This window comes from Mycobacterium sp. 1423905.2 (assembly GCF_001673155.1).
Lineage (GTDB): Bacteria > Actinomycetota > Actinomycetes > Mycobacteriales > Mycobacteriaceae > Mycobacterium.
On the sequence record NZ_LZLE01000227.1, the window covers coordinates 1 to 55,771 of the forward strand.

58 protein-coding genes and 4 pseudogenes (1 of these 62 cut by a window edge) are annotated in these 55,771 nt (G+C 64.3%); 37 read left to right on the forward strand and 25 right to left on the reverse strand.

Going from position 1 to position 55,771, the window contains the following annotated elements; all coding sequences use genetic code 11:
- The 4 genes and pseudogenes from A9W95_RS13995 to A9W95_RS14010 form a co-directional block, all read left to right on the forward strand.
- Positions 1-283, forward strand: a 283-nt coding sequence (locus A9W95_RS13995; RefSeq protein WP_156746198.1) for a DUF3418 domain-containing protein, incomplete at its 5' end; no start/stop codon positions are given.
- Between the two features lie 27 nt (positions 284-310).
- Positions 311-1,255 carry a transglycosylase SLT domain-containing protein gene (locus A9W95_RS14000; RefSeq protein WP_067413564.1) on the forward strand — a complete coding sequence of 315 codons (945 nt, stop codon included), beginning with the start codon at positions 311-313 and terminating at the stop codon, positions 1,253-1,255.
- Between the two features lie 58 nt (positions 1,256-1,313).
- The gene (zwf, locus tag A9W95_RS14005) at positions 1,314-2,813 is read left to right on the forward strand and encodes a glucose-6-phosphate dehydrogenase (protein WP_067413566.1); all 1,500 of its coding nucleotides are present in this window, start codon (positions 1,314-1,316) and stop codon (positions 2,811-2,813) included.
- A gap of 119 nt (positions 2,814-2,932) precedes the next feature.
- A pseudogene (locus A9W95_RS14010) lies at positions 2,933-4,406 on the forward strand (FAD-dependent monooxygenase).
- Here the strand turns inward: A9W95_RS14010 and A9W95_RS14015 are convergent.
- Both A9W95_RS14015 and A9W95_RS14020 read right to left on the reverse strand, forming a co-directional pair.
- Positions 4,403-4,612 carry a hypothetical protein gene (locus tag A9W95_RS14015; protein ID WP_067413569.1) on the reverse strand — a complete coding sequence of 70 codons (210 nt, stop codon included), beginning with the start codon at positions 4,610-4,612 and terminating at the stop codon, positions 4,403-4,405. The pseudogene A9W95_RS14010 and the gene A9W95_RS14015 overlap by 4 nt on opposite strands.
- Positions 4,613-4,721: 109 nt before the next feature.
- A complete protein-coding gene (locus A9W95_RS14020) occupies positions 4,722-5,144 on the reverse strand; it encodes a hypothetical protein (protein ID WP_156746199.1) in 423 nt (140 codons plus the stop codon).
- A gap of 38 nt (positions 5,145-5,182) precedes the next feature.
- Between A9W95_RS14020 and A9W95_RS14025 the strand changes: the two genes are divergently transcribed.
- Together A9W95_RS14025 and A9W95_RS14030 are read left to right on the forward strand one after the other, a co-directional pair.
- Positions 5,183-5,452 carry a three-helix bundle dimerization domain-containing protein gene (locus tag A9W95_RS14025; protein WP_082983086.1) on the forward strand — a complete coding sequence of 90 codons (270 nt, stop codon included), beginning with the start codon at positions 5,183-5,185 and terminating at the stop codon, positions 5,450-5,452.
- Positions 5,453-5,682: 230 nt separating this feature from the next.
- Complete coding sequence (locus A9W95_RS14030) at positions 5,683-6,018, forward strand: DUF732 domain-containing protein (protein ID WP_067413573.1); 336 nt, start codon at positions 5,683-5,685, stop codon at positions 6,016-6,018.
- A 55-nt stretch (positions 6,019-6,073) separates the two neighbouring features.
- On the opposite strand, the gene ngg is transcribed toward A9W95_RS14030, so the two are convergent.
- The gene (gene ngg / locus A9W95_RS14035; RefSeq protein WP_067413576.1) at positions 6,074-7,870 is read right to left on the reverse strand and encodes an N-acetylglutaminylglutamine synthetase; all 1,797 of its coding nucleotides are present in this window, start codon (positions 7,868-7,870) and stop codon (positions 6,074-6,076) included.
- Between the two features lie 299 nt (positions 7,871-8,169).
- Here ngg and A9W95_RS14040 point away from each other — a divergent pair, with 299 nt between their 5' ends.
- The 4 genes and pseudogenes from A9W95_RS14040 (at position 8,170) to A9W95_RS14055 (ending at position 13,219) form a co-directional block, all read left to right on the forward strand.
- On the forward strand, positions 8,170-10,794 hold the full coding sequence (locus tag A9W95_RS14040; protein ID WP_082983087.1) for an AAA family ATPase: 2,625 nt from the start codon (positions 8,170-8,172) through the stop codon (positions 10,792-10,794).
- Positions 10,795-10,876: 82 nt separating this feature from the next.
- Positions 10,877-12,265, forward strand: a pseudogene (locus A9W95_RS14045) (PE family protein); the annotation flags it as partial.
- 129 nt (positions 12,266-12,394) lie between these two features.
- Positions 12,395-12,751 (forward strand): STAS domain-containing protein, encoded by a 357-nt coding sequence (locus tag A9W95_RS14050; protein ID WP_067413579.1) that lies wholly within the window; start codon positions 12,395-12,397, stop codon positions 12,749-12,751.
- Positions 12,752-12,781: 30 nt separating this feature from the next.
- Positions 12,782-13,219, forward strand: a complete 438-nt coding sequence (locus A9W95_RS14055; protein ID WP_067413581.1) for an ATP-binding protein — start codon at positions 12,782-12,784, stop codon at positions 13,217-13,219.
- A 2-nt stretch (positions 13,220-13,221) separates the two neighbouring features.
- Here A9W95_RS14055 and A9W95_RS14060 read toward each other — a convergent pair whose 3' ends face one another.
- From A9W95_RS14060 to A9W95_RS14070, 3 genes are all read right to left on the reverse strand, one after another.
- Positions 13,222-14,295, reverse strand: coding sequence for a M42 family metallopeptidase (locus A9W95_RS14060; RefSeq protein WP_067413584.1), 1,074 nt, complete (start codon positions 14,293-14,295; stop codon positions 13,222-13,224).
- Between the two features lie 6 nt (positions 14,296-14,301).
- Positions 14,302-14,973, reverse strand: coding sequence for a VC0807 family protein (locus A9W95_RS14065; protein ID WP_067413737.1), 672 nt, complete (start codon positions 14,971-14,973; stop codon positions 14,302-14,304).
- Between the two features lie 142 nt (positions 14,974-15,115).
- Positions 15,116-15,811, reverse strand: a complete 696-nt coding sequence (locus A9W95_RS14070; RefSeq protein ID WP_067413587.1) for an alpha/beta hydrolase fold domain-containing protein — start codon at positions 15,809-15,811, stop codon at positions 15,116-15,118.
- A 440-nt stretch (positions 15,812-16,251) separates the two neighbouring features.
- On the opposite strand from A9W95_RS14070, the gene A9W95_RS14075 reads away from it, so the two are divergent.
- Positions 16,252-16,809 (forward strand): hypothetical protein, encoded by a 558-nt coding sequence (locus tag A9W95_RS14075; RefSeq protein WP_067413590.1) that lies wholly within the window; start codon positions 16,252-16,254, stop codon positions 16,807-16,809.
- A gap of 7 nt (positions 16,810-16,816) precedes the next feature.
- Here A9W95_RS14075 and A9W95_RS14080 read toward each other — a convergent pair whose 3' ends face one another.
- The 5 genes from A9W95_RS14080 to A9W95_RS14100 all read right to left on the reverse strand — a co-directional run bounded on the left by A9W95_RS14080 (position 16,817) and on the right by A9W95_RS14100 (position 21,623).
- The gene (locus A9W95_RS14080; RefSeq protein WP_067413593.1) at positions 16,817-17,305 is read right to left on the reverse strand and encodes a DUF1772 domain-containing protein; all 489 of its coding nucleotides are present in this window, start codon (positions 17,303-17,305) and stop codon (positions 16,817-16,819) included.
- 115 nt (positions 17,306-17,420) lie between these two features.
- Positions 17,421-17,906, reverse strand: coding sequence for an NlpC/P60 family protein (locus A9W95_RS14085; RefSeq protein ID WP_253851659.1), 486 nt, complete (start codon positions 17,904-17,906; stop codon positions 17,421-17,423).
- 337 nt (positions 17,907-18,243) lie between these two features.
- Positions 18,244-19,395, reverse strand: a complete 1,152-nt coding sequence (locus A9W95_RS14090) for a serine hydrolase domain-containing protein (protein WP_253851660.1) — start codon at positions 19,393-19,395, stop codon at positions 18,244-18,246.
- 37 nt (positions 19,396-19,432) lie between these two features.
- Complete coding sequence (locus A9W95_RS14095) at positions 19,433-20,890, reverse strand: biotin carboxylase (protein WP_156746204.1); 1,458 nt, start codon at positions 20,888-20,890, stop codon at positions 19,433-19,435.
- A gap of 151 nt (positions 20,891-21,041) precedes the next feature.
- On the reverse strand, positions 21,042-21,623 hold the full coding sequence (locus A9W95_RS14100) for a TetR/AcrR family transcriptional regulator (RefSeq protein ID WP_067413604.1): 582 nt from the start codon (positions 21,621-21,623) through the stop codon (positions 21,042-21,044).
- 111 nt (positions 21,624-21,734) lie between these two features.
- Here A9W95_RS14100 and A9W95_RS14105 point away from each other — a divergent pair, with 111 nt between their 5' ends.
- Positions 21,735-22,481: an SDR family oxidoreductase gene (locus tag A9W95_RS14105; RefSeq protein ID WP_067413607.1), complete on the forward strand. Its 747-nt coding sequence runs from the start codon at positions 21,735-21,737 to the stop codon at positions 22,479-22,481.
- A 9-nt stretch (positions 22,482-22,490) separates the two neighbouring features.
- On the opposite strand, the gene A9W95_RS14110 is transcribed toward A9W95_RS14105, so the two are convergent.
- The 3 genes from A9W95_RS14110 to A9W95_RS14120 form a co-directional block, all read right to left on the reverse strand.
- Positions 22,491-22,949 (reverse strand): cupin domain-containing protein, encoded by a 459-nt coding sequence (locus tag A9W95_RS14110; RefSeq protein ID WP_067413610.1) that lies wholly within the window; start codon positions 22,947-22,949, stop codon positions 22,491-22,493.
- Between the two features lie 113 nt (positions 22,950-23,062).
- Entirely contained in the window at positions 23,063-23,461 is a 399-nt protein-coding gene (locus tag A9W95_RS14115; protein ID WP_067413613.1) for a VOC family protein, read from the reverse strand.
- 47 nt (positions 23,462-23,508) lie between these two features.
- The gene (locus A9W95_RS14120) at positions 23,509-24,354 is read right to left on the reverse strand and encodes a sigma-70 family RNA polymerase sigma factor (protein WP_067413739.1); all 846 of its coding nucleotides are present in this window, start codon (positions 24,352-24,354) and stop codon (positions 23,509-23,511) included.
- 91 nt (positions 24,355-24,445) lie between these two features.
- Between A9W95_RS14120 and A9W95_RS14125 the strand changes: the two genes are divergently transcribed.
- Entirely contained in the window at positions 24,446-24,673 is a 228-nt protein-coding gene (locus A9W95_RS14125; protein ID WP_253851661.1) for a hypothetical protein, read from the forward strand.
- Positions 24,674-24,703: 30 nt separating this feature from the next.
- Here the strand turns inward: A9W95_RS14125 and A9W95_RS14130 are convergent, their stop codons facing one another.
- Positions 24,704-25,222, reverse strand: a complete 519-nt coding sequence (locus A9W95_RS14130) for a phenolic acid decarboxylase (protein ID WP_067413620.1) — start codon at positions 25,220-25,222, stop codon at positions 24,704-24,706.
- 110 nt (positions 25,223-25,332) lie between these two features.
- Here A9W95_RS14130 and A9W95_RS14135 point away from each other — a divergent pair, with 110 nt between their 5' ends.
- The 3 genes from A9W95_RS14135 (at position 25,333) to arr (ending at position 27,191) form a co-directional block, all read left to right on the forward strand.
- Positions 25,333-25,794: a MarR family winged helix-turn-helix transcriptional regulator gene (locus A9W95_RS14135; RefSeq protein ID WP_067413621.1), complete on the forward strand. Its 462-nt coding sequence runs from the start codon at positions 25,333-25,335 to the stop codon at positions 25,792-25,794.
- Positions 25,795-25,809: 15 nt separating this feature from the next.
- A complete protein-coding gene (locus tag A9W95_RS14140; RefSeq protein WP_067413624.1) occupies positions 25,810-26,574 on the forward strand; it encodes an alpha/beta fold hydrolase in 765 nt (254 codons plus the stop codon).
- Positions 26,575-26,750: 176 nt separating this feature from the next.
- Complete coding sequence (gene arr, locus A9W95_RS14145; RefSeq protein WP_371328070.1) at positions 26,751-27,191, forward strand: NAD(+)--rifampin ADP-ribosyltransferase; 441 nt, start codon at positions 26,751-26,753, stop codon at positions 27,189-27,191.
- On the opposite strand, the gene A9W95_RS14150 is transcribed toward arr, so the two are convergent.
- Entirely contained in the window at positions 27,182-27,889 is a 708-nt protein-coding gene (locus A9W95_RS14150; protein ID WP_067413625.1) for a hypothetical protein, read from the reverse strand. The genes arr and A9W95_RS14150 overlap by 10 nt on opposite strands.
- A gap of 108 nt (positions 27,890-27,997) precedes the next feature.
- Between A9W95_RS14150 and A9W95_RS14155 the strand changes: the two genes are divergently transcribed.
- Positions 27,998-28,621, forward strand: coding sequence for a TetR/AcrR family transcriptional regulator (locus A9W95_RS14155; protein WP_067413628.1), 624 nt, complete (start codon positions 27,998-28,000; stop codon positions 28,619-28,621).
- Between the two features lie 48 nt (positions 28,622-28,669).
- Here the strand turns inward: A9W95_RS14155 and A9W95_RS14160 are convergent, their stop codons facing one another.
- From A9W95_RS14160 to A9W95_RS14170, 3 genes are all read right to left on the reverse strand, one after another.
- Positions 28,670-29,248 carry a zeta toxin family protein gene (locus A9W95_RS14160; protein ID WP_067413631.1) on the reverse strand — a complete coding sequence of 193 codons (579 nt, stop codon included), beginning with the start codon at positions 29,246-29,248 and terminating at the stop codon, positions 28,670-28,672.
- 22 nt (positions 29,249-29,270) lie between these two features.
- Entirely contained in the window at positions 29,271-29,660 is a 390-nt protein-coding gene (locus A9W95_RS14165) for a hypothetical protein (protein WP_067413633.1), read from the reverse strand.
- Between the two features lie 108 nt (positions 29,661-29,768).
- A complete protein-coding gene (locus tag A9W95_RS14170) occupies positions 29,769-30,224 on the reverse strand; it encodes a DUF1942 domain-containing protein (protein WP_067413636.1) in 456 nt (151 codons plus the stop codon).
- 246 nt (positions 30,225-30,470) lie between these two features.
- Between A9W95_RS14170 and A9W95_RS14175 the strand changes: the two genes are divergently transcribed.
- The 3 genes and pseudogenes from A9W95_RS14175 (at position 30,471) to A9W95_RS14180 (ending at position 32,891) form a co-directional block, all read left to right on the forward strand.
- Positions 30,471-31,037 carry a dihydrofolate reductase family protein gene (locus A9W95_RS14175; RefSeq protein WP_067413640.1) on the forward strand — a complete coding sequence of 189 codons (567 nt, stop codon included), beginning with the start codon at positions 30,471-30,473 and terminating at the stop codon, positions 31,035-31,037.
- 355 nt (positions 31,038-31,392) lie between these two features.
- Positions 31,393-31,548, forward strand: a pseudogene (locus tag A9W95_RS27995) (helix-turn-helix domain-containing protein); the annotation flags it as partial.
- Positions 31,549-31,820: 272 nt separating this feature from the next.
- The gene (locus tag A9W95_RS14180; RefSeq protein ID WP_172826619.1) at positions 31,821-32,891 is read left to right on the forward strand and encodes a helix-turn-helix transcriptional regulator; all 1,071 of its coding nucleotides are present in this window, start codon (positions 31,821-31,823) and stop codon (positions 32,889-32,891) included.
- Between the two features lie 237 nt (positions 32,892-33,128).
- Here the strand turns inward: A9W95_RS14180 and A9W95_RS14185 are convergent, their stop codons facing one another.
- Positions 33,129-33,878: a GAF and ANTAR domain-containing protein gene (locus A9W95_RS14185; RefSeq protein ID WP_172826620.1), complete on the reverse strand. Its 750-nt coding sequence runs from the start codon at positions 33,876-33,878 to the stop codon at positions 33,129-33,131.
- A 273-nt stretch (positions 33,879-34,151) separates the two neighbouring features.
- On the opposite strand from A9W95_RS14185, the gene A9W95_RS14190 reads away from it, so the two are divergent.
- The 5 genes and pseudogenes from A9W95_RS14190 to A9W95_RS14210 all read left to right on the forward strand — a co-directional run.
- On the forward strand, positions 34,152-35,333 hold the full coding sequence (locus A9W95_RS14190) for a glutathione-independent formaldehyde dehydrogenase (RefSeq protein WP_067413642.1): 1,182 nt from the start codon (positions 34,152-34,154) through the stop codon (positions 35,331-35,333).
- Between the two features lie 44 nt (positions 35,334-35,377).
- Positions 35,378-36,526 carry a zinc-dependent alcohol dehydrogenase gene (locus A9W95_RS14195; RefSeq protein ID WP_067413645.1) on the forward strand — a complete coding sequence of 383 codons (1,149 nt, stop codon included), beginning with the start codon at positions 35,378-35,380 and terminating at the stop codon, positions 36,524-36,526.
- A gap of 19 nt (positions 36,527-36,545) precedes the next feature.
- Complete coding sequence (locus tag A9W95_RS14200) at positions 36,546-37,121, forward strand: hypothetical protein (protein WP_371328068.1); 576 nt, start codon at positions 36,546-36,548, stop codon at positions 37,119-37,121.
- A 14-nt stretch (positions 37,122-37,135) separates the two neighbouring features.
- Positions 37,136-38,293, forward strand: a complete 1,158-nt coding sequence (locus tag A9W95_RS14205; RefSeq protein ID WP_067413652.1) for a low temperature requirement protein A — start codon at positions 37,136-37,138, stop codon at positions 38,291-38,293.
- Positions 38,294-38,354: 61 nt separating this feature from the next.
- Positions 38,355-38,894: pseudogene (locus A9W95_RS14210) on the forward strand (type 1 glutamine amidotransferase domain-containing protein); the annotation flags it as partial.
- 448 nt (positions 38,895-39,342) lie between these two features.
- Here the strand turns inward: A9W95_RS14210 and A9W95_RS14215 are convergent.
- Entirely contained in the window at positions 39,343-40,335 is a 993-nt protein-coding gene (locus A9W95_RS14215; protein WP_082983093.1) for a DMT family transporter, read from the reverse strand.
- A gap of 66 nt (positions 40,336-40,401) precedes the next feature.
- On the opposite strand from A9W95_RS14215, the gene A9W95_RS14220 reads away from it, so the two are divergent.
- From A9W95_RS14220 to A9W95_RS14265, 10 genes are all read left to right on the forward strand, one after another.
- The gene (locus A9W95_RS14220) at positions 40,402-40,977 is read left to right on the forward strand and encodes a CGNR zinc finger domain-containing protein (RefSeq protein WP_067413655.1); all 576 of its coding nucleotides are present in this window, start codon (positions 40,402-40,404) and stop codon (positions 40,975-40,977) included.
- Between the two features lie 97 nt (positions 40,978-41,074).
- Positions 41,075-41,734, forward strand: coding sequence for a class I SAM-dependent methyltransferase (locus A9W95_RS14225; protein WP_067413658.1), 660 nt, complete (start codon positions 41,075-41,077; stop codon positions 41,732-41,734).
- A 161-nt stretch (positions 41,735-41,895) separates the two neighbouring features.
- Positions 41,896-42,528: a heme-binding protein gene (locus A9W95_RS14230; RefSeq protein ID WP_067413661.1), complete on the forward strand. Its 633-nt coding sequence runs from the start codon at positions 41,896-41,898 to the stop codon at positions 42,526-42,528.
- An 8-nt stretch (positions 42,529-42,536) separates the two neighbouring features.
- Positions 42,537-43,475 carry a diguanylate cyclase gene (locus tag A9W95_RS14235; protein WP_067413663.1) on the forward strand — a complete coding sequence of 313 codons (939 nt, stop codon included), beginning with the start codon at positions 42,537-42,539 and terminating at the stop codon, positions 43,473-43,475.
- A 53-nt stretch (positions 43,476-43,528) separates the two neighbouring features.
- Positions 43,529-43,759, forward strand: coding sequence for a deoxyribodipyrimidine photolyase (locus A9W95_RS14240; RefSeq protein ID WP_067413666.1), 231 nt, complete (start codon positions 43,529-43,531; stop codon positions 43,757-43,759).
- Positions 43,760-43,829: 70 nt separating this feature from the next.
- The gene (locus tag A9W95_RS14245; protein WP_067413669.1) at positions 43,830-44,072 is read left to right on the forward strand and encodes a hypothetical protein; all 243 of its coding nucleotides are present in this window, start codon (positions 43,830-43,832) and stop codon (positions 44,070-44,072) included.
- Positions 44,073-44,243: 171 nt separating this feature from the next.
- Entirely contained in the window at positions 44,244-44,852 is a 609-nt protein-coding gene (locus A9W95_RS14250) for a TetR family transcriptional regulator (RefSeq protein ID WP_067413672.1), read from the forward strand.
- Between the two features lie 206 nt (positions 44,853-45,058).
- Entirely contained in the window at positions 45,059-45,493 is a 435-nt protein-coding gene (locus A9W95_RS14255) for an MmpS family transport accessory protein (RefSeq protein WP_082983097.1), read from the forward strand.
- On the forward strand, positions 45,490-48,411 hold the full coding sequence (locus A9W95_RS14260; protein WP_067413679.1) for an RND family transporter: 2,922 nt from the start codon (positions 45,490-45,492) through the stop codon (positions 48,409-48,411). The genes A9W95_RS14255 and A9W95_RS14260 overlap by 4 nt, the downstream gene beginning before the upstream one ends.
- Before the next feature lie 210 nt (positions 48,412-48,621).
- Positions 48,622-49,062, forward strand: a complete 441-nt coding sequence (locus A9W95_RS14265; RefSeq protein ID WP_067413681.1) for an ANTAR domain-containing protein — start codon at positions 48,622-48,624, stop codon at positions 49,060-49,062.
- A 289-nt stretch (positions 49,063-49,351) separates the two neighbouring features.
- On the opposite strand, the gene A9W95_RS14270 is transcribed toward A9W95_RS14265, so the two are convergent.
- From A9W95_RS14270 to A9W95_RS14285, 4 genes are read right to left on the reverse strand one after another with little or no spacing between them, the layout of a single operon-like run.
- Positions 49,352-50,218 carry a hypothetical protein gene (locus tag A9W95_RS14270; protein ID WP_067413684.1) on the reverse strand — a complete coding sequence of 289 codons (867 nt, stop codon included), beginning with the start codon at positions 50,216-50,218 and terminating at the stop codon, positions 49,352-49,354.
- A gap of 10 nt (positions 50,219-50,228) precedes the next feature.
- On the reverse strand, positions 50,229-51,902 hold the full coding sequence (locus A9W95_RS14275) for a tetratricopeptide repeat protein (RefSeq protein ID WP_067413687.1): 1,674 nt from the start codon (positions 51,900-51,902) through the stop codon (positions 50,229-50,231).
- Positions 51,899-52,789 (reverse strand): alpha/beta hydrolase fold domain-containing protein, encoded by an 891-nt coding sequence (locus A9W95_RS14280; RefSeq protein ID WP_067413690.1) that lies wholly within the window; start codon positions 52,787-52,789, stop codon positions 51,899-51,901. The genes A9W95_RS14275 and A9W95_RS14280 overlap by 4 nt, the downstream gene beginning before the upstream one ends.
- Positions 52,786-53,631 carry an enoyl-CoA hydratase/isomerase family protein gene (locus tag A9W95_RS14285; protein WP_067413692.1) on the reverse strand — a complete coding sequence of 282 codons (846 nt, stop codon included), beginning with the start codon at positions 53,629-53,631 and terminating at the stop codon, positions 52,786-52,788. Before A9W95_RS14285 ends, A9W95_RS14280 begins: the two co-directional genes overlap by 4 nt.
- Before the next feature lie 111 nt (positions 53,632-53,742).
- Between A9W95_RS14285 and A9W95_RS14290 the strand changes: the two genes are divergently transcribed.
- Positions 53,743-55,161, forward strand: a complete 1,419-nt coding sequence (locus A9W95_RS14290; RefSeq protein ID WP_067413695.1) for an NAD(P)-binding protein — start codon at positions 53,743-53,745, stop codon at positions 55,159-55,161.
- Positions 55,162-55,771, forward strand: partial view of an acyl-[acyl-carrier-protein] thioesterase gene (locus tag A9W95_RS14295; protein ID WP_067413698.1) — the 5' portion only. Its footprint extends 146 nt past the window's final position; the window shows 610 of its 756 coding nt (coding positions 1-610); the start codon lies at positions 55,162-55,164; the stop codon falls past the right edge of the window.

A 55,771-nucleotide genomic window follows, 5' to 3' on the forward strand; every position in this document is an offset into this window, starting at 1 on the left:
TCGATACCTGACTGCCATCCGTCGGCGTCTGGACCGGCTTCCGTTCGCGCCCGAGGCCGACCGCGAGCGAATGCAGCGGGTGCACGCCGTGCAGGACGCCTACCAACGGCTGCTGCATGCGCTGTCGGCGGCCCGCAGGTCGACAACCGAAGTGCGTGACATCGCCTGGCAGATCGAGGAGCTGCGGGTCAGCCTGTGGGCCCAGCAACTCGGCACCCCACGCCCGGTCAGCGAGCAGCGCATCTACCGGGCGATTGACAGCGTTCACGACCACTTTGCCTGAGCCGGTCGATGCCCTACCGTCACCAAGGTGAGCCAGGGAACCGCCGCTAGGCGATCGGTGCTGCTGGTCAGCGTCGTGCTGCTGTTGGGCGGCTGCACGCACGCGACGGCGCCGCCGCAAACGAAGGGAACCGCCGCGACGCCGTCCGCCGCGGTCGCCACCGCGCTGGCGTCCACCGCGCCGCCGAACACACCTGAGGGCGCCCAGCCCCGGCTGGCGGCAGAACCCGCGCAAATGGCCGACGACCTGGTCGCCGACGAGCTCGCGCTGCGCGACGCGTCGGCCCCCGAACCCACACTGGTCGCCGCCGCTCGGCGCCAACAGGCGGCCTACCGCGCCATCGGCCGCCACCCCGACTGGGATGCCGTCACCCGCCCTCGGATCCCGGCGTCGCTGGTCGACGTCTACGACCGCAACGTCGACGCCCGCCGGCAACTCGGCGCCATGAGCCAGGCGAAGAACACGCTGCCCGCCTGGCGCATCGACCCGCCGACCCCGGCCGCCGACCTGCTCGGCTACTACCACGAGGCCGAAGCACAGTCCGGCGTCGGCTGGAATTACTTGGCCGCGATCAACCTGGTCGAGACGCGTTTCGGCAGCATCGTCGGGCTGAGCAGCGCCGGCGCTCAAGGCCCCATGCAATTTCTGCCCTCGACGTTCGCCGCCTACGGCGAAGGCGGCGACATCGCGGCGCCCCGCGACAGCATCCTGGCTGCCGGCCGCTACCTGGCCGCCAATGGCTTCGCCAACGACCGCGACCACGCCATATTTCGGTACAACCACTCGAATCAATACGTGCAGGCCGTCGACCAGTACGCCGCGTTGATCGGTGCCGATCCCGCCGCGTTCGCTGGCTACTACCGGTGGGACGTCTACTTCGTCACCACAGCCGGCGACGTGGTGCTGCCGATCGGTTACGCCGCCAATTCACCTGTGCCGGTCGACGAGTACTTGGCCAGTCACCCGCAGTGATTGACCGGCGCTCAGCCATTCCGTGCGCACAGGCCCCCGCAATGGAAGTATCGCGGGAGTGGCCCACAAGAAACCGCAGACGATCTCCTACCCGGCGGCAGAGGCACGTCCCCGCCGCCACGACACTGAACCGCTGGATCCGCACGTCATCGTCCTGTTCGGCGCGACGGGGGATCTAGCCAAGCGCAAGTTGCTGCCTGGCCTGGCGTATTTGGATCAATCCGAGCTGGCGCCCAACATCGAGATCGTCGCAACCTCGCTGGAGGACCTGAGCGACGACGAGTTCCGGGAACTGACCAAGTCGGCCATCGACGAGTTCGGCACGCACAAGCTCAGCCCCGAACAGTGGGCGAACTTCGCCAAAATCCTCAAGTACGTGCCGCAGGGCGCCGGCCCGGAAGCCCTGGCCGCCGCGGTCGCCGACGCCGAAGCCAACCTCGGCGAGGGCGTGCGGCGATTGCATTATCTGTCGGTCCCACCCAAGGCGGCGCGCGCGGTCATCGACATGCTCTGCGATGCCGGTCTGGTCGAGCGCTCCCGCGTGGTGATGGAAAAACCGTTCGGAACCGACTTGGAAAGCGCGGTGGCGCTCAACGACTTCGTGCACCAAACGTTCGACGAATCCGAGATCTTCCGCATCGACCATTTCTTGGGCAAAGAGGCGGCGCAGAACATCTTGGCGTTTCGCTTCGCCAACGGCCTGTTCGAGCCGATTTGGAACCGCAACTTCATCGACCACATCCAAATCGACATTCCCGAAGCCCTGGGCCTGGATCAGCGAGCGAATTTCTACGAAAGCACTGGCGCTTACAAAGACATGGTGGTGACCCACCTGTTTCAGGTGATGGCCTTCGTGGTCATGGAACCGCCCACCGCGCTGGAGCCCTTTGCCATCAGCGAAGAAAAGAACAAGGTGTTCCGGTCGATGTTGCCGATCAAGCCGTCAAACGTGGTGCGCGGCCAGTACGCCGGCTACCGCGAAGAAGACGGGGTGGCAAGGGATTCCGACACCGAGACATTCATAGCGCTCAAGGTCGGTATCGACAACTGGCGCTGGGCCGGGGTACCGATCTACCTACGCACCGGCAAGAAGATGGCCGAAGGTATCCGTGTCATCTCGATCGCGTTCAAAGAGGCGCCGCGGACCATGTTCCCCCCGGGGTCCGGGGTAGGAACCCAAGGGCCTGACCACTTGACCTTCGACCTCGCCGACAACTCCAAGGTGTCGCTGTCGTTCTACGGCAAGCGCCCGGGTCCGGGCATGAAGCTGGAGAAGCTTTCCATGCAGTTCTCCACGCAGGAGATCGAGACCAACGTTGACGTGCTGGAAGCCTACGAACGGCTCATCCTTGATGCGATGCGCGGCGACCACACCCTGTTCAACACCGCCGAGGGCATCGAATCGCTGTGGGAGCGTTCCGAAGATCTGCTCAACGACCCACCACCGGCGAAGATGTACCAGCCCGGAACCTGGGGTCCCAACGCCATTCATCAACTGATCGCACCCAATGCGTGGCGACTGCCCTTCGAACGAGAGTGGCGCCAAGCCAAGTCCTAGCCGCTACTACATCTCTCACCTTCACCATATAGGGCATTGGGGGGCTTGCGGCAAGACCGGGGTCATGCCGCAAAATCGCTGGCCGAAGCCAGGACTCAATGCATTTGGGGGTGCGAAGTATGGCCGGTCATGCGGTGGTAATCGCCGGGGGAGGCCCGACGGGGCTGATGCTGGCGGGTGAATTGGCGTTGGCGGGGCGCGGATATTGCCGTCGTGGAGCGGCGCGTTAACCAAGACCTGGTCGGTGCCCGTGCGGGCGGCTTACATGCGCGGACCATTGAAATCCTCGACCAGCGAGGGATCGCGGAGCGCTTCTTGGCGGAAGGAACGGTAGCTCAGGTTGCAGGGTTCGCCCAGATCCGGTTGGACATCAGTGATTTCCCGACCCGCCACCCCTACGGGCTCGCGTTGTGGCAGAACGACATCGAGCGCATACTCGCCGGCTGGGTCGACGAGCTTGGGGTGCGCATCTATCGCGGGCAGCAGGTGAGCAGCTTCGTCCGACGTCCAGGCGGGCTGAATATTGAGCTCTCCGACGGCACCCGCCTCGCGGCGGAGTATCTCGTCGGGTGCGACGGGGGCCGCAGCACTGTGCGCAAGGCGGCCGGCATCGAGTTCCGCGGCTGGGAGGCAACAACGAGTTATCTGCTCGCCGAAGCCCAATTCTCCTGCGCAGCCGGCGAAGAGCCGCAGTGGGGCATTCGGCATGATCCCCTAGGCGTCCACGCCCTGGCCAAGCCGGACAACGGGGGAGCGGTGCGCATCATGGTGACCGAACGTCACCTGAACACCACCGGGACCCCGACGTTGGCCGAACTCAGTGAGGCGCTCGTCGCGGTCTATGGCACCAGCTACGGAATCCACAGTCCCGCATGGATTTCCAGGTTCACCGATGCCGCGCGGCAGGCCGTGACCTATCGCGACGGACGTATTCTGCTGGCTGGTGACGCCGCACATGTCCATCACCCGGTCGGCGGACAGGGTCTGAACACCGGAGTACAAGATGCGGTGAACCTCGGTTGGAAGTTGGGCCAAGTGGTGAACAAGACCTCGCCCGATGCACTGCTGGACACCTACCATGCCGAACGCCATCCGATCGCCGCGCGCGTGCTGCGGAATTCGTTGGCTCAGATCGCGCTGCTCCGCAACTTCGACGAGCGCACGGATGCATTGCGCGATACGCTATCTGGGTTACTTGCGCTAGAGGAGCCACGGATTCGATTCGGCGGCATGATGTCCGGATTGGATATCCGATACGACCTCGGTGACGCGCACCCGCTGGTAGGTCGTCGCATGCCCGACCTCGACCTGATCACCGCAACCGGCCCAACTCGGATGTATTCGCTGCTTCACGACGCGCGGCCAGTGCTGCTCAATCTCGATGAAGCCCGCTCCGCCATCGCTTCCCATGCCACGCACGTTCGCTGGGTCAATGCCAAGCATCTCGGTCGGTGGGAACTTCCGGTAGTGGGTGCAATCCCGGCTCCGAATGCCGTGCTGGTCAGGCCCGATGGATACGTGGCCTGGGCCGGCGACGTGGCCGACCCGGATCTTCTTGCGGCGCTGAAATATTGGTTCGCGGATCGGCGTTAGCCGCCCACCCCTTGCAAATCGGCTAATCCGCTGCGGACTCCCTCGTCGACCTGGTCTGACACCCCGCCGCCGTCCGAAGTCATGACCGCCGGCTGACAGCTGCAACTAAGGGTGCCGAAGGCGCTTGGGTCGGCGCTGGCCGGAGACGCGACGATGACGGCGATACCAAGTGCAGCGGCGGTGCAGAGCTTGAACGTCTTGTTCACCAGCGGTCTCCGTCAATAGCTTGCCCGAAGCCTACCGGCTAGCGGCTGGAACGGCGCGCTGAAACGCTAGGTAGTCAGACGTGCGGCTCGGGCACCGGCCAGGAATCCGTCACCCGTGGCAAACGCATCGTTCGGGCCTCTGCGATGGCAGAACATGCCCGGTACGGGCCGGCCCAGCGAACCGGCCGCTCATCGGGCGCCGGACCGGGCGACGAGGGTCCATGGTGCACAGCGCCTCGGGGAAACGGCGGTGCAACTCGTCGAGGTGCCGATGCGCCTCATTCAACTGATCGCGCAGTGTCGCGGCACGTTTCACCTGCTGACGCTGACGGCGAACCGCCCGTCGATTGACGTCGTCGTCGTGTGTTTTGAGCTGCTCGGACAACTCGGCGATCGTCGCGCGCAGGGCCACAGCGAGCATGCGAGCTTGCTTCCCGCCAATATCGTCGGCCATCGCAGAATCCTTCACAGCAGCTTTGATACCGCCCACGCCGAGCACCACGCGACTACCGGGGAACCGATAGGTGAACACCGGTTGACGGTTCGTAGTTGTTAACCCAAGCTGTCTGGGTGATCGAGATCGATGAGGAGCAGAAGATGGCCGACATCGAACGTCGGTTGACCAAGACCTACGGGCATCTTTCCGCTGATCTCGTCTCCGCCACCGTCCACGAAACCCGCCTGCGCTACCGCGACAGCCGCATTCGCGATTACATCCCGCTTCTGGTCGAGCGCCGCGCGCGCGCCGAACTAACCGAAACAAGCAAGCGCGCCGTGCGCGGTCAACACGGCGGAGCCGGAGCACCCGCCCCCGACACCACCCCAGCGGCGACCGCTTAGCGACCAGGGATCGTCTTTCCAACGTTGTTACCGCGTGCGTGGGTACTCCGCGCGTCGAGTCTGCGCTAGCTGCATCGAACCTGCGCCCGTATCAACTAAGAGCGTCATCTCGCGCGCTGAGCGCAGACTCGCCGCGTCAAGAATTCATCAAGAACCCGTGCAGGCTCCGTGCTGAGTCTGGTGACAGCGCAAGACAGCGTTCATCACCAACTCAGTACAAGGAGAATCACATGTTCACTCGCCGATTCGCAGCCTCCGTCGCCGCCACCACCTTGACCGCGGGCGCATTGAGCCTGGCCGCACTCGGCTTCGCGGGCGCCGCTGGCGCCAGTTCGACCGACGACGCGTTCCTGGCCCAGCTGCAAGCGGACGGCATCACGCCTCCGTCCGCCGCCCGCGCCATCAGCGACGGGCACGCCGTCTGCACCGCCCTCAACCAGGGCCAGTCCAGCCAGCAGGTCATCAACTCCGTGGCCAGGACAACCGGCCTGAGCAGCAAGGGCGCCAAGACGTTCGCCGTCGACGCAGCTTCGGCCTACTGCCCGCAGTTCGTCACCACCACCTAACCGCCACCACTACCCTGCGGGGACCCACTGCTGGGTCCCCGCATTCGGTGTGCGGTCACCTGCGGTCAGCGCGTGACTCCTCGGGAGTCCAGGCCAGCGGCTGACCTGGCTGGCCAGGGAACAAGAAGTCGATAAAAGCCGCGGCGGTCGGTTGCGGCTCATGGTTGGCCAGGCCGGGCCGTTCGTTGGCTTCGATGAACGCGTAGTCGGTTCCCGTCACGTCGGGCACGAGCAAGTCGATGCCCGTCACCGGGATGCCGATCGCCTCGGCCGCCTTGACCGCAACACGACAAAGTTCCGGGTTCACCCGACTGGTGACGTCATGAATGGTGCCACCTTGATGCAAGTTGGCGGTGGGCCGCACCTGCAGCCGAGTTCCCTGTGGCAGTACGTCATTCAGCGACCACCCGGCCTTGGCGACCGACGTCTCGGTGATGATGTCGAACGGAATCTTCGACTCACCCCCGGTAGCCGCCGAACGCCGTCGGCTCTCGGCCTCGATCAAGTCGCGCACGGTGTGCTCGCCGGTGCCGATGATTTCAGGGGGCATCCGCAGCGCAGCGGCGACGACCCGACCGTCGATGACCACCAACCGCAGGTCGTCACCCTGCATGCGCTGCTCGATCAACACCTCAGGGTGCTGCTCCCTGGCCCTGGCCACCGCGGCGATCAAATCGTCAGGACCATTCTCCGCGGTCACGCCCACGGTGATGCCCTTGCCCTGCTCACCGCGCGTCGGTTTGACGACGACCTCTTCGACCTCAGTAAGGAACGCGAGATCTTCGTCGTCTGAGGTGGCCAGGCGGGCCGCCGGCACTTTGATACCCGCCTGCTTGACCAGTCGCCGGGTCAACCGCTTGTCGTCGCACCGGCACATCGCCACTGCGGAGGTGTACTCCGACAGCGATTCGCGGGTGATGACGCTGCGCCCGCCGTGGCTGAGTCGCATCTCGCCGGTCTCGGCGTCCAGCACCTCCACCCAGATGCCGCGGCGCAGCGCCTCGTCGGCGATGATCCGAGCGTAGGGGTTGAGATCGTTGACTGTCTCCGGCGGCGCGGTGAACAACGGCTCGTTGATGGCGTTCTTGCGCTTGATCGCCAGCACCGGGACGCGGCGGAACCCCAGCTTCTCGTAAAGCCCGATGGCCGCGGCGTTGTCGTGTGCCACCGACAAATCCAGATAGGCGCGCCCGGCTCGGCGGAAATGGTCGGCGACGGCTCGAGTCAGGGCTTCACCGATTCCAGGTAGCCGCGCCGCCGGGTCGACCGCCAGGCTCCACAAGCTCGAGCCATGTTCGGGATCGTCGAAAAGAAGTTGATGGTCGACACCGGTCACGGTTCCCACGACGGCGCCATCGTCGTCACGCACGGCGATCAGGTAGGTCACCGCCTCGACGTTGAGATGGTTGTTCCAGATCGTCTCGACCGGCCCGGGGACCATGCCGCACCGTACGTACACCCGGTTCATCGCATCGGCGTCGACCGGGTCGTTCAGCGAACGCACCGTCACTCCCGGTGGCGGGGGTGTCGACTCGTCGTCGTGCGAGTCCTCGGCGAAGCGCAGTCGGTAGGTATGGCTGGGATCGATGAACAACTCTGTCGGCGCTCCGGCGACCACCACATGAGACTCACGCGCGTAGATACAGATGTCCCGGCGCCCGGGCGCCTCCTGCCGCAATGCCTCGGCCAGTTCGGTGGCGTCGGCGAAGGTCTGACCAAAGATCAGCCGACCCCAGCCCAGCTCGAGCTCGACATTCTTCGCCATCCCTTCCAGCAGGTGCGGAGGCGACGCGTCGTGCAAGCCCAGGGTGATCGCTTCGGGATGATCCGGGGCGGGGTCAAGAACGCTCATGCCCGGTGTCCCCCTACCGGCTGACACTGCGACCTGCATTCATGCTGGTCAGATTGCCCAACTTCGTTCAGGTTAACCGCGGTCGCCACAGCCCGGCCTCCCAACTGACGCCCCATGGTGTTTTTGTCTACCCGCCTGCGGCAGCAATCACCACCGGAGGCGAGTTATTGGAGAGGCACCGCACAGTGAAACGAGCGCTCCCAAACCCCGAAGAGTCAGGCTCGACGCACATCAACCTCATAGCAAATACCGAGGTGACACTGCTGTCGAGCGGTGCTCTCATCCCGTAAGGTGCCCCCGTGGAGCGCTTGCTGGAGCGCGAGGCCGTACTGGCCAAGCTGTCCGCTTTGACGCGTGCGGCGCGGCAGGGCAACGGTCAGGCGGTTTTGCTCCGCGGCGAGGCCGGCGTCGGTAAGACGGCGGTCATCGCTCGGTTCACCGCCGGTCTACCCAAAGGCGTGCGCGTGTTGCGCGGCTGGTGTGATCCGCTGGCCGCGCCCCGCCCGTTGGGCCCGCTGCTGGACGCCCTGGCGGGGGTGGGCCCCACGGCAGCCCGCGCGCTGGACGCGGCCATCGAGTCCGGCGACACCGGCGCGCTGTATCGACGACTGCTGACGGTGCTGCGCGACGGGCAGCGGTGGGTGTGGGTGATCGAGGACGCCCACTGGGCCGACGGAGCAACGCTTGACCTGATGCGGTTCCTGGCACGGCGAATCGACTCGTTGCCGTTGCTGCTGGTGGTCACCTACCGCGACGACCAAATTGACCGGCAACACCCACTGTCCGTCGCGTTGGGTGACGTAGCGACCTATGCCGCCGTCAGCCGTATCGCGTTGGAACCGCTGAGCCTCGACGCCATGGCGGTGTTGGCCGCCGGCAGCGGCGTCAACGCGGACCAATTGCACCGACTCACCGGAGGCAATCCGTTCTATGCCACCGAGGTGCTGGCCGCGGGACCCGTGGCCTTGCAGCGAAACACGTTGCCCCGCAACGTGACCGAGGCGGTCTGGGGCCGGCTGGGCCGGCTGTCGACGGGTGCGCGGAAAACCGCCTACGCCGTGGCGGTGTGCGGCCCGCGCGTGCAGCCTGCGCTGCTGCACAAGGTATGCCCGGCGGCCGGGCAGGCGTTGGCTGAATGCCTGGACGCCGGAGTGTTGCTCGCGCAATGGGATGCGATCGGATTCCGTCACGAACTGGCGCGACGAGCGACGCTCGATCAGATTCCCGACCATGAACGCACGGCGCTGCACGCCAGCGCGCTGTCCGCGCTGGCCGAGCCGCCCATTGACCCGAACGCATTGGCTGCGCTGGCTTTTCACGCTGACCAGGTGGGTGACGCAGTTGCTGTGATTCGCCATGGCGTGGCCGGGGCCGAACGAGCCGCAGCATTGGGGGCGCATCAGCAGGCCGCCGACTTGTACGCGTTGGCGCTGCGCCATGCCGACACCGCTCCCGCGGCAGATGTCGTGCAATGGCTGGAGCAACACGCAGTCGCCTGTTACCTCTGTGGTCGCGGCGAGGCCGCCGTGTCGTCTTGGCGCGCGGCGATCGGGTTGCGCCACGGGCTGGGCGACTCTGTGAAGGAGGGCGACAACCTGCGTTGGCTGTCACACGGCCTGTGGGGCTTGGGCCAGGTGGCCGAATCCGCCGCGGCCGCTCGGGCCTCGCTGCAGGTGCTCCAAGATGCCGACGCGTGCCCGGAGTTGGCGTGGTCACTGGCGAACATGGCCGAGCAGGGGATGTGGAATTTCGACCCGGCGTGCGGTGACTACGCGGCTCGAGCGATCGCGGTGGGCACCCAACTCGGTGATGACGCAGTCGTGGTCCGCGCTCGCGGTTACGTCGCGCTGGCCAACGTCGTGCGCACGGACACCGGCTGGGAGGAGCTGGAAGCGGTTTGGCATCAGGCGATGGCGGCCGACGCCCGCGGCGAGACCGCCGCCTTCCTCGGCGCAGTGACGGGCTACATCGCAGCGATGCACTATGACCCCGATCGCGCCGACCGCTACACCGCGGGCACCGTCGCGTACTGCCGCGACCACGGCATCTACCTGTTCGAAGGAATCGCCGGCGGGGCCGAGGCACTGGTGGGCCTGCACCGGGGTCACTGGGATCGAGCCGCTGCCCGCGCCGAGGATTTGTTGAGCCGTCCCGGCTTGACCTTGGTGAACTGGATTGCGCCTCGCCTGACGTTGGCCCTGATACACGCGCGCCGCGGCGAACAACCCGTCGGGTCGCTGCTTGACGACATCGAAGCAAGTTCTGAATTCGACCAGCAGCGGTTCTTCCCGGTCTGGGCGGCGCGCGCCGAGGCCGCGTGGCTGGCCGGCGACGACGACACGGCGTGCGCCGTCGCGCAGCGCGCCCTGGCCGCCATGGGCACCGACCGCAACCCCTGGCTGATCTGGCAGCTGCGGCGTTGGGCGCACTTGCCCGGCGCTCCGGCGACACCCATGGCACTTCGTGACCCGATCACCCCGTTTCAGTTGGAAGTCAGCGGTGACTGGCGGGCGGCGGCGCAGGCATGGGACCAGCGGGACTGTCCGTATGACGCGGCCATCGCGCGACTCGGTGGAGACCCTGACGCTGTGCAGAGCGCGTTGGCGACGTTTCGCCGGTTGGGCGCCAAAGCGGCGGCGCGACGGGCTCAGCAGCGCCTTACCGCTTTGCGCGGACCCGTGCGACGCGGCCGGCGTGCCGACACGCGGTCCGACCCGGACGGACTGACTCGTCGGGAACGCGAAGTTCTAGCCCTGCTCGCCGAGGGGCACAGTGACGCTGAAATCGCCGGCCGATTGACCTTGAGCACCAAAACCGTCGGGCACCACGTCGCGGCGATCCTGGCCAAACTCGGCGTCGACAACCGCACACAAGCAGCGGCCCGCCGGCCCGCCGCCCAGCGCGCGGTCGACCCGCAAACATAGGGAAGATTACCGATCAACCGGGTGCGTCCGCCGACGCAGACTTCCAGCGAGCAGCACTTCTACTTGTGCCTGGGAGACTGGAATGTCATTCCTACTTACGACACCGGAATACATGTCGGCGGCGGCGACCGACCTGTCGAACATCGCATCGATGATCACCGCGGCTAATTCCGCGGCCTCCGGCTGCACCTCCGCCGTGCTCGCTGCCGGAGCCGACGAAGTGTCGGCGGCCATCGCGGCACTGTTCAGCGCGCACGGTCAGGCCTATCAAGTCCTCAGCGCGGAAGCGGCGGCGTTTCACCAGCAATTCGTGCAATCGCTCACCGGCGGCGCCGTTCAGTACGCCGCCGCCGAGGCAGCCGCCGCCAATCCGTTGCAGACCGTCGAGCAAGACATCCTCGGAGTCATCAACACCCCCAGCCAACTGCTGACCGGCCGTCCCCTCATTGGTAACGGCGCCAACGGCGCCCCCGGAACCGGCGCAAGCGGCGGCAACGGGGGATGGCTCCTCGGTAACGGCGGCAACGGCGGGTCCGGCGCCGACTCGCAAAACGGGGGAAACGGCGGAGCGGGCGGATTGATCGGTGGCGTCGGGGGGAATGGGGGCGTCGGTGGCGCCGGCGGTGCCGCGGGCGGAAACGGCGGAGCCGGCGGACTGCTCGGTGGCGCCGGTGGAGGGGGCGGCGTCGGGGGCATCAGCGGACTCTCGGGCGGCGCCGGCGGCAATGGTGGGGCCGGCGGACTGTTCGCTTCCGGTGGCAGTGGGGGAGCCGGCGGCATGGGCAACTTGACCGGCGGCGTCGGCGGACACGGCGGGAGCGGCGGGTTGTTCGCGACTGGCGGTAACGGCGGACTCGGAGGCTACGGCCTCGCCAACGGCGGCAACGGGGGCGGCGGCGGCGCGGGCGGCTGGTTCGGGGCCGGCGGTGCTGGTGGCGCCGGTGGCGCCGGTCTCTCGCCAACCGGAACTGGTGGCGTCGGTGGTACCGGGGGCGATGGTGGATTGTTCGCGTCCGGTGGTGCCGGCGGCGCCGGTGGCATCGGCGGCTTCGGCGCGTCAGGCACCGGCGGGGCCGGAGGGAACGGCGGCAATGGCGGCATCATCGGCGGCGACGGCGGCGTCGGCGGGCAAGGCGGAACAGGCCCCACACAAGGTGGCATCGGGGGGACGGGAGGCGCCGGCGGTTTTGTGTCCGGAAACGGCGGCGCTGGCGGAGCCGGCGGAGGGTCACTGGACCACGGGGGCGCCGGAGGGGCCGGCGGCAAGTCGGGACTGGTGGGCAACGGCGGTAGTGGCGGCGCAGGTGGCGTGCCGGGTTCGGGCGCGGTATGGGGCAGCGGCGGCAACGGCGGCGACGCCGAACTGATCGGCTTCGGCGGCAACGGCGGCAACAGTAAGGCGCCGGCAAATCCGGGCAGTGGCGGTGCCGGTGGCTTGCTATTCGGCGCACCCGGGGTGAACGGTTCCGCCTAACCGCAGTACCGGCGTCTGACGCAGGTAGCCAGCCCTAAGAAAAGGTGACCGAACTGAAGCCACTACGGTTCAGAACGTGGTGGACGAGGCCCACGCCAGCTACCGGCTGCGCATGCGGAGTCAGCGGTGACGGGAAGCAGCGCGTTTTCGGTGACCCGGTACGCGCAAGGTGAGGCGCTGGTGCTGGAGGTCGGTGGCGCCTTGGACCAAGTGACCGCCCCATCGCTGGCAACGCATATGGACCTGGCTTTGACGAGCGGGCCACCGGTACTGGTCGTGGACCTGACCAACGTAGATTTCATGTCCTCGGCGGGCATCAGCCTGCTTGTCGAAGCACACCGGCTGACCGAACGAAGCCCCACGTCGCTGCGGGTGGCCGCGGAGGGTCCGGCCACCAGCCGACCGATGCGCATCGTCGGCGTCGACAAGATCATCGACCTCTATCCCACCGTCACCGAAGCGATACGCGGTAGACAGTCATAATCTGGTGCCCGCGTGGGTATTTCATTTCCCATGACCGCGCTCGGCCATCCTCAGAAGCCCACCACGACCTTGCGGCGGGTGGGGCTGGCGGATCCGCTGACGGCTGCAGGACTGCGCCATGACCTCGGCGAATGGCTTCGGCAGGCGGTGACACCGCCTATTCCGGCGACCCGATATGCCGACATACTGTGCGGCGTCAACGAAGCGCTGGCCAACTGTGCCGAACACGCGTACAACAAGCAGTCCGTCCCGGGAGCCGTTACGTTGCAAGCCACCTACGACATCCGGCGGCGGGTCGTCCGGGTTTGCGTCGCCGATCACGGCGCCTGGAGGCCACCACGGTCAGAGCCCGACGACACTCGCGGACGCGGCCTTGCGCTGATGCGAGCCTTGGCGGATCGGTGCACCATCGAGCGGCACGCCGAAGGCACGATGATCTGTCTGGAATACGACGCCCAGACCGGCTGACCTCACTTCCCCGGTTTCAGCATGAACTCGACGAGGATGTCGGTCATCGCCGGAATCGCCTGACGCGTGATCACCTCATAGCCGTGGGTGCTCAAGGTGGGGACGCATAGCAGCGCCGCGCGCGGCGACAGCCCGCTCGCCTTCGCGTGTGAGGCATCCGACTCGAAGGCACCCAAGACCGCCGCCTGCGGCGATAGGTCGAGAGCGGCGGCGATGTCCATCAGCCGGTCAGCAAGGTCCTTGTCGTAGACGCATTCGGCGTCACCGTAGGCGACGATCGGTCCACCGGCGCAGGAGGTGGCGTATTCCGCCTCGGTAGGCCCGACTTCCAGCGCCAGGGTGATGTCGCCGGGCAGCGTCCGGCTGGCGTACGAGCCGCCCACACCGCCGACTTCCTCGTTGGTGGTGAAGACGAGGTAGACGTCGCTGGCAGGCCGGTCACCGCGCTCGCGCAAGCAGCGAGCTGCCTGCAGCAAGGCCGTCACCGGCGCCCGGTCGTCCATGAAATAGCAGCCGAGGTAATCGCCGAACTCCACCAGGGTTCGCTTGCTGCGATCCACACAAACCCGGGTGCCCGGCCGTACTCCGGCCGCAGCCAGTTCCTCGCGGGTGCGGCCGGTGAAGACGTATACGTGCATCCAGTCGAGCGACTTGTCACCCTTGTCGGGTTTGGTTTCCCAGATCCGCTGGCTTTCTTTGGTGGTGTGTTCAGAGCCCAGCGCGAGCACGCCGGTCAGCGTCTCCTGGGTGCCGAGGATGGCCACCGGTCCGAGCCCGAAGTTTCCCGGATACATGGTGCCCAGTTGGGTCAGGTGCAAGGTTCCGTCCGGTTCCACGCGTTTGACGAGCATCGAGAGCTCGTCCATGTGCGCCATGATGCGAGTCGCCGGTGCCTGCTCTCGAGCACCGCGAACCAGGCCGACAAGGTTGCCCGCCTCGTCGACCCAGCTGTCGTCGACGACCGGCTCTAGTTCGCGGCGGCACACCTCACGTACGGCGTGTTCCTGGCCGCAGGGCCCGTAGGCCCACAGCAACTCTTGGAGCAGATGCTGGTCGAGTCCGGTCAGCTCAGCCACGCAACATCACTCCGCGGGCATATCGGCCGGTTGACTCGCTCGTTCGGCGGCGGCCTGGTCCGTCTCCCGGACGAACCGGCGGAACAGAGCGGTAGCCGTCGCGATGCACACCACCAGCAGCGTCGGGCCGACCGAAACGATGAGTATCTGCGACACGTCCACCGGCAGGGTGAAGATGCAGATGACCGCGGCGACGGGGAACATGCCGCAAACCAGTCCCAGCTGAACGCAGAGCCTGCTGTGCAGGCTGTGCCAGTCGCGGATGTCCTGCGGGGTCCATCCCCGCTGGGGCAACGCGGCTTCGTTGAGGCTGGGCACGATGGCGCCGGCGATGAACTTTGACGTCGGTTTGCGCACGACGCCGCTGGCCACGACGGACCACACCAGGAATGTCGCCGGAATCAGTTCGGTGACCTGGACGATGCGCGGGTTCTTCGTCGTGAAGGCGACGATCAGCGAACAGGCGGCACAGACGAGCACGGCGGCATTGACCGGTTCGAATTTTCGTTTGCGAACCACGGTGTACAGACCCTGCAGGGTCGCGACGACGATCGCACCCACCAAGGCCAAGTAAGGCACGACGCCGAATACGCGCAGCCCGTAATACGCGATGACCGGCGGCACCGTGTTGATCAGCGTCGTTATCGCGTATTCGCGCAAGGTCTTTGGCGCATCGATTCCAGCGGTCGGTGATGCGGCTGTCGTGGGTTCGGAGTTCGGCACGGGGTCGAGCTTAGCCGAACCTAACTAGTGGCAATGGCTGTCGAGTAAGAGCCGGCTCACACAGGTTGTCGCATGTAGGCCGACCGCCACTGGCGTCCTAGGCACCAAAGTCGTCGCGGATGGTGTCAAAGAAATTCCGCGCGGGGCGGCCTGGCAAGGTCATCCAGCAGTGCACGGCTCTTTGGCGTTCGTGCCAATTGACCTCAACCCCGGCGTTGACGGCCCGCCGGTAGAAAGCGCGGGTGTCGGGATTCAGCACATCGTGGGTGCCGGTGAAGATGGTGAGGCGCGGCAATCCGGTCAGCGGGCCAGCGGCGGGGCTGATCAGTGGGGAGTCAAGAGGATCACCGTCGGCGTAGCGTTGCCCGGCGATTCGCAGGATGTCGACGTTAAGAATGGGGTCTATGCGAGCGACTGCCGAGACCGCGGGATCAGGAAAGGCAACATGCATCCACGGCGACAGTAAAAGCGCATCGCCCGGCGGCGGCATGCCCGACTCCTGCAACGCGTGGCACAAGCCGAGTGCCATCCCGCCGCCAGCCGAATCGCCGGCGAACATAATCTGATTCGGGTCAAAGGCATCGAGGATGCGCCGGTAAGTGGCCAGCAACAACGCGAATACGTCCCGGTAACTATGTTCTGGCGCCAGCGGATAGATCGGCACCGTAACACTTCGACCCAAAGTATTGGCCAGGGCCGCGATCAGCGGCCAGTGCACTGCGGGAAGGAATTCCATCACGTAGGCGCCGCCGTGCAAGTAGAGCATGTGCATCGTGGGTGTGCGCCGGTCCATTAGGCGCGGAGTCACTTGATAAATCGGGTGCCCATCGATATCAGCGCGAGTCACCTCGACCCGGCGAAGGATGCGTGTGGGCGGGCGCGCAGCGTATGGCCTGCGCGGGTGCGTTGCCCAGTGGTTCAACTTGTCGAGAGTGATAACGCGATTGCGAAGACCTGTTAGCCGAACAATTGACTGCAGCACAGTGGGCCTGAGCGAACCGTCTGGTGTAGACGATTGCAGTGACCTCTCCAACGCAACACTTTCTCAGCAGGTGATGCTTCCGGTGATAACGCTTAGCCGTTTCCAGTTATACCAGACAGCGTGCGGGGCCCGCACGGGCGCGGGGCTCTGCTGCGGCAACCCCTTCGACATTGGGATCGGTAGAGATTGCGACGATGTGTACTCGACCCGACGAACGCTGACATCCGGTCCGGTTTCAAGGAGAAATATCAGTGCCGCTATTCAAGAAGGGCTTCAAGGCCGCGTGGACCGAAGCCACCGAAGCACTGCAAGCACAAGCTGAGCGCGTGATGGCGCTGCCGCCCACCGCCGACCTGGCCGCAGAACTGATGGACGCATTCGGTCCCCATGGAGCCAAACGGGGCAAACCACTCACCCAGCTCGACCTCGTCACGTGGAAGGTTCGCGCCTACCAGTTCGACTCCCGGGGGCAGCGAGCGATGGTCTACAAGAAGCTGGGCGCACCAATACGCGAGGCGATGCAAGTGCTCGAACACGCGGAACTGGTGTACTTGAGGGTGCGTAGCGAGAGTCCGGACACTTGGGAACTCACCAGCAGAGGCCGAGAAGCGTTGAACAGCGGCACCGATGCTGTGCGCCAATGCATTGCCGAGCGTGGGGGCGCTCAGCCCGCGGCGGGTGCATCGGATCGGCCACCGCGCCAATCGATCGCTGAACGCCTCCAAGAACTGGAAACGTTGCGCGCCGCCGGTGCGCTTTCGCCGGACGAATACAGCGCCGCGCGCGCCCGGGTCATTGACGACATCTAGACGGACCTCACTGTCTTCGCCGCAGCATGCCGGCAGTCAGCAGCACCGCCCCGATCAGCGGGCAAAGGGTACGCGCGTGATTCCACGCCGTCCATGGGCGTGCGTAGGACTGCCATACCAGCGCCGCGTTTGCTGTGAGATCGGCGTTGTCCAGCTGGTTGTTGAGCGGGACATTGACCGCGGCTGTCACGAGCATCGCCACGATGGCGAGTATTGCGCCCGCCAAGAGGTATCCACTGCCGCGCCGACGCAGTTGGACCGTCGCCGCGATGCCGACCGCCAGCGCGGCCAGGGCAGAGCCGAAGAACAGCAGTAGGAACGGCGTACTCCTCTGTGCCTCAGCGTTGATGCCGCGCATCGCCGTAATCGCCGCCGCCGGCTCGATGCGGTTGAGGCCGCGCATGACGAGGGTGGAGAACGCAAAGAATAGACCGCCCACGGCGGCGCTGCCGATTACGGTCGCAGTGGTCAGGGTATTGAGAAGGCTGATGCGCATGTCGGCAGTTAATCCGAGAGAAGCCGATTGGTCCAGCGCGGGTTGCGAAAAGCATTGTGATGCTGGGCAACTAACGACGCCAGCTTCGCGTCATGTCAAGCGCAGTCGGTGCGAGTCAGCTTATCGGCCGCCAGCCGCCGAGCACGGCATCGCGGTACCAGCCCTGCCTTTCGCGAACCTGCACTCCGAGGCGGTTCTGGGCATTGACTCGACTGTCGATGATGTGGCCGTCGTCGATGAAGATCACCACGTGCGACGCCTGGTTCGCAGTTGCCTTGGGATGGAGGAACATCAGGTCTCCGGGCTGATAGGGACCCCCTTGCGGGATGCGCAGGCCCATCGGGCCGGCGCTGCCGTCCCATTGTTCGTGGACGTTGCCGCCGAACTTGATACCTAGGCCGTAGTTGTAGACCCAAGCGGTGAAGTTCGAGCAGTCCAGGCCCGGCCCGGGGTCCCAGGCGCCCAGCCCGGGCGGGGCATCGGGGTCGGGATTCTGCGCGGCCGCCTTGGCGTAGGTGGATGTAGGTGGTTGCCAGGCAGGGATGTGATGGTGGCGGTATTGCAGTCCCAGCGGGTTATCCGGGGAGTAGATGTATCGCATCGCCACGGCGAGGATCCGTTCCCGTTTCCAGGTAGTGGAATCACAACCGGTGTCCTGCGGGATGTTAGGGGGCGGTAAGGCTTCCGCTCGTGGCCCCCAGCCCTGGTTCGGGTACTGGCCTTGGGTATCGGGGCGATACCAATCGCTTGGCGGATCTAGGGTTTGGGGTAGCGCGTCACGAGCGGTGAAGTCCGCGGTCAACGACGCCCCGTTGCATAAGGATGATGTCTCACCGTTGTCGGCCCGCGCCAACACATTTGGCGCATGGAAGGCTAACGTTGCTGCCCCTATAGAGACGGCGAACCGGATCAAGCCGATGAACTTGGGGCTCTGGCCGTTAACTGGTCACTCCGGTCAACTCCCGTGCCACGGCATCGAATGCGCGCAGCGTGTCCAGCATGTGCGGCTCGTGCGAGTCAGGTTGGGCGGATACTTTGGCGGCGACCACTTCTGCAGCGCGGTTGATATAAATCATTTGGCCGCACATGCCCTGGCACAAGACGACGTTGCTGCCCGGATACGGAAACCACATCTGGTTGCGGTACATCCCGCCGGGCATTTCGTTGTCGTGTGGGCAGGCCGCGAAAGCTTGGCGTGAGTCCAGGCCGCCGTCTAGGGTGTCGGCGATCCACGCCGCCGGGATCACCTGCTGCCCGGTCAGTGAGGCGCCGTCACGCAAGAACAGCGACCCGAACCGGATCAGGTCGCCAAGACAGGCGTTGATGCCGCCATCGAAGAATCCGGTGCCTTCCGAGTCGACGCCGATAGTGGCATCGCATTGGGCACCGATGCGGCTCCACAGCAGTTCCGACATCAGCTCGGGCATCCGCTGGGCACCGGCGACTTCGCAGATCCAGCCGAGTACGTCCGTTTCGCAAGAGCGATATTGAAAAGGGCCGCCGTGCATCGACTTTCGCTGCAAGGTCAGCAAAAACTCGCGCACCGTGGCGGGGGAGTCCGGGCGGCTCTTGGGAGCCCACCCCATCGCCTGGTCGAGGAGGTGTATCTCTGCGGCTGGGTCGTCATAGTTTTCCGAGAACGCGATACCCGACCTCATGTCCAGCAGGTGGCGTACCGTCGCGCCGTCATAGCCGCAGTGCGCCAGGGCCGGGACGAATTTTGTGACCGGCGCGTCCAGGTCGATTGCGCCCGCCTCGTGGAGCACTCCGCTGACGGCACCCACCAGCGACTTGCTCACCGAAAACAACAGGTGTCGGGTCTGGGGCGTCATGTCGGCGCAGTAGTGCTCGGCAACCATCGATCCGCGGTGAGCGACGGCCCACCCATCGGTGGCGGTCGTAGCCATCACCTCACCTACGGTGGTGGCCGAACCAGCCGTGCTGGTTACCGGAATATCAGCTATCGGAGCCGTCGCGCCCGGCAACGAGGCGACCGGCCCGGTACCCCGCGGGATCACCGCGGTCGGCACCATTTGTTCGACGTGCTGAAACGACCAATGGACATAAGGCGCCGACAGCCAATTGCTCAGCGAGATGCCGGCCGGAACGCGACTCACGCAGCGCTGCTCACGCCCGCGCGACGAGCCGCGAAACGATCGGCGTGGCCGGCGCCAGGGGAGTAGAGGCGAACTTCGCCTTCATGCCCGCAACCCAGCGCCGGCACCGTTCGGTCAGTTGATAGTCCGGGGTCTGCAGGTGCCCGCGGGTGATGAGCACACCCAATTGCGCACCCGGACAGCGCAAGTCGCCGGGCGCGGCGACCCGCATGTAGAACGCCTCGGATCCGTCGAGCAGGGTGGCCCAGTCGTTGGCGGAGCGCGCAAAGGAGACCCGACCGTCATCGTCGATGCGCCACACGCCGGTGCGCGGTGTCGCGGTGAACAGCTCGACTTCCGGTGAGGTCTCGTTGATGATCACTTGGCCCCACACTTCGTCTTCGCCGTAGCCCCGCTCCCACCGTGCGTTGATCGACTCGATGTCGAGCTCGTACTCGACGTCCATGTACTCCAACAGGTGGAACAGGAACAGCGGCATGTCGGCGTAAGCCTCGGTCGTGAGGTTCGTCATCGGACTGGCGCCGCTGAGACGGGGGTTCACCTCGCCGAGGTACAGCTGGTCTGAGTCCAGGTCGTGGAGCAGGTCGACCTCGAAGTAGCCGCGGTAGCCCTCCCGGTTCAGCACGTCCCCGAGCTTGCGCACCATTTCTCGGGCGGTGTGGGTCTGTTCCGGCGGCAGCACTTCGCGCCAGATGTCGTTGCCGCACCAGCTGCCCCGTAACGGAGTCAGTTCCGAGTAGCCCACGAGGCTAGTCATGGCGGGGCCGATCACGGTGCCGTGGCGGGTCACGGCGCCCTCGATACACACCTCGACATTGCGGATCCGCTTCATGACTTTGAGGTCCTGCCCGCTCAGGGCGGCGGCGTGCTGGTTCCAGTCGGCCTGACCGCGCACGAAGAAGGTGCCGCTGCCCGCGGCGCCGTACGCAATCGAGATGACGAGGTCATCGCCTAACTCGGCGTTCTGCGCCAGCGTCACCAGTTCGTCGTAGGAGCCGGCCCGCCCGATAGTGTGCGGCACGCTGGGAACGCCCGCGTCGTTGGCCAGGCGTGTCATTACGATCTTGGAGCCCAGGCGGTTTCGCAACTCCACCGGGGGGTGCATGATCTCCAGGCCCGCTTGCCGCGCCAGGGCCTGGGTCTCTTCGTCAAGCATCACGAAGCAGGCCTTGCCGCCGGGTCCTCGTCCCGCGATGAATTCGAGTGTCTCCGGGTCGGACAGCAGGTGATTGCACACGTCGCCCATCGAGCCGAAATCGAGGCGGTCGCGTCGCCGCGGTACGAAGACCCGTGAATGTACCCCCTCGAACGAGTCAAAGTAGGTGAGGTAGAAGAAGTTTCGTATCCAGCGGTCGAGGCCGAGCAGGTTGAACGGGGTGGGCGAGATGAAGTACAGCGGCACCTTGTTGGTGTGGAAGAACGCGCGTACGTCCGAGAGGCCGTTGAGCGGGCGGGGGTCGGGCGCCATCAGGCCGGCCGCCGTGACGTCGACGCCTGGCGCAAGCATCGCGGCGGCGCGGTCGGCGATGAACCGGCTGGAAGTAAAAGAGGGTAAATCCTGGGGGATCTCACGCCGTCACGCTACCCGCCCTCGGTGCCACCTGCACTTGAGTTGGGAGTCATTCGCCGGCTGTTGAAAGTACCCGGCCACCTGAGGAGTTCGGCCAGCCAGTCAAGGCCAGATCGGCGATCGCATGCAGTTCCTCGCCAGTGGCACCGCTGCGGGCCTGGATGGCGATCCCTTGGCAGACGGCGCTGATCCAGCGAGCCAGCAACCGGGTGTCCACGTCGGACAGTTCGCCGGCGGCCACCGCTTGATCGAATCGGCGCGCCAGCTCGCCCACGGCGGCATCACGGAATTCGGCCAGTCCAACCGCATTTCCGACCAGCAGGCAGCCATGCGGATCGCCGGATGTCGCGTCAGCCGCCCCGTGCACCATGGCTTCGGCCACCTCGCGCGCGGTCGCACGGCTGAGCGCGGTGGCCATATAGCCGCCCGGGCCGTTGACGTACCGCTGCTTGACCCGTTCGAAGAGTTGCTCCTTCGAACCGAATTCAGCGTAGATGCCACGGCGGTTTACTCCGGTCGCAGTGCTCAAGTCGCTGATGGAGACACCCTCGAAGCCGCGGTCCCAGAACAGCTTCATCGCGATCTCCTCGACCGTGTCGGGGTCGAACTCCCGAGGTCGCCCTACCGTCATGTACCGCCTTCAGTGATCCCGGTCACAGCAGGAATTCTCCGCTGTGAAAGTGGATTTTGACCTGATAATACTTTGTAACATATCGGTTCGAAAATAAGAGGAAGGTGCGCGATGAACTCACAACCCCTAGCCGGACGCCGGGCTTTGGTCACCGGAGGGGCGCGCGGAATCGGTGCTGGAATCGTGCGGCGGCTCGCCAAAGATGGCGCCGCGGTGGCGTTCACCTATTCGTCGTCAGCCGCCGAAGCTGACAACCTGGTGGCCAAGGTGACCTCCGCGGGGGGCAAGGCCGTGGCCATCCAGGCCGACAGCGCCGATCCAGCACAGGTCGGCGCCGCGGTTGAGCAGACCGTCGCCGCCCTCGGTGGATTGGACATCCTGGTCAACAACGCCGGTACGGCGTACCTGGCGCCGATCGACGAGTACCCACAGGAGCAGTTCGACCGCGTCGTGGCGATCAACATCGGCGGCGTCTATTCCGCGATTCGCAGCGCAATCAAGCACCTCGGCGAGGGATCGCGGATCATCAACATCGGCAGCATCAACGCGGACCGCGTTCCGGTAGCCGGGTTGGCCGTGTATGCGATGACCAAGGGCGCGGTCGCGGCCCTGACCCGAGGTCTCGCGCGCGAACTCGGGCCACGCGGAATTACCGTGAACAATGTGCAGCCGGGGCCGATCGATACTGACATGAACCCGGCCACAGGCGAATTCGCCGACGCCATGCGGCAAGTCATGGCGTTGAACCATTACGGACACACCGATGACACCGCGGCCGTCGTCAGCTTCTTGGCCGGCCCCGAAGCGGGATTCGTGACGGGCGCGAATTGGAATGTCGACGGCGGATACACCGCCTGAAAAAAGAGACTAGAGCGCGTACAGAGCCGGGAGGTTGACGACGATCGCTTCCTGGCTGCTTCGTGCGATGACCAATTCCGCCGGCGTGTCCGGGTCGGGATTTTCCTCTCGGTGCGGCAGGTGCGGGGGAACGAAGACATAGTCGCCGGGATCGGTCCGGACCCGGACCTCGCTTACTCCGTCGAAGAACACGAATTCTGGATGGCCGCTGCGGACATAGATCATGGTCTCGGAGTCACCATGATGGTGGTTGGCTGAGACGCTGCCCGGCGCCGCCAATGTCTCGCCCATCCAGAGCTTTTCGCTGCCCACGGTGGCTCCACTCAGAGCGGCGAACCGCTGCATACCGTCAGACTGAGCCGTGTTGGCATCGAGTTCAGATGACTTCACGTGGCGCACTCGATTGCGCGGCGCGCTCTGCGCGGCATCGTTGGGGAAGTCGGGGTGAAAACCGTCCGGGTCAGCCATGTGTCCCACCGTAATCTCGGGCCCCTACCTAACCTCGCCTGAATTGCGACCGATTCACCCCGACCAGCGATCGTTTCAAGTCAGCGGCACAGTCCTCGGGGTAGCAAGGCAAACTAGTCGCGGTCGTGGTGGCAGACGGCCTCGAGCTTGATTCCTACCGGGTCGGACCAGAAGGTGGCGTAATAGTGGCCCGGGTACTGCGGGAAGTGTCGGGGGGTGTGGATGACGTTGCCGCCGCTACGTAGGACGTGGTCGTGAACGCGGTCGACCAGCGATCGACGCCGAACCATGAACGCCAAGTGCTGTAGACCCGTTTGTTGTGGCGAGTACGGCCCCACAACGGCAGCCGGGTAGAAGAAGACGTAGGTTCCGGGCTTGTTTTCCGCCGGTTTGTAGGCGAACTCGTCGTCGGCTGCGAAGAACGGTTCGAAGCCGACCAACGGCATCAGGTCGTCGTAGTAGCGCTTCGCCGCGGCGAGGTCCGGGACGTTGATTCCGAGATGACCGAGCACGACTTAAGTATCGATTCTTTGAGCCCAAGCGGAAGCCGAGGCCGTGGTCATTCCCGGGCGTTCGCGCCTTCACGGCGTCGAATCCCGGCCAGTACGTCCTCACTCGCGCGAAACTGCAGGCGATTTATGCGACCGTTCTCGACGATGAAGTCGAAGGCAACCTTGGCCTCGCCGCGATGTATCCACGCGGCGCCCGGACGATCCTCGACGAAGACCGGGAAGGCAGCCTTGGCCGCACCGTTGAAGAAGCTGGCCACTTCGTGGGCGCCCTCAAGGCGCGTCGGCGTACCGAGCGCGCTCGCGGCCGCGTCGGCCGAGACCACCACGTCGGGAGCGAGCAGCTCCAACAGCCGGGTGAAGTTGCCCTCGCGCGCCGCGGCCATGAAAGCGTCCACCACCTCCCAATCGGCGAGCGCGTCCTCGGGCGCGGCCGGACGCACCTTGGCGCGAGCCCGAGAGGCCATCTTGCGCACCGCGGCCGACGTCGTGTCGAGCATCGAGGCGATCGACTCGAAGTCGATACCGAAGCTGTCGTGCAGCACAAAGGCCACCCGCTCGGCGGGCGTTAGGCGGTCGAGTACCACCTGAAGCGCAACACCCACGGTGTCGGCCAGCACCACATCGTCGGCTGGGTCGAGTGCCGTCCCCTCGACCTCGATCGACTCCGTGGGCACTGGCGTACGCGCCCGCAGCTGGTCGAGGCACAGCCGCGAGGTCACCGTCGTAAGCCAACCCGGCAGATTGGCGATCGGTTCCTCGGTGGCATGCAGGCGCAGCCACGCCTGCTGCACGACGTCCTGTGCAGCGTCGGCGTCGCCTAAGACCCGGGCAGCGATGCGCTGCAGGCGAGGACGCTCGGCCTCAAAGCCGTCGTGCAGGCGGTCTTCACTCACCCTCGCGGTCACACTTTCGTCGTCGGATGCGTCACCATGCTGACGCACCTGAACCGCCCGATGTGACCGGAGGAGAACTTTCGTGAAAACCATGACCTGTCAAGACCTCGGTGGCCCCTGCGGACTTGCGCACCGCGGTGAGAGCGCCGACGACATCATCAAGGCGCAGGACCGACACCTCAAGGAGCTGGCCAGCGCCGGCGACGAAGAACACGTGCCCGCCCACGAGGACATGAAAGGCCGCTGGCGACACCCGATCAAATCGCTCGGCTGGTACAACGACGTCAAGAAGCGGTTCGCGGCGTTGCCGGAGAGTTGACACCGAAGCTCTTGCCTTCCGGCATCAGCATCAGTTGCTGCGGTCGGCCCACCCAGGAGGAAGATCACCTGGGGCTACCGAGATAACCGTCTCATCGTCGGTGCCTGCGTACTCGAAGAACGTGATCCGGGCAAACTCCGGGACGACGTAGATGGGATAGGTCGGTCCTTGATCGCGATAGGCCACCATCTCGTCGATGTGCTCATTCTGGAAGCAGACCGTGCGCTCGCCGTGCCGCTCGACCCACTGGGGAAAGAAGATGACGCCGTGCAAACGGCGCTTGGCCGGCATCACGTTGACCGCAACCGATGTACCGGTCGGCTCGGTCCACGAAATCTTGAAATGGCCGTCGTCGAGCTGGACGAGGTCAACCTCTTGGTCCTTCACCCAGCGGCCACCGACCATCCCCGAGTGAATGCGGTAGTCGATGGTGTGGTCGTTCTTGACGTACATCTCGTATCGCCATCCGTTGTCGTAGGTGTAGATGAATCGATGTCCCACGATGGCGGTCAGGTCCTGCGGCGGGGCTGCCTCGGGTGCGGCGGTCATAGCTGACTCCTCGAAGATTGCGGCGCACGTGAGGCACGCAAGCTAGTCGCGCCTGACGTCCGTTTGAAACAAAACTATTTTGTACGAAAACATTATGGCATACTCGCCGGATGGACGTTGCGTCGGAATTCGGACGGGTGATCGGGCCGTTGCGCCGCGCTGTCCTGCGCAGCCGGCTCGCCGAGGACTTGCCCGATCTCCCGGAAGCGCAAATTGAACTGCTCCGTGCTCTCCAAGCCGCTGGAACCGCCACACCGGGGGAACTGGCAGCACAGTTGCGGGTGGCGCGGTCGACCATCAGCAACCTCGTTCGCACGATGACCGCCGCCGGTCTCGTACAGCGCACACCGTCGTCATCAGATTTCCGTCTTGTCCAGCTGAGCCTTTCGCCACTGTCGCGGGACATGCTCGAGCGCTACGACCGCATCAGCACCGCGGCACTGCAGCGCGCCATCGATTCACTGACCACCCAAGACCGCGTCGCCCTCGAGCGAGCAGTCCCGGCTCTTCATGCACTGCTGACCGCATTGGACCGCGGGCAGGCCAGGCAACGCACCAACCGGCCCGCCTGACCGGAAGGGGCGCAGATGGGCTCAAAACCGACGCTTTTATTGCTGCACGGTGTGACGATGTCGGCGCGTGCGTGGGCCGACGTCATCCCTGACTTGACGGATCACTACGACGTCATCGCCCCTACCGCGGTCGGCCATCGGGGGGGACCGCAAATCGCCGGCACGGCGACTATCGGCGGCTTGACCGATCACATCGAGAGGGTGCTCGACGCTCGGGAACTCAAACGAGTCCACATCGCCGGCAACTCGATGGGTGGGTGGATCGCGATCGAGTTGGCGCGCCGCGGTCGAGCCGATACCGTGTGCGCCTTGTCTCCCGCTGGCTTCTGGGCTTCCGGCAAGAACGACGCCACGCATGCCACCAACCGAATTCGCCGCAGCGTGCGTCTCGCACAGGTCACCCTCCCAGTGGCACCCGTCGCTCTACGCATCGGTGTCGTACGCCGCGCAGCGCTACGGGACATCGCCGAACACGGCGAAATCCTCACTGCCACTCAGGCTCTCGATATTGCCCGCGACGCGGCGAACTGCGGCGCTGCCAGGGACTTGCTTGGCACCGCGGAACGAGTTGAACCGCTAGACCCCCTGCCGTGCCCAATAACGCTGGCATGGTCGGCACACGACCGGATTTTCCCACCCGCGGTCAACGGCACGATCGCCCGCGAAAGACTGCCCCAAGCCGAATATGTGGTATTGCCCGCTGTCGGGCACGTTCCCATGATCGACAATCCACGCCTGTGTGTACGTACCATCCGCGCCGCCGCACAGCAGACGCGGTGAGTCTCCACATTTGCGTTTGAGCACATGGCGTTTCGCCAGAATCGGCCGGGTTGTAAGGCATTGGGATCACGTCGCCCGCTTCCTCCCATTCTCACTATAAGCGGGCGAGGGGGGCTTGCGGCAAGGCCCTGCATCTGTTGCAGAATCGCCCGGCAACTACAGGCATGGGGGTGCTGATGGCAGCGGACATGGCAGATACACCGGAACGCTTCGTGGCGCATGAGTCGGGGGCTTTCTTTCACGGCACCAAGGCCGTCCTTGAGGTGGGGGAGTTCTTGACGCCCGGCTACCCATCGAATTACCGGCCGGGGCACATCTCCAATCACGTCTACATGACGAGAGTTTTGGACGGTGCGGTGCTCGCAGCTGAGATGGCGCTGGGGCAAGGCTGTGGTCATGTGTACGTGGTGGAACCGCAAGGCAGCGTCGAGGATGACCCCAACGTGACGGACAAGAAGTTCCCGGGAAATCCCACCCACTCGTACCGAACCCGACAACCGGTGAGGATCGTCGGCGAGATCACCGACTGGGTGGGGCACTCGCCTGAGTATCTTCAGACCTTCCGCGACGGTCTAAATGAGCTGCGGCGCAAAGGCCTTGATGTCCTCTACGACTGACGGGCTTGATACTGGTCGACAAGGCTTGCCTGTGCGGTATGGCCGATCCAGGCGAAGAGCAGGAGCGGGATGCCCCAAACTGTCAGGGCGCCTTGAAGCGAGAACGGACCAGTGGGTGCGATGAACGCGACGAGAAGAATGACATGTCCGGCCGCTGCCAGGGAGGCGAGGTGCGCGGTGGACCTACGAAACGGCCCGTAACGGTAGACGGCGAGCGCAAATGATCCCGACGCCACCACGGTAGGAACACCTGACATCACGAGCAGTCCGAACGCGAGATCATAGAGCAGCGTTGACAATTCAGCGCTGCGCGGGCGGTAAAGCAGAATATCGAAAACGGTGAATCCACTGAGTATGAGCATGGTCAGGCCGACCATTCCGACGTTGAACCCCGTTGCTAGGAGTGATCCGACCGGAATCCGGCAACGAAGCTGCGTCCACACCGCAGCGCCGAAGATCAGCCAGCACCCGACTCCCGCGGTGTAGAGCACCTGCGTCATGACCAGTCGGTCGTGGTGAGCTGATACCCACAGCACGATGTCGGCGCCTGACGCCGCGGTCGACGGGAACGCCCAGATCGGATAAACGGGAATTGCGGCTGCTGGCACGAGGACTCCCAGCGTCCCGGCCCACCGGGCCACACGTGCTGAGTTCGGGATTGTCGTTGCTGGATATTTGCGTTCGTCGTCGATGTGCATGAGTCTCCCGGGTGGCAGTCTTACCATTGGATAGATACCTGCTATAGCCAAGCATGCGCGCCGAACGAGAACTTATCAATGGTCAGATTGGGAAAGTAGACTACGACCATGTCGACGGTGCCCACGAAGAGCTATCACCATGGAGACCTAGAGCGGGCGGGAATCGACGGCGCTATTGCTGAAGTGGAGACCGTCGGAGTGGCCGCAGTCAGTATGCGGCGCATCGCCCGCCGCGCCGGCGTGTCGCACGCTGCCCTCGCCTACAAGTTCGGCGACAAGACCGGAATCTTTACGGCGGTGGCCGCCGAGGGATTTCGCATTGCGACCGAGATGATCGGGGCTACCGCCAACGGGCCCGACGGTTTTGTACATGGCGGCCAAACCTATATCCAGTTCGCATTGACTCACCGCGGGTACTTCGAGGTGATGTTTCGGCCCAACCTCTACCGCGCCGACAACCCAGAATTGCGCACGGCGAAGGCCGCCGCGTTCGAAGTGCTCTACGGCAGCGCCAGAGCCAGCCTCGAAGCTCGCCGTCCAGGCATGGTCACCAAGGAGGAGGTCGAGGGTCTGGTGTTGGCGGGATGGTCGGCCTCGCATGGCTTTGCAACCCTTGCGTTGACCGCCAACCTCACTGAGCACCTCGGTACTGACAGCACAGTGCTTGCTGCACAAGTGATTCGCGGCATCATCACCATGGGCGAGCTCGCGCAGCAAGCTTCGCAGGCCTGAAACGAATGACGTCAGGACACGACGGTGAAAGCTAGAGCGTCGTGCCAACTAGCTCGGCCAGCGTCGGCTTAGTTCCGTGGACGCCCACGCCGGCCACGCCGATGCACCGATGACCGTGCCCGCAGTCAGTTGCGCGACAATTCGGGGGCCGGCCAGGCGTGAATTGTCGTAGATCGTTGCGATGTCGGCCGTCTCGATCGCATCGGCCACGAGTCGCCACAGTCGGCGGTGCCGTTCCCGGATCTTGTTCTCTGGGACGTCGTGGCCGCCGTGGCGGACCCGCCGCCGCACGCGTTCTACGGCGAGGTCCTCGGGAATCAGCATGGCGTGCAGGGCAACGACGTAGCCCGCATCGTGGGCAGAGTGGAGCATGTCCAATTTCGACGGATGAGAGAAGACGGTCTCGGCAATGAACGACACGCCCGCCTCGATCAGCTTGGCGCGAGTGTCCGCCGCGATGCGCGCTGCATCGTAGGCGTGCGCAGCGGGATCGCCGGGCCAACGCCGCTTTGCGATCTCGTCGGCGTTGACGAACACGCTCCGTGGCAGCAATGGCGCCAGCGTGAGTTCGATGAACGTCGACTTACCAGCGCCGTTCGGGCCGACAACGAGGTCGAGCCGCTTCACCGGCGGCCGACGATGTCATGGCTCATCCGTCTACATCGACCACCGAGGCAGTGCCGTCGGGCCGGTACTCGACAATCTCCCCGTCGTCGTTGAGCGCCACCGTGGTGATGCCCCGCGCTGACAGCAAATCCCCGTAATGGGCGGTACTCAATGACTCTTCGATCGCGGCCGAAATCTCAGCGTTGAAAACAAGCCCCTCATCCTGGGACAGATGGTTGGTGTCCAGGGAACCGGCTAATGCGGCCTCGACGCGACGACGCGAAGCCGTCTGATGGCTCGACACCGCCCGGCCCACCCGAGCCCAATGATCCAGTTGCTGCTTGGCCGACCGGCTCTGGCGAGCACCCTCGGCAGCGGCACTGTCCACCAAATCGGCGGCAACCCTGGTGACGCGGTCGGCGACATTGGCCATGACTCAACCTCCCGTAGCAAGATGCTACGTGTTGTAGCGGAGTGCTACAAATGTAGCCACCGCCCGGGTGACATACCGCTGGAGAAGCGGGGCTCTCAAGTCCGGCTGTTAGCCTTTCCAGACGACCTTGTCCACGCCCGCCGCGTCCCGGTAGACGACACTGTCGGGGTTCGTACCGTTACGAACGTCGAAGTAGATGCGCCCCGTAACGGGGGTGCCCAAGGGGAGTGGTCCCTCTGGAAGGCCGTCGACTTGGTTGCCCTTCATCACCGCGAACGTGGAGCTGTTCGCCGCCCGAGCGTTGAAGTCGGCGATGTTCGGAGTTGCGTTACCGCTCACGCCTTGGGCAGTCACCTCCGAGTACCACACGCCGTCGTTGTGGCCACTGGGCTGCAGGTTGCTCACGGTGTAGTCGATCGTGCCGCCCAGAGAAGAGATCTCTGCCATCTGGCCGAATTGCAGCACTTGCGGATCGGCGTATGCCGGTGTCGCCGCAACCAGTCCGGCCGCCACCAATACAGCCGTTGTTGCGGTTACTTTCGATGCAATGTGTGAGAACGCCACGTCGGGCCTCCTTCGTGATGTGCCAACCGCCCAAATGATCGGCAGCTAATTTCCAGATTTCTCCGAAGCCCGGGATTTCAAACCCGATGTTTGATGCGCGCTGCCGACTCACGATTAGGAGCCGAATGAGCCGAGCACCAATGAAAATTGGTAGCTGCAAACTGCGGCGTTCGACTGGTAACCCGCCATACTCGGATGTTGTCTTTCGTTGCGATGAGTTTTGCCCTCCGGTGCAGTCTCATCTGCATGGGCAAACTCATCTATGGCTTCAACGTGTCGGTGGACGGGTACATCGCCGATGCATACGGCAACATCGACTGGTCCGAGCCGAGCGAGGAATTGCACCAGTACTGGAACGACTTCGAGCGGGGGACCGCTTTGTCGTTTTATGGGCGGCGCCTCTACGAACTGATGTCCGCGTACTGGCCGACCGCCGACGAAGCCCCGGACGCCACCCCTGAGATCGTCGACTTCGCCCGCATTTGGCGCGACATGCCCAAGGTCGTGTTCTCGCACACCCTGGAGGCCGTCAACTGGAATTCCCGCCTGGAACGCGGCGACCCGGTCGAGGTGGTCAAGAAGTTGAAAGCCGAAACTGACGGCAAGCTGGAGGTGGCCGGCGCGACGCTGGCGGCGCCGATCGTGCGGGCCGGACTGGTGGACGAATACCGGATCGTGCTCACGCCTATCGCCGTGGGCGGCGGCACTCCGTATTTCCCATCCCTGCCGTCATGGATCTCGCTGCGCCTGTTGGAGAACCGGACCTTTTCAGGAGGGACGGTCCTGCTGCGCTACGAGGCAAAACACGACTGATCGGGGCGGGGCCGATTCGACTGAACACGGCGCGTTCAACTTGACATAATGTCGCTTATCGGCAATAACCAACATTTGGCGATTCTGGACGAGACGCCCGAACTCCCGATCAGATGACGTTTCCGTCCTAGCGCGTTCTGTGCCCTGGACTGCCGTGACGGTTATATCAAGAACTCAACGTCGCATCCGCTGACCGTCACGCGTCAGGCCTACGGCACTGCCCGGACAGTCGGACGAGTCTCCGATGGGATGCGCGATCGCCCGATATTCGCCCGCTGTGATCGCCCACCTTCCCCGCTGCACTGCACGGCAATACGTCACAGTGACGAATTGGGCTGGTAAAGCGGACGAATGGATCGACGGCTGCCGCGAAACTCGGGCCCACTTCGGCGATGGGTTGCGTCGGGTCAGCGGCCTACGACGCGAGGAAGTGGCGCTACTGACCGGAATGAGCGTGGACTACTACACCCGGCTTGAGCAAGGTCGTGAGCGCAGCCCCTCCCCCCGAGTGCCGATGCACTGTCGATGCTCTGTTCGTGGGCGGCGACCAAATGACCTTCCCCGATTCCCCGAGGACAACGAATGTCGATTCTCATGGTCACCTGACGTGGGAGTCCTGCACCCATTGTGACTGCGCGACAACGGAATAGTCTTCGAGGTCTTGCCGCCGTGACCAGCAGAAGGAATCGAACATGAAGCGGACTACTCTTGGTGGTCTTGACGTGTCGGCTCAGGGCCTGGGCTGCATGGGGATGAGTGAGTACTACGGCGTACTCGGATGTTTTGGATTACACCGAGGAGAACTTCCATGGGTCATGTGCCTTTGTTGGGGTATACCCTCCCGGGTTAAGCACCGACCCAACCGTCCCACGCAACACGAGCTGGGAGTTCAAGATCAACGCCGTCCTGCTGGACACCAACGATCTCGGCGAGGCCGAGGCGATACTTAGTGCTAGTTACTCAAAAACGCATTTTAGGGTGGCGTCGAACCTACCGACTCGTACACAGGTGGCTCGCTCGACGCTTGGGCCGCTGGCGTTCGACGAATTGCGATACAACTACGTTTTCGGCTACGAAAGCGACCCGGCGGACGGCGTCGTGCTGTGTCGGGTGAAGTCGGGAAGTCTACTTTTCCAACAACCCGGTGGCGAACTCGAGGTGTGCCGGCCGGGGATGGCGGCTGTGGTTGCTGCGTGTCAGGGAGTTCCATTCAGCGGAGAAGTACATACCGGCAACCTCGTCGCGGTGCTCTTCGATGGGAGTCTCTTAAACGCTGTGGCCGCCTCGGCTTCACGCCATGGCGCCGAGGAAGCGGTGAAGCTTACCGCAGGCATGCCCATGTCCTCGACGGTCAATGACCACATGGTCAAGACCATCGACCATGTCATGCGTGACGTCGCAACCAATCCGGCAGCAGCGCAAAGTCCGCTGGTAGCAGGATCGGTCGCCCAGTACTTGGCCGCGAGCATGTTGGAATGCTTCCCCAACACTGCGCTGCTCGAACCTACTATCGAAGACCGTCACGACAGCACACCGGTGCTACTGCGGCGGGCTATCAGCTTCATCGACGACAACGCCGCCAACGACATCTCGCTGGTGGACATTGCACAAGCCGTGTACATCTCGCCGCGTGCGCTGCAGTACATGTTCCGCAAGCACCGCGATTGCACGCCCACCGAATACCTCCGCCGAGCCCGGCTACACCACGCACACCTCGATCTCGTCTCCGGAAATCGGCGGGATACGACCGTGGGGCAAGTGGCCGCCCGGTGGGGGTTCGGACATCTGGGCCGTTTCGCCATCGCTTACCGGCAACAATACGGTGAAAGTGCCCACCAGACGTTACGCAGATGACAACGGGTCAAGCTGGATACGCGGACCAGACACCATTCGAGGCAACGGTATTCGGCAGCTGGCTGCCCATAGAAAAAGCCTGGCGACACGGTGTTCACCGCCGCCGCTGGTTATCCATGCGGTGTCGACTCGGCTGCGCGGTGCCGCTTCGGGTGGTTGTCATCAGACTGCCGCCACTTTGCGACACAGGCATCGGTTTCCGTCGAGAGGTGGCCGATGGCGATTGCAAAGGCCGGGTCAATCGACGCGGTTATCTGCGCCCACGACTTTCTCGGCAATGACACTGATTCTGGTGTTGGTGTCCTGTGAGAGGCGCTTGAGCAGTTCGAAGGCGGCGGCGTTGATGTCGAAGCGTTCCATCAGGATGCCCTTGGCTTGGCCGATGACGTCGCGGCTGGCCAGCGCGCTGCGGAATTGACGTTCCCGGCTCACCAGGTTCCAGGCCACCATGGTGTGAGCGGCCACGAGAAGTCCCGCCTCGATGGAGTCCTGATCGAACACTCCGGGAAGAGGGGCCTGAAAGTTCAACGCCGCCAAGGTGTTCTTGTCGGCGAAGAGACGAAACGACAACACCGAACGCACCGGCGTTCGATCCAGGGCGGCCTCGCAGAACCGGGGCCATCGCTGCTCTGTCGCGAGGTTTTCGATGTGCAGGGTGTGCTGCTCCCATGCCGCGGACAGGCATGGCCCCTCGCCGGTGGCGCGCTGCGCGTCGTCGAGTCGGCGAACCTCGTCACGGGTGGCGCCCAGGGTCATGATGCTGCCCGAGGCGTCCAACATGGTGATACCGGCGCCCCGGGCGCCCGGCACCATCTCTACATTGGCGTCGTTGACCTGCTTCAGCGCCGACTCGAGGTCATCCTGGCCGTGCTGCTGCCGACCCTCGATCAGGTCGAGCACCGCCCGTAAGTGATGGGATTCGCCCGGCCCCGGCCACCGCCGCCGGTGCCGCGGCACGTCCAACCGGATGATTTCGTCCCGGGTCACGGCACGTTCCGTCCCTTCCCGCGGTGGTCGCGAGCGCTTCCAACGTCTCCCGGGTTCGGCCTTGGTCATTTAACGGCGCACTCGGGGCTCGTCGATTCACCACTCAGTGAGCAAGCATTGTTGTCCCGCGACGCGGCACCCGATAGGTCAGCACGCGCAAGCCTCCGGGCGGACTTATCCGATTGGCGCAACCTCCTGATTGGGGTGTTTCGTGTCGCGGCGGCGGGGCAGTCCCGACCATCTCGCCGTAGTACCTATCCCAGGAGGCTCACCGTGAAAGCGATTGTGTACGAAGGACCCCGAGAGGTCAGCGTCAAGGATGTGCCGGACGCAAAAATTGAGCGGCCTACCGATGTCTTGGTGCGGATTACCGCCACCAACATCTGTGGCTCGGACTTGCACATGTACGAGGGCAGAACCGATTTCGAGACTGGCCGCTCGTTCGGCCACGAGAATCTCGGCGAGGTCGTCGAGGTCGGGAACGGCGTCGACAAGGTCAAGGTGGGTGAGCGGGTCGTCCTGCCGTTCAACATCTCCTGCGGATTCTGTAAAAACTGCGAACGAGGCCTCACCAATTACTGCCTGACCACCCAGCCAGAACCGAATATGGCCGGCGCGGCGTACGGCTTCGCCGACATGGGGCCATGGCAGGGCGGACAGGCGGAACTCCTGCGGGTGCCTTACGGCGACCACAACTGCCTCCGGCTCGGTGAGGACTCAGTGGACAAAGAGACCGACTACGTGATGCTGGCGGACATCTTCCCGACCGGCTATCACGCCACCGAGCTGGCAGGGGTAATTCCCGGGGACTCGGTGGTGATCTACGGCGCGGGACCGGTCGGCCTGATGGCGGCGCTGTCGGCAACCATCAAGGGCGCGTCGAAGGTGATGGTGGTGGACCGCCACCCCGACCGGCTGCGGCTAGCCGAGGAGATCGGCGCCATTCCGATCGATGACTCCAAGGTCGATCCCGTCGAGTTCGTGATGGACCAGACCATGGGTCTGGGTGCCGACCGAGGGTGTGAATGCGTGGGGTACCAAGCGCACGACCCACAGGGCACCGAGGATCCGAGCATGACATTGAACAGCCTGGTGAAATCGGTGCGGTTCACCGGTGGCATCGGCGCGGTCGGGGTGTTCGTCCCGCAGGATCCTGGCGGCGTGGACGATATGGCCAAGCGGGGTGAGGTGGCCTTTGACTATGGGCTGCACTGGTTTAAGGGCCAGACCCTGGGCACGGGACAGTGTCCGGTCAAGAAGTACAACCGCCGCCTGCGCGACCTGATTGCGGCCGATAAGGCCAAGCCGTCGTGGATCGTGTCCCACGAATTGTCCCTTGACGAGGGCCCCGACGCCTACCAGCACTTCGCCAGTCGCGAAGACGGCTGGACCAAGGTCGTGCTGCACCCGAACGGCTTCCACCAGAAGCAGAAGGCCGGAGCAGGGTCTCGCTGATCCCTCACCCCACGCTGCCCATCACCGACTTCTAGGAGAGCTTTATGCGCGCAATGACATACCGGGGTCCGTACAAGGTCCGCGTCGAGGAAAAGGAGATACCGTCCATTGAGCACCCGAACGACGCGATCGTGCGGGTGGAACTGGCCGCGATCTGCGGATCGGACCTGCATCTCTACCACGGCCTGATGCCGGACACCCGCATCGGCCACACCTTCGGCCACGAGTTCATCGGCACGGTCGAGAAGGTCGGTTCGTCGGTGCAGAACGTCAAGCCCGGGGATCGGGTGATGGTGCCGTTCAACGTCTACTGCGGTTCGTGCTACTTCTGTGCCAGGGGTCTCTACTCGAACTGCCACAACGTCAACCCGAACGCCACCGCGGTAGGCGGCATCTACGGCTACTCCCACACCTGTGGTGGATACGACGGAGGCCAGGCCGAGCTCGTACGGGTGCCGTTCGCCGACGTAGGTCCGTCCGTGATCCCTGACTGGATGGAGTCCGAAGACGCATTGTTGTGCACCGACGCGTTGTCGACGGGCTACTTCGGGGCGCAGCTGGGATCCATCGTCGAAGGAGACACCGTCATCGTGTTCGGCGCGGGACCGGTTGGTCTGTACGCGGCGAAGAGCTCGTGGCTTATGGGCGCCGGGCGCGTCATCGTCATCGACCACCTGGAGCACCGGTTGGAGAAGGCCCGCACGTTTGCCCATGCCGAAACCTACAACTTCGGCGAGTACGGCGACATCGTGCTGGAAATGAAGAAAGCCACCGACTTCCTCGGAGCCGACGTTGCCATCGACGCCGTCGGAGCCGAAGCGGACGGCAATCTCGTGCAGCACGTCACCACCGCGAAGTTCAAGCTGCAGGGCGGTTCTCCGATCGCCCTCAACTGGGCGATCGACTCCGTACGCAAGGGCGGAACGATCTCGGTGATCGGCGCCTACGGGCCGATGTTCAGTGCGGTGAAGTTCGGTGACGCGATGAACAAGGGCCTCACCATTCACACCAACCAATGCCCGGTCAAGCGGCAGTGGCCGCGGCTGTGGTCCCACATCCAGGATGGCTACATCAAGCCGAATGACATTGTGACGCATCGCATTCCGCTGGAGCACATCGCCGAGGGCTATCACATGTTCTCGTCCAAGTTGGACAACATCATCAAGCCCGTCATCCTCGTCAACCACAACTGACCTACCGAAGGGAAACTTCATGACTCAGACCTCGTCACGTATGCCCGCCTACACCGCCGAGCATCCGCCGATACCGGACACCGACGCTCTCCGGGCCCGCATCCCAGGCTGGGGTGCCGACCTCGACAAAGCGGACCGACCCTCGGTGCCGAAATTGCAATTCCTCGAGACCGGCGCGCATTGGGACTTCCCCGAGCGCCAGCCGGAGAAGTGGCCGCGGGAGCGGTCGGTCGAGCATCGCTTCCTGACCCCGGTGTTCGGTACGGCGCAGCCGCCCAGGGGCCTGGCCGGGGTGCTCCGAAAGCTCGCGTACAAGAAGTTCAGCGAGGGACGCGCCGCGCACTGGCTGATCCTGCTCTACGCCGACCGCCTCGACGCAGCCGAGCACCACCTCCGCTCACTGCTCACCCTGCGGCCCGACAACCCGATCACCGAATCGGGCTTCAAGGCCGAATTCACCCACAACGGCATCAAGTCCCGGTTCGGAAACAGCCGGGTCGACGTTAAGCACGCCTGGATCGACCCCGTCATCGTGGCCGGCCCCTGGGTGCTCGGGATCCTTCTGGTGAGAAAGCTCTTCAGGCGCCGGAAGTAGAGCTCGGAGCCATCTTGACCGATCAACACGAAGACACCACGACGCAAGAGGATTCCACATCGGAGGGCAACCTCGAACTCTTCTTCGATCTGGTGTTCACCTTCGCCATGTCGCAGGTTACCCAGCTCATGCTGCATGATCTGTCGCCGAGCGGGTTCGGCCGGGCAGCACTGGCGCTGCTCGCTGTGTGGTGGGCCTGGGTCGGATACACCTGGCTGATCAACACGTTCGACAGCCAAGGTGTCCGGCACCAAGCGGTGGTGATCGGCGCGATGGCGGCGATGCTCGTCGCCGCGACGGCGCTACCCATGGCGTTCTCGTCCGGGGCGTTGGTCTTCGGGATCGCGCTGTTGGTGGTTCGGTTGATTCACGTCACGAAGTTCGTGGTCTACGCCAAGAATGAGGACACGGAGATGCGGCGCAGTTTCTTGCGGATCGCCCCGGCCTTCGTCGCAGCACCCAGCTGCATCGTGGCGGCCGCCTTCGTCGACACACCTGGCCGCGAACTGCTGTGGATGGCCGCCGCGGTGATCGACTACGGCGCGCCGGCCGTCTTTGGTCTCGGAGGGTTTCGGGTCTCACCGTCCTACTTCGTGTCTCGTCACGGCTCGATCATCATCATCGCCCTCGGTGAGGCGATCGTCGAATTGGGAGCGGGCGCAACCGATCTCCATCGGGCGGAGGTGATCGTCGCGCTCGTCCTGGGGGTGGCGATCATGGCGACATTCTGGTGGACCTACTTCGGGCTGGCGGGCGGGGCCGAACAGCGGCTGCAACAGGTGACGGGTGACGAACGAGCCCGGCTGGCGCGGGACGCGTACAGCTACCTGCATCTGCCGATGGTGGCCGGCGTCATGCTGTTCGCCGTCGGCGCGCACGCCGCTGTTGCCCAAGCCGCGGCTCCGCTTCCGCTGCTGCCGGCAGTCGCGTTGGCCGGGGGCATGGCGCTGTTTTATCTCAGCGACGTCGCCTACCGGTGGCGCGATCATCACCAGGTCCCCATCGATCGTGCCGTGACAGGGTTCGCGGCCGCGGCGGTCTTGCCGGTGCTGATGGACCTCCCGGCGATTGCGGCGCTCGGTGTGCTCACCGCGATGGGATGGGTCCGGCTGGCCTGGGAACTGTGGCGGCGCCCGCGTATCGGCCCGGGGGTGGCGGGGCAGGTGCGCTGACAAGCGCGTGCGGTCGAAAGTACCGATGGGAGTGGACAAGTCACATGATGACAGGAGGATGATGTCACATTCACGACGCCTTTCGGGGCGAAAGATCGCGGTGCTCGCCGCGGATGGTTTTGAGAAGGTCGAACTGGTGATTCCGATGCGGGCGCTCCAGCTCGCCGGTGCGAAGACCGAGATCGTGTCGCTGCGCCGAGGCCGCATCCGCGGGGTCAACTTACACATGCCGGCGACCCGGGTCGGTGTGGATAAGGTTGTCACCGACGCCGACCCCGGTGACTACGACGGGCTGCTGCTTCCCGGGGGCTTCATCAATCCCGACCTGCTGCGGCAGTCGGCGGCGGCCCGGGATTTTGTCCGCGCATTCGACCACGCCCGCAAGCCAATTGCCACGTTGTGCCACGGGCCATGGGTGCTTGCGTCGGCAGGATTGCTCACCGGGCGGACCCTGACCTCGTGGCCCGGCATCCGCGACGACCTGGTGAACGCCGGCGCCACCTGGCTTGACCGCGAGGTCGTGCGCGATCGCAACCTGGTCACCAGCCGGGGACCACAGGACATGAGGGCGTTCTTGCCGGCGACGCTCGACATCTTCGCCGAGTCGTCGAATCAATCGCAGACGGTCACAAACCATAACGGCTCGGATCCGCAGCTCAACAAGCCGCTCGGCTGGGCGGTGGCCGCCCTGCACTGGTCACCGAAGCCCTCGGCGGCGGCGCTGACCAGCGTGGCCGCGGCGGCAATAGCCTCGCCGTTACGGAGACGGGTTTCCATTAAGAACTAGGGAGCAAACTCTTTTGTATCCAACGCGACGCACCCGTAGGCGCGCTGCGAGGTCTCACAGCAAACATCATGCTTGCGCGGCGCAGCACGGGTATTCGTCCGGGCGCGATGACGGGAAGCTCTTGACCTCGACGAGGTCGCGGCGGGAGCAGCGCGCGGCAAGCCCATAGCAGCCGATCGCCCTGCGGCCCCAACTCCGTCGTCAGCGAATCGCTGATGACACCGATTACGGAACGGCGGACCGCGCCGGGTATAGGACTACCTCATAGTGTGTCGCCCTCCTGGGTCTCGGTGCTGGCATTGACACCGCCGCGTTCGTCGACGGGCGCCCGCTCACTACCTATCGCGGTCCCCCGCGTACCGCACGTTCGGGACTGCCGAGGGCGGCTCGTCGCGACATAACTCGCCGCCAGCACTATCGCGCAGCCGGTCAGTTGCAGCGTTGTCGGCCGCTCCCTCAATACGAGTGCCCCCAAGACAACGGCACCCACTGGGGTCAACAGGAGCAACGCTGAGCTGACGTCGCTGGGCAGTCGCGGCGAACAAAACGCCACGAGCAGCCATCCCAGCAGTTGTCCGGTCAACGTGACCAGGACCAACCATCCGATCGACGACCACGGTGGCGTGAAGTCGACGCCGTGCCAACACGGGCCTGTGGCGATCGCAATGATGGCCGCCGAAACGAGGACGGTGCCATAGGTCTGCATTGGTTGGCCCGCCTGACCGCCGCGGCGGAGCAAAAATAAGAAGCCCGAGTAACACAGGGCCGCAGCGATCGCGTGCACAGTGCCCCATACCGGGTTGCTTCCTACGGCGCCTCGCTGAAAGGCGCCACCCGCCAGTAGCACGCCAGCCAGGATGACGGGCAACGACCACAAGAATCGCGGTCCGACACGTTCCCGGTCGACGAGCCAGGCCAACAGCGGCACCAGTGCGATCTGGGTGTTCACCAACACTGTCGACAGGCCCGCACCCACCTCCGGTATTGATTGCGTCCACCAGAGCATGTCGCCGGCGAACAGCACGCCGCATCCCACACCCGTGAGATAGCCGCTCATGCTGAGCGCACCATGGCGTCGTCGTTCCTGCCACGCCAGCGCGCCCACCACTGGCAGCGCAAACAGGCATCGAGCAGCGGTGGCCGTGGCCGGTGTGGCAGCGGCCAGACCGAGCAGCACGGCCGACGCCGAGACACAGAGGGCGCCGAGGGCCCCGCCGAGGTGCCATCGATAGTCGGTGCGGTTTATGAGCTCCATGTGGAAGTCCGTATGTCCACTTTGCCTAACAGGTAAACTTTGCTTTTACCTGTTAGTCTGTGAACCATGGTGTCCGCCGCCGGTGAGCTCGACATGCGTGGTGGACATCCCGTGGTCGACTTCGTCAATACCGTTGCCTGGCGCGGAGATTCGGCGCGACAGATTGACTACCTGGTCGATTATCCGGACCTCGTGGCGTGGTGCCGCCTCGCTAAGGTGTTGACGGCGGCGGAAGCCCGCCAGCTGACAACCGTCGGAGCAGCAACCCAGCGCATTCTCGATGACGGCAAGCGACTGCGCGAAGCGCTGCATGCGGCCTGGACCGATGGAAACGACCTCGATGAGGTGATCGCGACGATGTATCGAGGGGCGATGCGCGAGAGGAGGCTGCGGATCGCCGACGACAGGATCATGTGGACCGAGGACGAGCTGACGAGCCGCACGCCCGTTTACCGGATCGTGGTGTCGGCCGTTGAGTTATTAACTCGCACACCGCGATCGCGGGTGAAGCGGTGCGATGACGCAGCGTGCGGTTGGCTGTTCTTGGACAGTAGCCACCGCCAGAACCGACGCTGGTGCAGCGCGGCCGATTGCGGGAACCGAGAGCGCGCTCGCCGGCACTACCAGCGCAACCGCCGGTAACGCTGCCCCGAACCGATAGTCGGACGTTGAGCCATCAGTACCATCGTGATACATTCCGACATATCGATACATGTCCGCGTAAGACCACAGGACACCAATGACAGACGCAATGGATTGGGATCTCATCTACCGGCACGACGGAGGCCCCTCGTGGAACATCGGTGAACCTCAGCCTGAAATGGCCCGGATCATCGATCGGGACGGCGCTGTACGTGGCGAGGTGCTGGACGCCGGATGTGGGCACGCCGCATTGTCATTGGCATTAGCCGCCCGCGGGTACGCGGTAGTGGGCATTGATCTGTCGCACAGCGCCATCGCGGCAGCTACTGCAGCAGCCGGGCAACGCGGACTGGACAACACCACGTTTGTGCAGGCCGATATAACGTCCTTAGCCGGTTACGACGGACGCTTCTCGACCATCTTCGATAGCGGACTGCTGCATGCGCTACCGGCCGAGCGCCAGCAGGACTATCTCCATTGCTTGCATCGGGCGGCTGCACCCGGCGCAACGTTCTACATCTTGGCGTTCGGAGCCGGCGCATTTCCCGGCCACACCGGATTGCCCACCCAATTCACCGATGAACAACTCCGCCAAATCGTCTGTGAACACTGGCAGGTTGACGAGATCCGGCCCGCCAGGCTGTACGCCCGCTCCGACCAGCTGCCCGGCGTAACAGCTACGCCCACCGCCCGCAACGTCGAAAGCGGGATGGCACATTGGCCCGGCCATCTTCTAACGGCCCACAAGGAGCGCTGACGTCGGCCAGCGGAAGGTCTCACCCTCCCCATCTCCCGCCGCGCCCGTTCCACCGAATCGTCACGGTGACGAATACGCGCCAGTGCACTTCCGCGGTACCACTCACCTGATGTCTAAGCTTCAGAAATTAGCGCAACAAACCGGCGAAGGAGCCAGGACCGATGTTGGACGCGATCGGGCGCACGCTAGGACAAGTCGCTGGGGCAACCGCTTCCATTTTCGGTATTCGAAGCGGCACGCAGGAGCCTCCACACAGCTCTCAGTGGTTGCACGGCGGCATCGAGATTCGCCAGTACGGCGCCCGGATTGTGGCCCAAACGACGGTCGACGCCGACGAGGAGAAGGCTCGCAACATCGGTTTCCGCCGCCTAGCTAATTACATATTCGGGGGCAATAACATCGCAATGACAGCACCCGTTGCTCAGGAATTTCGGAGCAACACGGGAGAAAAGATCGCAATGACAGCCCCTGTCGCGCAACGTGGCACCGACGACGGCGAGTGGCTCATTCAATTCTTCATGCCGGCGGAGAAGACGATGACGTCATTGCCCCAACCGAATGATCCGGCTGTCACGCTCGTCCAAGTCCCGCCCGAGACATATGCGGTGCGACGGTTCTCTGGGAGCCGCAGCCCTGACGCCATTGCCCGGCAATCCGCATTGTTGCGACAGGCATTGTGCGACAACGGGATCACCCCTACCGCGACGCCGGTGACCTGGTTCTACGATCCGCCGTGGACCATTCCCATGCTGCGTCGCAGCGAGGTTGCCGTACCGATCGACGTCGACGCCTAGTCGAGCACATGTCCTCGGAGGTGAGCGAGCAGCCATCGTCCGGGCGTTGGCACGCGATCGGCCTGACGGCCTATCTGGCAATGCTCGCCCTTTATGCGGGCGCAGGAGACGCCGACGCGACAAGGCTGTACTGGATCCTGGGCGCCGCCGCATTTTTCGCGGTAACCGCTGCGCTTATCGGCCTGCTGCGTGGCTGGCAGAAGCGCCGCGGATTGCTGCTCGCCTGGCCGGTGGCATCACTGATCGCCACGATCTTGGCCGGCGCGGCTGATTCTCAAGCCACCCGGGAGCTGCCGGGCACCATCACGGTCACCTTCGCTTATCTCGGACTCACTTGCGGGCGCTGGCGCTCGCTAGCCGTCGTACCACTCGGAGTCGCAGCGTTCGTCATCGGCGGTGGTCTCGATCTTCCGGGCAAGGCACCCAAAGTCATTCTGGCCGTCGCCATGTGGGTCTTGGTGTCCGAAGTCCCCGCCTGGCTGATCTCTCGACTGGAAAAGCAGAGTGCGCTGCTGCGCAGGATCGCCGAGACCGACGCGCTGACCTCACTGCTCGATCGCAGCACGCTAGGTCCCCGGCTGTCACAACACGCGAGCGAGTCCGCCGTGGTGCTGATCGACCTCGACAACTTCAAGGGTTATAACGACCGCCACGGCCACGAAGCCGGCGACGAACTGCTGGTCGCGTTCGCTGAAGCGCTGCGCTCGTCGACCCGAAAGGACGACGCCGTCTTCCGGATCGGCGGTGATGAGTTCTTGCTCTTACTGGTCGCCGCAGACCGCGCTGAGGCCGAGCAGGTCGTGGACCGGCTACGCCGCCGGTGGGCACAGGCGGAGTCGTCGGTGGGATTCAGCGCGGGCATTGCCACCGGCGAACAAAACTTGATGCGGCTCGCCGACGAACATATGTACGCCGCTAAACGGTCTCGCCGTCTGCTCAGCGACTGACACGGCGTAGCGTCAGCTATGTCCGTGTCACCAGCGCACGCTGAGGAGTCGCAATGTTGCATTCCGTTCTCATGGCCGCTCAAGAAAATCCACAAGCGGCAGGCCTCATTCTGAAAGGCATCAAAGGAATATTCGTCGCGATTGGCAGCGTTATCGCCGCAATCGTGTGCGGAGTGATCGCCAGCATCAAAGGACGCAATCCGCTCGGCTGGGGCCTTCTTGGTCTGTTCTTCAGCATCCTCACGTTGATCGTCATCACCATTTTGCCCAGCAAGAGGCGGTGATCGATATAGCCTTCCGCAACGGTGGCCGATATGGTAACCGGCATCGTTGAGTTAGCGGGAAGGCGACCTGATGGGAAAACTCAAACCGCTCCTTTTCGGCCTCGTCGTAATTGCTGTAATCGTCTTCATCGCCTGGCCGGTGAAGAAGACGTGCCCCAATGGACCATGCGGTGGCGCGCCGGACGCACAAGGCAACGTCCACCGCTACTACGAGGTCCAGCCGCTCGGCGCGGTAGTGATAGAGACCGTCACCGACCAACATGTGCCGGTGTCATACCACTCGGGTTACGAAGATCAGCGAGCGTCGGGATAGATTCGCTTTCCCGGACACCTACGCGCACCCCTTTGCCATTGGTCACTGTGACGAATAATGTTGCGCCGCAACCTAATATGCGTCACCGCGGCGGCGACTGCCGGCTGCTCCCGGCCTAGCCGGCATGACAACTTGACTGCAAAGTTTGCATTTCGTGCAATTATGGTCGCTATGGCGAATCAAATGGGTCTTCGCGAGCGGCGCCGCCGCCAGACCAGCGCCGACATCCGAGACGCTGCCGTACGACTGGCTCGCGCACGCGGCTTCGACCGGGTGACCGTCGAGGACATCTGTGCCGACGCCGGGATCTCCCCGCGCACGTTTTTCAACTACTTCCCCAACAAAGAGTCGGCGATCGCCTATGGTCCCTCGGACATTCCGCCCGAACTGGTTGCCGAGTTCGTAGCCGCCGGACCTGCTCCCTACTCGATGATCCTGGCGGAGCTGATCACCTTGGCCGCGCACCATCTGCGCGACGTGCCGCCAGCGCGCGAACAGGCCGAGGGCATGCTCGAATTGGCCAAGACCACCCCCGCCGTGCTCGCGGCGTTCCTCGCCGACCTCGAGCGGTTCCAGAACCACCTCACCGACATCGTGGCGCGTCGCCAGGGCATGAAACCTGACGAGGAAATACCCGCACTGATCTCCGCGTTGGCACTCACGGCTGTTCGTTCCGGCATTGAGAGCTGGACCAGCGGCGATCCCAAGGACGAAGACGACACGCCGATGCCCTACGTAGAACGGGCCGCCGCGCTGGTCAACAGCATCTTCACGGAGTGATTTAAAACACCGGATAAGAAGTTGCATACTCTGCAAAATATGCACATCATGTACTAGTGCTCCGGCGGCGGGACGTCCACGCGCTTCCGCACAGTGCAGCACGGGCTACTCCATCGTCTGACAATCAAGGGTGCGCGAATCCCGACAATCGCCCAAATCCGTTGCACAGCAGCGAAAGTCGGGTGAGAAAGGGACTTACCTAGGTGGTGCAGATATCGAAGGTTGTACGCAACGCCTGGCTGCCGATGTTGATCGTCGCCGTCGTGGTGGTCGGCGGCTTCGCCGTGGCCCGGGTCAAGTCGTTCTACGGTGCCGACAACGCGGACGCTTATGTCAGCGCCAAGGTGGACGATTCCAAGCCGTTCAAACCCAAGGTCGTCAAGTACGAAATCTTCGGCTCGGCGACACGCGCCAACGTGAACTACCTGGACCTCAGCGCCGAGCACCAGCGGGTGGACGGCGCGCCACTGCCGTGGTCGCTGACCCTCAGCACGACGGCGCCCTCGGTTTTTCCCAACATTTCCGCGCAAAGCGACGGTGATTCCCTCGGCTGTCGAATCACCGTCGACGACGAAGTCAAAGCCGAAAACATGACCAACGGCGTGCACGCCCTGACCTTCTGCTTGGTGAAATCAGCATGAGCACGACTTCGCAAGACACGCAGGATGACTCGCGCACCGCTCCCATCCCGGTCGCCAAGCACGCTGCGCGCTCAGGAATCCCGCACTTCGTTCGCAAGTTCGCGGTGCCCATCATTCTGGGCTGGATCGCACTGATCGCGGTACTCAACGTCGCGGTCCCACAATTGGACGAAGTCGGCAAGCAGCGCTCAGTCTCCATGAGCCCCGACGATGCGCAATCGGTGATCGCGACCAAGCGCGTCGGTGAGGTGTTCAAGGAGTACAAGTCCAACAGCTCGGTCATGATCGTGCTCGAGGGTCAGAATCCCCTGGGCGCAGATGCGCACGCCTACTACGACCAAATCGTCCGAAAGCTCAACGCCGACACCAAACACGTTGAGCACGTTCAGGATTTCTGGAGCGATCCGCTCACCGGGTCGGGTTCGCAAAGCAACGACGGCAAGGCGGCCTACGTGCAGGTCTACCTCGCCGGCAACCAGGGCGAAGCGCTCGCCAACGAATCAGTCGATGCCGTCGAAAACATCGTGAAAAGCGTTCCGGCACCGTATGGGGTGAAGGCCTACGTCACCGGCCCGGCGGCCCTTTCGGCGGACCAGAACATCGCCGGTGACCGCAGTTTGCAGGTGATCACCACCGTAACGTTCTTGGTGATCATCGCCATGCTGCTCCTGGTCTACCGCTCGATTGTGACGGTGTTGCTCACCCTGGCAATGGTCGTCTTCGAACTGTCCGCAGCCCGGGGAGTTGTTGCGTTCCTCGGCTACTACAAGATCATCGGCCTGTCCACGTTCGCCACCAACCTGTTGGTGACCCTGGCGATCGCGGCCGCCACCGACTACGCGATTTTCTTGATCGGTCGCTATCAGGAAGCGCGGGCTGTCGGCGAGTCACGAGAAGACGCGTACTACACCATGTTCGGCGGCACCGCGCACGTGGTGCTCGGATCCGGCCTGACGATCGCCGGCGCGACGTTCTGCCTGCACTTCACCAACCTGCCTTACTTCCAAACCCTGGGTATCCCGCTAGCCATCGGCATGGTGGTGGTCGTCGCGGCAGCGCTGACCCTCGGCCCCGCGGTCATCGCGGTGGCGTCCCGCTTCCGCCAGACGCTCGAGCCCAAACGCACACAGCGCATTCGCGGCTGGCGCAAGGTGGGCGCGCTGGTGGTCCGTTGGCCGGGCCCGATCCTCGTGCTGACCATCGGCATCGCCCTGATCGGACTGCTCACGCTGCCCGGGTACCGGACCAACTACAACGACCGCAACTACCTGCCCGCTGATCTACCGGCAAATGCGGGGTACGCCGCGGCGGACCGGCACTTCTCCAAAGCGCGGATGAACCCCGAGATGCTGATGATCGAAAGCGACCACGATCTGCGTAACTCCGCGGACTTCTTGGTGATCGACAAGATCGCCAAGACCATCTTCCGCGTGCCCGGAATCAGTCGCGTGCAAGCGATCACGCGCCCGCAAGGCACCCCGATCGAGCACACCTCGATCCCCTTCCAGATCAGCATGCAGGGCGTTTCGCAGCAGATGACCCAGAAGTATCAAGAAGACCAGATGGCCGACATGCTGCACCAGGCCGACGACATGCAGACAACCATCAACAGCATGGTGGAGATGCAGAACATCACCTCGCAGATGGCCAACGACATGCATGTCATGGTCACCAAGATGAAGTCGATGACGATCGATATCGCCGAATTGCGCGATCACATGGCCGATTTCGAAGACTTCTTTCGGCCGATCCGCAGCTACTTCTACTGGGAAAAGCACTGCTTCGACATTCCGGTGTGCTGGTCGCTGCGGTCCGTATTCGACGCGCTGGACGGCATCGACACGATGACCGACGACATCCAAACTCTGATTCCCATCATGGAACACCTCGACACGCTGATGCCGCGGATGACCGCCTTGATGCCCGAGATGATCCAAAACATGAAAACCATGAAAACCACCATGCTGACCATGTATTCGACCCAGAAGGGCATGCTGGATCAGCAAAAGGAGGCTCAGCAGAACTCCTCGGCGATGGGCAAAGCGTTTGACGCATCCAAGAACGACGACTCGTTCTATCTACCGCCGGAAACCTTCAACAACCCGGAATTCAAGCGCGGAATGAAGAACTTCATCTCCCCCGACGGCCACGCGGTGCGCTTCATCATCAGCCACGACGGCGATCCCATGACCCCAGAAGGCATCTCGCATATCGACGCCATCAAGAAGGCGACGTACGAATCGCTGAAGGGAACGCCGCTGGAAGGTTCGAAGATCTACCTCGGCGGGACGGCCGCAACCTTCAAAGACATGCAGGACGGTAGCAACTACGACCTGCTGATCGCCGGCATCGCTTCCATGTGCCTGATCTTCATCATCATGCTGATCATCACGCGCAGTGTGGTGGCCTCCGCGGTCATCGTCGGCACTGTGTTGCTCTCCCTGGGGGCATCTTTCGGCTTGTCAGTGTTGATCTGGCAGCACCTCATCGGCATCGAGTTGCACTGGATGGTGCTGGCCATGTCCGTCATCATCCTGCTCGCGGTCGGTGCGGACTACAACTTGCTACTGGTGTCGCGATTCAAAGAAGAGATCCATGCCGGCTTGAACACCGGAATCATCCGATCGATGGGTGGCACCGGGTCCGTGGTGACTTCGGCCGGTTTGGTTTTCGCTTTCACCATGATGACCATGGCGGTCAGCGAGTTGACCGTCATCGGACAGGTCGGCACCACGATCGGCTTGGGCTTGCTGTTCGACACGCTGATCGTCCGGTCGTTGATGACGCCGTCGATCGCGGCGCTGCTCGGCAAGTGGTTCTGGTGGCCCCAACGGGTGCGGCAACGGCCCGTCCCGTCGCCGTGGCCGGACCCGAGTAAGGAGCCGACCAAGGCGCCGCAATCTTTGGTGACCACTTGAGGTGATGTCGGCCACGCGGCGGTTTCCCCCAGCTGAGCAACGGGTACGAACGCACGGGCGTTTAGACTGAGCGCTATCGAGACTTTCCTCCGCGTTCCCGATCCCAGCTGAGCTCCGCCACTTTCGGCAGCGTTGCCGCCTGGAGAGTGTGGCGCGCGTGTCCCGCGCTGTCAGTGGGTCGCCACGCGCATACATGAGACGGAGACGACCTTGATCGATTCTCGCGTAACCACCACTCAGCTCCGCATCGCGGAGCAGGCACGCGCCATTCGAGAACGCGCCGACGACGCCGTCGACCTCGCCCGCGGCTATGCCAATCACGCGGCGTTGGCGTGGGCCACGGTCCGCAATAGACCAGGGTTTGGCTGGCCACCCGAGGTTCGGGACCTCGTCAGTCAAGCCAAAGGCATGCTGATGGAACGCTATGACGTCGGCGCCGATGATGCCCTCGCTCTGCTCAAGCGGCTGTCCGACGAATCCAAGATCCCGATCGCTGAGGTGTCTCGCCGGCTCGCCAACCGGCAACGCCAGGTGCACCGGTCGAGACCGATCGATCACGGCAAGACCAATGCAGGGCCGCGGAGCCTGGCCCACCTGAGTAAAGACAGTGCGGAGCGGCGCCAAATGATCCGCGAGGCCACTCGCTGCTAAGCTACCGACCCCGCAGCTCCATGGGCTTCGCCGGGCACCAAGATCCGCGCCCTGACAGCGCTAGAACAGCCGGACGCCGAATGGCGCCAGCCACCAGTCGGCGCTCTGGGCGCCACCGGCGCCGCCCCCGCCACCGCTGAAGGCGTCACTACCGCCGCCGCCGCCGAGCTGGCCGTTACTAGCCGCCCTGGCCGCCGGCGTCGGCCGGGACTCCGCCGGGGGCTATGTCGGCGATGAGCCGGCACTGACAGCAAAGAGACTGTCCACTAGGCGACACGCACCCGAGGAGTCAGGGCACCACGTCGAACACCGCGGCCGCGGAGGTGATCGGCTTGTCGCAGTTTCCTTCGTCATGTAACAGCATTCGCACGCCGACCCGTCCCGACCCGGCGAGGTGAGCGGTGCCCTCGGCACGGAATGGGCCAATTTTGCCGCGCGACATGAACATCACGTGCCAACTCATCACCTGCAGTCGCCGTGTCCCGGCGACCTCGGCGGCAAGGTCGGTCGCCGCAGTCTCGAGGAGCACGTGTTGCGGGCCGATATGCAATGCCGCATCCGGCGAAGCGAATTCGACGCTGAGTGGGGGCAGTACCCAGTATCCGTCGGTTCGCTTGGCGGCACCGAAGGCCGCCCACAGCGGCGGCAACTCGGGCAAATCCTCGATCACCAGCTCGGTGCCGGCAACGTCCATCCGGTCCAACCCCTCAGGCGGAAGGCCGATGATCGCACCCTGGCCCTCGTTGAACGCGATCACCCGGTCCGGGTTGTCTGCGTCCACGATTTTGCATCGCCCGTAGCCCATGGTGCGGCCCTGATGCATGATGCCCGAGTCGACGATCGCGATCCTGCTGACGTCGTGGCCCGGGTCGATGATCTGCACCGAGGCGATGACCGGGTTCGGCACCGCGACCATGTCGGTCTGGCACCCTTCGGGAGACGAAATAGCAAGCGGCGCAACCATGAGGCCGCCAGCCTCGTTGCGCATATCGCGACGGATGACGACGGTGTCGTCGGCGTCCCCCAGGTTCATCGACGAATGGTTGCGTCCGATGTACCGGTAACTCAGTAGGCCAGTCCAGCGGCGATACAACTCGTCTCGGTACGCCGCGGAATCGTCAGTCAGATCCCGGATGTCTCGCAACTCATCGCTCACCCGAAATAAGCTACTCGCGGGCTGCCACGTCGAGTCGGCAGGCGCATGAGGCGCGGATCGGCACGTCGGCACGGGCCGCGGCCAGCGCCAGTTGCTGCCCGATGATCACCGCTTCCTCGGTGCGGCCCAGCCGTCGTAAGCATTCGTGATACCCGTGCAGGCTCCACACGTTGCCAGGATGTTGACATGCCCTGGCCAAGGTCGGATCCAAACCGAGGTCCGCGGCGTATACGGCCGCAGCCTCCTCGACGTGGCCCTGTTCCAGCAGCAGTGCGCCGTACGCGTGGCGGGTGGGCTGCATCCAGCCCCACGGCTCGTCGTAAGGCAACCCGTCGTCGAGTTCCACCGCGCGTCTCAGGTGACCGAACGCCTCGGCGAATGCCCCTCCGCGGTAAGCGATTTCACCGTCGAGCATGGCAGCGGCGACCGCAAGAATATCGCGGCTGCTGTTGTTGAACAGATATCGCGACTCCGGGATTCGATCGTGGGCCTCGCCGAAAGCAAGCCGCTCGTCGCGCGCCTGTTCGAGCTGGCCGGTGGCGGCCAACGCGATGCCGCGTCCGTAGTGAATCGTCGCCGCTGTGGTGCAGTAGAGGTTCGCGTCGAAGGGCAGTGGTTGCCGGATCAATTCGTCCCAGCGGCCGAATCGCACCAGCACATGCGTGCGCAGCGGCACAAACGCTTCCAGCCAGTCGGCCATCGGCGGAGATTCGATTGACAGCAGTTCCCCGGTCAGCTGGTGGGCGAGTTCGTCAGCGGCCTGCAACGCGACGTGCTCCAGTCCTTGGAACATCGCCGAATAAACGATGAAGTGCAAATCATGAGCCCGGTACAGCGAGTAGAAATTCAGCGGGCCCGCGCGATCGACGAAACGCCGATCCGCGCGCGCCGCAGCTTGATTCGCCGCGACCGCGCTCCGGTAGTCTCCGCACAACACGTCGATATGGCTCGGCATGTGCTCCAGGTGTCCGGCGTCGGGCACCAAGCCGCGCAACAGGTCCGCGGCCGGTAGCGCACTCTCCGGAGTGCCCGACATCTCCATGGTGTGGATATACAAATGCAAGATGCCGGGATGATCACGGCCTGCCGGCCCGGCAAGCGCATCTTCGAGGATGCGCTTGGCCTCGATCACGCGGGAGCCGGCCGCCGGCTCGCCGCTGGACGTGTCCCATAGGGCCCACGCGGTGACATTCACCAGCGCGTCGGCGGCCAGCGCGTGCACGTCGACATCGAAGGGATATTGCGCCGCGAGCGTCGTCATCGCGTCGGCGTATGCCTTTTGGCCAGCGCGCAAAGCTTCGATATCGGCAGGGTCATGAGTCGGGAAGCGGGCGCGGAGCGCGGCGATCAACCCGAGCTCGACTGGACTGGCCCGCCCCTGCCCGGCTCGATCGAGTTCGGTATGAGCGCGCGCCAGTGACGCGGAAAGGTCGGCCGGATCGAACGCCTCCCACGCTTTGTTGTAGTTGGGCCCCACCGAATAGGCGATTCCCCAACGCGCCATGGCTAGCTCAGGATCGGCCTGCAAAGCGCGCTCGAAACACCGGACCGCTTCTTCGTGGTTGAAGGCGTAAGCCCACACCATCCCGCGGTCGAACCACGTTTGCGCTGTGCTGCAATCAGTTTCGACCGGGCGGTGATAGGAACCCAGGTCGAAGTACTGCTCGTCGACAGGCGTAGTCATACCGTCAGCCGATCGACGATGAGAGCTCGCGCGGCGCGGCCTTCCGGAGTGGGCATGAGCGGGTACACGTGCAACGACCCGGGCTGCTCCTGTAATTCGACTGGTACGCCTGCGGCGCGGGCTCTTTCGGCAAGCACATGCGCGTCGGGGTTGAGCAGGTCGCGCGTACCGGTGAAGATGGTCAGTGCTCCGAGCCCAGCCAGGTCGGCGGCCAGCGGAGCAACCCGTAGGTCGGTCAACGGCAGATTTGCCCGCCATCGCTCGGCGAACACCAGCAGCGCATCCCGTCCCAGCCATGGATCGGTCGGCTCCACCGCTGCGATGTCGGGGTTCGTGAGCGACAGGTCCACCACCGGCGATATGAGAATCGTGCGCGGCAGCACTACCCCATGCTGGTCGCACAACAGCAACGCCGCCGACAACGCGATCTGACCGCCCGCAGAATCCCCCGCCAGGCACACTGGGCCGCCACCGGACACCTGGTCGGCCACCATCTCGACGACAGCCGGCACCACCTCCGCCGCCGTGGCGAACGGCACCAGCGGGTAGATCGGGACGACGACGGTCGCCTGAGCTCCGGCCGCGATCTGAGCTACCAAACGCCAGTGTTGCGCCGTGATTTCGTTCACCCAGGCGCCGCCATGCAGATAGGTGACCGTTCGTTGTGGCGCGCCCGTGCTCGGCGTCACGGTGTAGATCGGCCAACTTCCGCGGCGCTGCACCTCGACGACCACGTCGGTGCGCAGCTTGGCCGGCGGACCGTACGGCTGGGGACGCAAGGCGCGCTGGTCGATGTGCGTCTGCGCGCTCCGCGCGTTCTCGTAGGCGCGCGTCCGGCCGGTGAACCGGAGCAGTACGGGCAGCGCCCGGCTTGCCCAACTGGTCAACGTCCGTCTCCATTGCTCAAGTCGGGCAATGGTTCCCATTGTGCAGATACCGACATCTGCCACCGGGGACTGCGACGTTGCACGAACGCCTCGACACCCTCCCGCGCATCCACGCTGCCCATCACCCGATGATGCAGGCGCGTCTCCAGGTCGGCAACCTGTCGCGGCGTATAGCCGCCAATCAAGCTGTCCCACAACAACCGCTTGGTCAGGGCCGCCGACATCGGTGCCACGTTGACCGCGATGTCACGGGCTACCGCCATCGCGGCATCCAGGACATCGGCGCCGGGCACGACGCGGCTGGCAATCCCCAAGGCGGCCGCTTCGGTACCGTCGAAAGTCCGCCCGGTCAGCAGCACGTCCGCGGCTACCGCCGCCCCCACCAGATGCGGCAGCGTCCAATGTGCCATGCAGTCTGGGATGACGCCGCGCCGAACCTGGGCGACAGCGAACTTGGCGTCGACGGCCATGACCCTGATGTCCGCTTGCAACGCAATGGTCATGCCGATGCCGATGGCATGCCCGTTGACGGCCGCGATGACCGGCTTGCGCAACTCGAACGCGGCCGGATCCGTCGGTGACGCGGTGAACGAGGCATCGGCCGACGGGGCCTCGAATGGGTTGGCCTTCGTCGAGGAGTCGGTCGTGAAGTCGGCCCCGACGCAGAACGTGTCCCCCGCCCCGGTGAGCACAATCGCGCGCACGGCGTCGTCGTCGTCACAGTGCCGGTAAGCATCGCTGAGCAGGGCGCCCATTCGGGCGGTGTAGGCATTGCGGCGTTCGGGCCGGTTGAGGGTCAGCACGGCGACTCCGCCGGTGACCGCGACGGTGACCTCAGCCATGAGACCTCATCCGGGCAAACATACCGATCGTGGACCGTCTCTCGATTGTCCACCCAGGTCAGGCGCTATCGTGTCGCAACAGTCCGTTTACCGCGAGCCAGAAGGAGGGTGATGGACGGGGCACCGAAAGGTCTCGAGGCCGACTATCTGGTGGTCGGGGCCGGCGCCATGGGGATGGCGTTCACTGACACCCTCATCAGCGACTCCGAGGCCCGCGTCATCATCGTCGACCGCGCCCACCAGCCCGGAGGCCACTGGACCACCGCGTATCCCTTCGTGCGGCTGCATCAACCCTCGGCGTATTACGGTGTCAACTCACGAGCATTGGGCAACAACACGATCGACACCGTTGGGTGGAACCAGGGCCTCAACGAACTAGCTCCGGTCGGCGAGGTTTGCGCCTACTTCGACGCCGTGATGCAACAACAATTCCTCCCCAGTGGCCGGGTCGAGTACTTCCCCATGAGCGATTACTTGGGCGACGGCCGGTTCCGCACCTTGGGCGGGACGGAGTACACCGTTACCGTCAAGCGGCGCATCGTCGACGCGACCTACCTGCGTGCCATCGTGCCGTCGATGCGACCTGCGCCTTATACGGTGGCACCCGGACTGGATTGCATCGCCCCTAATGACCTGCCGAAGTTCGCCAGCCGTGACCGGTACGTGATCGTTGGGGCCGGCAAGACCAGCATGGACGTCTGCCTATGGCTGTTACGGCACAATGTCGACCCGGACAAACTGACCTGGATCATGCCGCGCGACTCCTGGCTGATTGATCGAGCCACACTGCAACCCGGACCCAGTTTCATCACCCACTTCCGGGACAACTACGGCGCCACGCTGGAAGCGATCGACGCGGCGACCTCAGCGCAGGACCTGTTCGACCGCCTGGAGGCGTCGGGCACATTGCTCCGCCTCGACCCGTCCGTGCGCCCGCGCATGTATCGATGTGCGACCGTGTCGCACTTGGAACTCGAACAATTGCGTCGCATCCGCGACATCGTGCGGATGGGCCACGTTCAGCGCATCGAGCCGACCGCCATAGTGCTAGACGACGGGTCCATCCCGACCTCGCCATCCGCCCTGTACATCGACTGCACCGCCGACGGTGCGCCGCAGCAACCAGCCAAGCCGGTGTTCGACGGCGATACCATCACCCTGCAAGCCGTGCGCGGCTGCCAACAGGTCTTCAGCGCCGCGTTCATCGCTCACGTGGAATCCGCCTACGTAGACGACGCCGTCAAGAACGAACTCTGCGCACCCATTCCTCACCCGAACGGTGACCTGGACTGGCTGCGCTTGACCCGCTCAGACCTGCGCAACTTTCAGCGCTGGCTGGACGACGAGCAGCTGTTCGAGTGGCTGGCCTCGGCCCGACTGAACTTGCTTGCCGACCTGCTCCCGCCGCTGTCGCACAAGCCGAGGGTGCGTGAGCGCGTCGTCTCCATGTTCCAAGCCAAGCTCAACACGGCCAGCGACAAGCTCGACGCACTGCTCAGCGAGGCCACTGCCCTTGCAGGACAACGCTAGATGACCCACGCTCCCGAAGTCGGCGATCCGCTCGTCCCGCTACCCGATTCGGGATATGTCTACCGCACCGGTTGGCGCGTGGGCACTTTCGACATCGACGAACACATGAGGCTGCGCCTGGACGCGGTTGCGCGCTACATCCAGGAGGTGGGCGCCGAGCATCTCGCCGACGCGGGACTGGCCGAAGTGCATCCGCACTGGGTGGTGCTGCGCACCGTCATCGACGTCATCAAGCCCATCGAACTACCCAGCGACATCACCTTCCGTCGTTGGTGCGCCGGACTTTCCACCCGATGGTGTTCGATGCGCGTGCAACTTCAGGGCTCATGCGGAGGTCAGGTGGAGACCGAGGGGTTCTGGCTGTGCGTCAACAAAGACACCCTCACCCCGTCCCGCCTGTCCGAGGACTGCCTCACCCGGTTCGGCAGCACCACCGAAAACCACCGGCTGAAATGGCGACCGTGGTTACCGGGCTCGCCGCTAGACGGTACCGAAACACCGTTTCCGTTGCGCCGCACCGACATCGACCCCTTCGAGCATGTGAACAACACCATCTACTGGCACGGGGTGCACGAGATACTCGCCCAGGTGCCCCACTTGAGAGACAGCC

What these genes read in the sequence shown, in the direction of transcription:
- ngg (WP_067413576.1), bottom strand. Translation starts at nt 7,870, where the DNA reads ATGAGCGTTCTTGACCCCGCCCCGGATCATCCCGAAGCGATCACCCTG.
- A9W95_RS14200 (WP_371328068.1), top strand. Translation starts at nt 36,546, where the DNA reads ATGACTCAGACCTCGTCACGTATGCCCGCCTACACCGCCGAGCATCCG.
- A9W95_RS14215 (WP_082983093.1), bottom strand. Translation starts at nt 40,335, where the DNA reads ATGGAGCTCATAAACCGCACCGACTATCGATGGCACCTCGGCGGGGCC.
- A9W95_RS14030 (WP_067413573.1), top strand. Translation starts at nt 5,683, where the DNA reads ATGTTCACTCGCCGATTCGCAGCCTCCGTCGCCGCCACCACCTTGACC.
- arr (WP_371328070.1), top strand. Translation starts at nt 26,751, where the DNA reads ATGGCAGCGGACATGGCAGATACACCGGAACGCTTCGTGGCGCATGAG.
- A9W95_RS14155 (WP_067413628.1), top strand. Translation starts at nt 27,998, where the DNA reads ATGTCGACGGTGCCCACGAAGAGCTATCACCATGGAGACCTAGAGCGG.
- A9W95_RS14175 (WP_067413640.1), top strand. Translation starts at nt 30,471, where the DNA reads ATGGGCAAACTCATCTATGGCTTCAACGTGTCGGTGGACGGGTACATC.
- A9W95_RS14105 (WP_067413607.1), top strand. Translation starts at nt 21,735, where the DNA reads ATGAACTCACAACCCCTAGCCGGACGCCGGGCTTTGGTCACCGGAGGG.
- A9W95_RS14235 (WP_067413663.1), top strand. Translation starts at nt 42,537, where the DNA reads ATGTCCTCGGAGGTGAGCGAGCAGCCATCGTCCGGGCGTTGGCACGCG.
- A9W95_RS14125 (WP_253851661.1), top strand. Translation starts at nt 24,446, where the DNA reads ATGACCTGTCAAGACCTCGGTGGCCCCTGCGGACTTGCGCACCGCGGT.
- A9W95_RS14110 (WP_067413610.1), bottom strand. Translation starts at nt 22,949, where the DNA reads ATGGCTGACCCGGACGGTTTTCACCCCGACTTCCCCAACGATGCCGCG.
- A9W95_RS14080 (WP_067413593.1), bottom strand. Translation starts at nt 17,305, where the DNA reads ATGCGCATCAGCCTTCTCAATACCCTGACCACTGCGACCGTAATCGGC.
- A9W95_RS14135 (WP_067413621.1), top strand. Translation starts at nt 25,333, where the DNA reads ATGGACGTTGCGTCGGAATTCGGACGGGTGATCGGGCCGTTGCGCCGC.
- A9W95_RS14275 (WP_067413687.1), bottom strand. Translation starts at nt 51,902, where the DNA reads ATGACTACGCCTGTCGACGAGCAGTACTTCGACCTGGGTTCCTATCAC.
- A9W95_RS14245 (WP_067413669.1), top strand. Translation starts at nt 43,830, where the DNA reads ATGGGAAAACTCAAACCGCTCCTTTTCGGCCTCGTCGTAATTGCTGTA.
- A9W95_RS14100 (WP_067413604.1), bottom strand. Translation starts at nt 21,623, where the DNA reads ATGACGGTAGGGCGACCTCGGGAGTTCGACCCCGACACGGTCGAGGAG.
- A9W95_RS14095 (WP_156746204.1), bottom strand. Translation starts at nt 20,890, where the DNA reads ATGGCGCCCGACCCCCGCCCGCTCAACGGCCTCTCGGACGTACGCGCG.
- A9W95_RS14165 (WP_067413633.1), bottom strand. Translation starts at nt 29,660, where the DNA reads ATGGCCAATGTCGCCGACCGCGTCACCAGGGTTGCCGCCGATTTGGTG.
- A9W95_RS14250 (WP_067413672.1), top strand. Translation starts at nt 44,244, where the DNA reads ATGGCGAATCAAATGGGTCTTCGCGAGCGGCGCCGCCGCCAGACCAGC.
- A9W95_RS14085 (WP_253851659.1), bottom strand. Translation starts at nt 17,906, where the DNA reads ATGCGATACATCTACTCCCCGGATAACCCGCTGGGACTGCAATACCGC.
- A9W95_RS14150 (WP_067413625.1), bottom strand. Translation starts at nt 27,889, where the DNA reads ATGCACATCGACGACGAACGCAAATATCCAGCAACGACAATCCCGAAC.
- A9W95_RS14140 (WP_067413624.1), top strand. Translation starts at nt 25,810, where the DNA reads ATGGGCTCAAAACCGACGCTTTTATTGCTGCACGGTGTGACGATGTCG.
- A9W95_RS14195 (WP_067413645.1), top strand. Translation starts at nt 35,378, where the DNA reads ATGCGCGCAATGACATACCGGGGTCCGTACAAGGTCCGCGTCGAGGAA.
- A9W95_RS14220 (WP_067413655.1), top strand. Translation starts at nt 40,402, where the DNA reads ATGGTGTCCGCCGCCGGTGAGCTCGACATGCGTGGTGGACATCCCGTG.
- A9W95_RS14230 (WP_067413661.1), top strand. Translation starts at nt 41,896, where the DNA reads ATGTTGGACGCGATCGGGCGCACGCTAGGACAAGTCGCTGGGGCAACC.
- A9W95_RS14240 (WP_067413666.1), top strand. Translation starts at nt 43,529, where the DNA reads ATGTTGCATTCCGTTCTCATGGCCGCTCAAGAAAATCCACAAGCGGCA.
- A9W95_RS14055 (WP_067413581.1), top strand. Translation starts at nt 12,782, where the DNA reads ATGACCGCGCTCGGCCATCCTCAGAAGCCCACCACGACCTTGCGGCGG.
- A9W95_RS14290 (WP_067413695.1), top strand. Translation starts at nt 53,743, where the DNA reads ATGGACGGGGCACCGAAAGGTCTCGAGGCCGACTATCTGGTGGTCGGG.
- A9W95_RS14260 (WP_067413679.1), top strand. Translation starts at nt 45,490, where the DNA reads ATGAGCACGACTTCGCAAGACACGCAGGATGACTCGCGCACCGCTCCC.
- A9W95_RS14130 (WP_067413620.1), bottom strand. Translation starts at nt 25,222, where the DNA reads ATGACCGCCGCACCCGAGGCAGCCCCGCCGCAGGACCTGACCGCCATC.
- A9W95_RS14225 (WP_067413658.1), top strand. Translation starts at nt 41,075, where the DNA reads ATGACAGACGCAATGGATTGGGATCTCATCTACCGGCACGACGGAGGC.
- A9W95_RS14070 (WP_067413587.1), bottom strand. Translation starts at nt 15,811, where the DNA reads ATGGACCGGCGCACACCCACGATGCACATGCTCTACTTGCACGGCGGC.
- A9W95_RS14285 (WP_067413692.1), bottom strand. Translation starts at nt 53,631, where the DNA reads ATGGCTGAGGTCACCGTCGCGGTCACCGGCGGAGTCGCCGTGCTGACC.